We start from the raw sequence: 57,671 nt of genomic DNA, 5'->3' as shown, positions 1-57,671 counted from the left end.
GGAGTAGAGGATACAGCTGATCAGGGCTTACTTCATACCGGGATCAATGGAGAGGTGATTCGGAAAAAGATTAAGACCCTGCCGGGGAGTTACATGGATTTTTATGAAGCTGTTTATCAGTCCATAGCCAATGACAAACAAGAGCCCGTTACCGCTCAGGACGGGATCAATGTAATGCGGATCATCGATGCGGCATTTGAGAGTGATGAGCATGGGCGGGTGGTAGATATTTAAGGGAAGAGTGAGAAGTATAAAGGAATAGTAAAACCGTTTGAAAATAAAAGAAAAAGCAAGATATGCAAGCAGCTTCTCTACCCCCGGCCTGTGGCTCAGAGGCTGGATATCGCAAGGTCTGGTGGGCCACAGACCAAGAGGATTGATAAAATAAAAATCCGTTAGATTTGGAATGATGTAGGTTGGATATGTGCAATAGGTGTTGCACATAGACAAATGTTAGTAGCAATTCCGCACTTGGAGAAATCATTTCAAATATCGCAAACAGGCATTTCAAAATCTCTCAAATATTTGAGAAGACATCTCTATTATTTACCGGTTGGAATGCTTGTCGTTATTCCTTTTGCTCATTACATCAAGGACAAGAGCTGGGAGTTCTCTTACACATATGGACCTCCCTTAGCAGTTGCTGGATTCATTGTCTTAGAGGTCATACCGACTCTAATATTTCACTTAATCCACTGGACAAGATCGCGGCATTTTCAAATATTAATTGATTCCACTAATAAAACCATAACGTTCCAACTTAATAAGGGCGGCTCTCATAAATTTAGCTTTGATCAGCTGAAGGTCACTGAACACCTTTCATTATATCAAGAGAATAAAAAGCGCTTGTCAACAGGTTGGTCTAACTACTCCTATCTACAGATTTTAACATCTGATAATAAGGAGTTTCAGATTAGCTCATTAATTCTTACAAAAGAGCAATTACCTATTGAACCAATAGAAACTAAGTATTCCTTTTGGCCATCAATTAACTCAGCTTACAAAGACCATCAACCCGAGATTGATCGAACTGAACAACATAGAAAAGAACAATTGTACAATTGGAAAGAAAAGTTCTCAAACCTATCAAGCGAGGAACTTAAATCAAGGCTTGAACGACCGAAGGATTATGATGAACTCCCGAGATTAGCGATGGAACAATTGCTTAAAGAAAAAAGCTACTAACATTCTTTATAAATCATGGCTGGTCAGTGGGTCATTGTTTCTTTAGCTCTTTGTAGATAGTCCGTCAATCCGCAGGATTGACTTATTGGTGAAGATTAATTTATTAAGCCAATCCTGCGGATTGCCTGGGTAGTTGACGTAAATTTTTATACTTTTAATCAGCCACGAATTTATACAGTGGCGTTAGGTTTCATGCCGCTACGAAGATCTAAATCACAGTACATTTTAATTAGGAGGTCAATAAATGAAGTCTGAAGTTCATTTTAGCAACATAAAAACGGAGATAATTGGTCAACTTAAAAAAGCTGATAAAGAAGTCAAAGTGGCCATTGCCTGGCTTACTGATGAAGATATTATCAGGACACTTTCACAACGCGCAGGAAGTGGATTGAACGTTGAAATCGTAATTAGTGAATCCAAGGAGAACTTTAGAAACGTCTCCAAGTGGAAAGACTTTTTGAAGCAAGGAGGTAAACTGCACATTGCCGCACCGAAGTTCTTGCATCACAAGTTTTGTATTATTGACAATATTACAATTATAAATGGCTCTTACAACTGGACATACTTCGCCCAAAGCAATGAGGAAAACATATTGGTAATAACTTTGGACACTGACCTAGAGGAAGATAAAAAATTGCTCAGGAAATTTGAAGCCAAGCACAACTACTTTTGTCAGAAAAGCTCTTATCAGATTAGCGATGTTTCTGAATTGAATAAATTTAAGGAAGAGGGGAAAATCGCTGCAACCATTCTTACCCAGCTTGACGAGGAGGAAATCAAAATTCGACAAGAATTGGAAGACGATGTAACCCGATCATTCGGAGAAGCCCGATCAATCGGGATTGGGGTAAGCGAATATCTTTTGGAACGAATGAAATCGGATGGTGGTGGTGTAGAGTTCATCAAGCGAATTCTTCATGATGAAATGTCTTCGGGAGAAATGAAATCAGGCTTTAAGAAACTTGAGGAACCGATCCCTCACCGAGTTGATCTTTCGTTGGAATATTTGGCCTGTAGACCGAAGTATCGGAGACTGTTTTCTGAACAAGAACTGGAATTCTGTGATAAGCTGGTAAAGAAGTACAACCTGTAGGGCACCACCCCAACCGCACACTAACAAACGAACTAAAATGAACGCATAAACAGGACGGAGAAAAATGCACGAAAACCTAACAAATGATATGACGCATGCCTCAAACTGCCATTTTGAATCTTACGTGCAAATCAGCTACTTTAGAAGACATTTATTAAGTCCAGAGGCACGCGTCATATCTGGACGTTACCTTGAATTTTCGCACTGAACAGTTTTCCTGCCAAATTCGTATCTTTGATATATGAGTAGAGAAGAAATAAAGACAGCAATTAGTGAACTCTTAGATAATACTCCTGAACAAGTGCTTCAAGAGGTTTTTGATTATCTGAAATCTGCACAAGGAAAATCAAATGAATCTGTTTCTCTATCGCAGAACCTACGAACCATCTTAACTGAAGATAAAGAACTGCTGGAAAGACTGGCTCAATGATCTCAGAAAAGGAAGCCCTAGAAATCCATGCTATTCTCATTGAACGATTTGGTGGATCTGATGGAGTTCGAGATAAAGAACTTCTGGATTCAGCTTTGAATCGACCCTTCCAAACATTTGATGGAAAGGAACTTTATCCAACACCTATTGACAAGGCTGCCGCAATCCTTGAAAGCATTGTCAAGAACCACCCATTCACAGATGGCAATAAACGAACTGGTTATGTGTTAGCTCGACTTCTTTTGATGAACGAACAACTGGACATTCACGCTGAACAAGAGCAGAAATATCAACTCGTAATTTCAATCTCAACTGGAGAACTGAGCTTCGATCAAATCAGGGAATGGCTTGAAAAGAACTCAAGGTAACAGTCTATACCAGTTATATGCCAAAGTGTATTCTGGCTGGTTTCAGTGCAACTCGCCCATGAAAACTGCCCATTCTGAGACTTCAGTGCTTTTGGATACTCCGTTCGGCGCGTTTGTAACGCGTCCCCTTACCATCTTCTACCCCCGTTTCTAGCCCCACAGGCCGGATACCACTTAGTCTATAGCCCCAGAGCCTCACTTCCCCGAACCTCTAAACACTGAATGGGACATTCCACACTGCGAGGAAGCTTCCCCACTCCCGGATTTCCCTCCTGACGTCATCAGGAGCGTTTCCCCACCCGGGGATTTGGTGCTACAGGCTACGAGAAGTTTTCCGAACGCTCGGATTTCGTGCTGCAGTCTGCAGGAAGTTTTCCGAACGCCCGGATTTCATGCTGCAGGCTGCGGGAAGGTTTCCGGATCCCCGGATTTCGTGCTGTAGGCTACGGGAAGGTTTCCGAACATTCGGATTTTATGCTGACGTCATCAGGAGGGCTTCAGCACCTTTAGATTTCATGCTAATAACTTCAGAATAAAATTTTTTCATGATTTCTGCGAAAATATTTTGCATCAAACCAATAGATGCAATAATTTAGCTTCGTATATGACGCTTAAAACAAACTATTAAACATGCACAGACCACAATTTAGTTATTACAAAAACGGAGAATGCCTACAATTTATTGATAACATACTGACGATCCTCCAGGATGGTGATCCGGCGGCGCTGAAGATTGAGCCCCAGGTGACTCATCTGGGTGAGCAGTTTCAGGCCCTGAAAAACCTCTATATCATCGACCAGGGCAATGCCATCACTAAAGAAATACAGGACCTGGACAGTCGGCGAGACAACGCACTGATTGGCATCAATGCCAATGTGGATTCGTATCGGAGGCATTTTCAGGAAGAGAAGCGCCAGGCTGCAGCAATACTGCGGGCACATCTGGACAAGTATGGACGGGACCTCTACAGGCGCAGCTACCCGGAAGAGACTGCAGGTGTAAGGAACCTGGCAGAAGACATTGAGAAAAAACCACAACTGGCCGCAGCAGTAGAAACACTGAGTCTGCCCGAATGGGTAGCCGAGCTAACTGAGTCAAATGACCTGTTTGATCAAAAATACCTGGAGCGTAACAAGGCCTATGCCGAAGCGCCAAAAGAGAAGTTTGCCGATGTGCGTGAGGACACGGAAGCGGCTTATGAAGAAGTGGCCAGGCACCTGTCTGCCCATGCAGTGATCACTCCTGGCGCACAGTACGACCAGGTGATCAACCAGATCGACCAGCTTACAGCCACTTACAATCAAAGCGTAAACAACAGGATTGGCAGCGGTGATGAGAATGAAGTGCCTGCCGGTAGTGATGCGGTATTTTCGAATAACGCATAGATGGGCTGATAGCGTCCGGGTATAGGTCATTTAGTGGGCTGTACCCGGATTTGTTAGTGAAGTTCCTTTCAAATTTTACCTTTCCTACCATTAACCTTATCACACACAAACTTACTTGCGCCTGTCTAAAACTCTAGCGATTGTAAAGCGGGAAAGGTAAATCAGATAAAAGAACTGATGGAAATAGAGGTATCAAATGGAAAGTGAAACACGCAACCCCTTTATTTGGAAGCCGTCAGGTGTATGCTAAAACGACAAATTATAAAAAAGGTGGCCTATTTGGAAATGACTGGGTAAAATACCGCAACTATTGTGAAGCTCAGGTGTATGGTTATGTAGCAGGAACGCCTGGCGCTAGTTCTTGTACAAGTCAGGTCGACTTTAATCCACTTCACGGGCTTTGGGTAGAATACGATAAAAAAAGTGTTAAGCATAAAATATTTGTTGAAACAAAAACCAAATCCGGTTGGGTGAAAGGATACCATTATGGGGCCGGGGGAAGAACGAAAAATAGTGTTCTTACTTGGTGAAAATAATAAGGTAATAATGATCAAAGGAACATTACTATGGATTAAAAGCACAGCAGTACTTTTGCTGTGCTTATTCTGTTTTCCATCTGAAGCTCAAATAGAGTCGTCAGATCAGCATTTAACTTATAAAAGGCAATGGCGTTTTTCGATATCGACCCTTGTTTATGATAACTTAAAGATCTCCAATCAGGGAACTAAGCACTTACAATCCCTTCCGACATTGAGTGGAGAGTTTACTGTTTCTTATTTTCAACATATCAAAAAAGGCTTTGGGATCATCATTGGCGCCGGTGTTGGGATTACACCTTACAATTTGAGGTATCGCTTTATGGCACCTGATGATAGTCCATTCCATTTTGATAATGGGGAGCCATTTGAATTGGATCTCTTCCATAACGATTATGATGGACTGTATTTTCAAGTGCCTGTGTCTATACATAAGACAATCCCCACTTTGAGAAAACATGATTACTCAATAGAGGTCGGTTCCAAATTGAATCTACAGAATATTGATCCTGATTTCCTTCCGTACAGATGGGAATTTGGTTCTGAATATGAAGTAGATAGTGACAATGTAAGGCTGTTTGACTCCTATCAGGAAACAAATAACGGGATTTTAGCAATCAGCTATTTTTTAAAAATAGGTCTTATCAGACCAACAGTAAATCAGCATACACTTGAATACAGGCTAGTGGTGAATTGGTCTCCCGCGATCATACGAAAAGGCGAATATGAATTTCAAAATTTGCCTTATACAAGTAGCGGAACAACAGAACAGAATATTAATTTTATTGGATTTGAGTTTACCTATGGACTTACAAAACTTCGTCGGTTAAAGGGAAGCCCATAAAGCCCATTGTGGGTCCGGGTGTAGACCGTGGGGTGGTTTGTGTCTGGATTTGTTAGCAAGTATTGGATGGAAGCAGGGCAAAATGCTTTTGGCTTAAAAAATCACAAGAAGCCTGAAATGGAAAAAGTCACTACGATAAGCCTATGAAAAAGTTTAATTTACTAATAATTATCTGGCTATTTAGCTATGCGGAATTATTTGCACAGCGATCGACAGATCTATCGTTTTATTTTGCTCCTGCAAGAGTCTTTACTGTAATTGAAAGCCGGGCTAACGCTTTTGATGCGTATGCAGCAGACCGAAAAGAAAATGAACCTTCCAGAGGAGGCGTAATTTTAGGGATAACAATTGAAAGACCCCTTACAGGTAGCCTTAAATATCAAACAGGACTATCATTTGCTTTTTACGGTCTAAAGCCAGATAGATTGAATACAAACGACCTTCATACAGAGAACAATCCTGGCAGATTGAGTTATATTGGAAGGCAGGAGTATTACTTTTTAACGGTGCCCTTTGACATTAAAAAGGATCTCTTGCAATTTACTTCCGGACCAGACAAACAGGGAAAGGTTGTTGATTTTACACTATACGCTATTGGTGGGGGAGCTGGTAGCTATATGTTTCGATCCATGTACGAGCGAAGGTATGAACTGCAAGATGGTGGCGAGGAAATTACTGAAAATGAATTTGAAGACAGTTTTGATAACAACCCTTTCAATATCGTAGCTCAAGCTGGATTAGGATTTCAAATCAGGATGAACCAAAAATGGAATATAATACTTCAACCTACTATAAGCCATAATCTATTCTCACTTTATAAAACAGGCATTAGGGAAAGACTTACCATTTTTTCAACTAAAGTAGGGTTTGGTTTTAGCTTATAGCATGAGTTGGTAAATGATCCACCGTTCAGGCGCGTTTGTAACGCGTCCGCTTACCATCTTCTACCCTGGCTGTAGCCCCACAGACCTTGGAGTGGGCCAAGAAGATTGATAAAATTAAAAATCCATTAGATTTGGAATGATGTACGTTGGATATATGCAACGGTTGTTGCAGATAGATGAATATTAGGCATAGTCGGCGGAACTTCAGAATTTCTCAACATTTAATAAATGAATTATTTCAGAGTCGGTGACATTTACGAATTTAAAGGTGAGTCCAACTGCTTCGGGCTCTTGGTAACAAAAAAGGAATCAGGTTTCACCACATTCACCTACCTGAACGAATATCTTGAAGCGTCTGACAAGAACGATCTACTATCGCAATCCTCGATTATTTATCACCAGCGCTCACAATCGATAATGGTGAGAATTTTAACATTGATTTTAGGTGGAGATAACCCAGAAGGATATTTTGGATTCATGGCAGACGAGGAAATTGTCAAAGAAATCTCTCCACAACTTAACTTCAGATTCAGCCTGAACAAGCTGAATTCCGACGACTTGTTTCAAATTGGAGGAACGTCTTTGGCTAGGTCCAACGAACTCGAACTCATTCTTAATCATTGCCAGAACTTCCAACTATCTCGTAGTAAGAAGGTCAACTTAAAAGACTATGCCTAACATTATGTATGAAAGTCCCACTGTGGCTCGGAAGTAACTTCCGTGCCCCACTAATAGATAGATACAAACGCGCTCGAACGGGAAGGGGACAGATACGAAGCAGGAGCTTATCCCCGCACTCTCACAGTGTAAATAATACAACTTTTTCTGGTTTTGATGTAACAGAATGAGTCCACCCATCAATGACCTTTACATGTAGAATTAATCACGAGAGATATGAAAAACAAGATGGAATTAAAAGGCAACTGGAATGAAGCCAAAGGAAAACTAAAGCAAAAATATGCTGCACTTACAGACAGTGATTTGCTGCTCGTAGAAGGAAAACAAGATGAAATGCTTGGCAGGCTCCAGAAAAAACTGGGTAAAACAAAAGAAGAAGTTCAGCGAATGATCTCTGATTTGTAACGCATACCCTTGTGGATTGCTAGGAAGGCTGGCTTGCGTCCAGCCAGAGGCATCTCTGTCACCAACAACACCACCTAACGAAGAAAAGTTATTTCCGTGTCACTATAGTAGATACAAAACGCCCTCGAACAGGAGATGGCTCCAAAAAACTCTATGATGCCTCAATGAACTATGGATCATGGAGACCTACTTCCAAAACAGATCATCCGTATTCTCCTCAAAAGGTGCCTCTGTGTGTACCTCACGGATTTTGTTCAGCTCTTCAAACGTCGCTTTTTCCTGGATCTCATTAAATAGTACCCGCTCCTCAAAGCGAATGTGATTTTCGAGCGCCTGCTCTATGGCTTTGAGGTTTTCCACATCGGAGGGATCATTTCCAAACAGCTGCTCCAGCTTTCTATGCTGAGCTATGGCCTTCCTGACCAGTTCATCTTCATTTCCTAAAATCGGGAATATGTGCTCCTCCTCGATTTTAAAGTGTGGGATCAGGTGTTCATTGTAAAACCAGTCAGCGTACCTTTTTATCCGTTCCGGGGCAACTCCTTTCGATAAGCCGGTACGAATTTTCCAGCACAGCAGCAAGCCCTGGTGATGTTCTCTGCTGATCGGCTGAAGGCTTGGGTGGCGTCTTATGGGTTTTGAAGTGTTGCTCATTATTTGATTATACGAAAACAGCAGCTTTTGTTTGATTTAGATTCATTTTCTGAAATGCATCATTGGCTACCTTATATAAGTTCAAAACCAGGTTTTTCAGGTGATCGGTATCCTTGCCGAGTGCAGGGGTCAGCCAGGGATTGATAACCACTGATCGTAGCAAGAACAAACCATTTTGCTCATATTGCTTTTGCGGGTTATCAAAATCAGTAAGCAGATGGTCAACGGACTGATACGGATAATGACTGGGGAAGAAATGGGTATGTGAAATGAAATATTCCTGCCTGTAGGGCATCTGCTGTTTGCCGCCGGTATTTTTTAGCGAAAACGCCTGGTAAACCTGTTGATTAAGCTTGTTTTGAAAGTCCAGGGAATCATTGTTTTCGATGGTAAACCGGTAACAAAGGACATTGCAATCGGGTGTATCGATGGCTTTGAGCCTGACCGGACCGTCCAAATCACTTTCTGCTTCCCGGATGATCTTATAAAACCGGTGAGCATTTTCCAGGGAGGCTTTGATCAGTTTACCATGACCATTTGGGTTTAGCGGGATGGTTTTATGTGTGAGCCAGGTAGCCACTGCGGATGCTCCTGGCTTTGATCCTTCGATAATGTATGGACCTACAGCCTCATCCAGGTCATTTACCTCCAGGGGGTTAGGTGTTTCATTGTTCAGGGTAATGTACGGAGCTACCTGGTGGGAGTGAAGTACGGCATACTTATCCTTAAAGTTGATCACACCGGATGGGTAGGGGATGTAACCCATCTTATGTGGGTCTATGGTGATGGAGTCTGCTTCAGGAAGCGCATGCAATGCCCTGCGTGCAAAGTGAGACAAACAGTGATCCTTAGGATCCAAGGCTTTTAAATAGCCTCCCCATGCGGCATCCACGTGAAACCAGAAGGAGGAATTGTGCCTGGTTTCCATTGATTTTCGGAGTGACAACATCTCATGGATCGGGTCTATGGCCCCCTCTTCCGTAGTGCCAAGAATGCCGATCAGCGCCAGTATTGGCTGGTGCGGACTCAGAGAATCCACAATATCGCTGAGCATATGCATGTCTACTCTGAAGTGGTCGTCTACCGGCAGGAACTTTACATTCTTTTCACCAAGCCCCAGAATGTTTGCAATCTTCCTGATGCTATAGTGTGCAGCCTGAGAGGCCAGGATTACCGGCTGAATATTAAGCTTTTGGTATACGGCATGGAGACCATTTTCAGTGATGCTATATGGTCCGTATTTCACCGCTTTCATGAGGATACTGGTGGCGGGCAGGTCCGGAAAGTCTTTTACCACTTCCTCAAACAAGGCCGGAAGCTTTACCTGCACTTCGGGCTGTAGTCTGATCAATGTAGCGTCTGACAGCTCGCGAATGTCTGACCGATCTCCGTTGGGAAGGTCTATAACGAACGGAATCTCACGCCTGAGACAAACTTCCTGGAAGGCCACTCCATTCAGTTGATTTTGGCGTGCTGCCCAGAGCGCTTCCATATTGGCTATGGTTCCGCCCGAGGTGATATGTGACCAGCTTTTCGTGGAATCATAACCCAGCATCTGCGCGATCATACGGCCGGATTCCAGCTCCAGGTCCAGGGTAATGGGCGCAGATTCGGAAGAGACGTTATTGGGGTTGTATAGCATGCCTGCAAAATATCCTACCAATCCTGAAACCAGATTTTCAGACACCATATGGCCCTGGTATCTTGGCGAATAGAATGGGTAATCTGCCTTAAGCCGATTGAGGACCTTGTCCAGGTTATTACTCAGAATGTCGAACCATGATTCGTGACTTCTGCGTGTGCCCCGGTCCAGGATCTGTTCATCTTCGGGGAAGTAATTTCTTCTCCAGTGAACGTAATCCTGCAGGATGTAATTGAGAATGTCTGACCAGGTGCGTCCATGCTCTGCTTTGGGGCCAAGAAAACCGGCTTCAATGGGAAAGTCCTCCTCCATAGTGTTGTTTATTGAATTTCTCAAAAGTAGCAGGCCGGAGGACCAAATGGTATGATGTAAATCAGGCAACGGCGGCTGTATCGGGTGACAAAGGTCAGGCGTGAGAAACCAGATTAACAGGTCGCACTTGGATCAAATCATAAATACCACTATTTTGTATGGATGAAATGCGGTGATTTTTCGCTTTTTAAGAAGTAACTATGGAGTTTTCTGAACTGTATAAGCATTATGATCAGCAGGAAGCACAGAGCTTTCGGTTCAGGAAGGACTTGGAAGAGCGACTTTCAAAGGACTACCTTTCCTTTTTTGAGAAATTTAAAAAACACACAAAGCTCGACCGGTTCACGTTCTCACTGTGCTTTGGATTAGCCTTGTTCCTGCTTCATCTCGGCGCTTCACTGATAGACGAGGACAGTGACCAAAAGCTCATTATTGAGGACTTTTCTTTCTTCCTGGCGATCTTAAATGCAGCCGGGCTGTACCTGGTATTTAACGCAACAGAGAAATTCCGGGAGTTCCTGGTGAACCTGATCCAATTAACCAAAGATGACGATAAAGCAACTGCGGAGTTTTTTCTAAATACCTATAAAACTAAATTTCTTGGTAGCCGGACCTTGTATTATGGTTTTCTTTTTGGAATCATTAATTCCGGTTTAGCCCTGGTCTTTGGGGTTTGCTACCTCCAACTGGGGCAATACTACCTGTTAAGTTCTTTTTTATTGCAGGTATTTACCATTGGATTTATCGGAGGAATTACGGTGAGCGCTACTATCGTGATCGTAAGGCTCATTAACAAAGTGTCCCTGGAAGAGGATATTAACCTGACTTATTTCTACCCGGACAAGTGTGCAGGAACGCTGGTCATAGGTAATATCCTTTTCCTTTTTTCCATTCACTTTATCATCATTGGGATACTGATATTTCTTTTCATCCACAACTTTCAGTGGACCAGCCTTGAAGCGGGCGATTACTATGTGAATGCGCTTATCGTCCTTTGGAAAGTGTTCCCGTTTATACTTTCGGCGATCATATTTTTCATTCCAACCAGGAAGCTCAACTCGATTTTGAAGGAGTACAAGCTATTTGAGCAGCTCAAGATCCGAAAGCGAATGAACTACCTCACCGGTATAATCATGTCCCTGGAATCTGACAGGGAGGAGTCTAAGGAAAAGATAGAAGTTCTGGATAATCATTATCAGAAACTCGTGAAGATAGACCAGGAGATCGGTGAGCTAAATACCTGGCCCTATAACCTGAGGCACAGGACTACATTTCTGAGTATATTCCTTCCTGTAGTCATAGGTGTGATCCTGGAGCTGTCAAAAAAAATAATCTCCGGTCTGTTTTAGTCCTGTTTTCTTCAAACCAATTTTCTATTTTGATGCCCTTCATGTTTGATGCCCTTCATGGATTCAAAGTCCTTGACATTGTCTGTGACAAGAGTTAGTTTATTTTCTATAGCAGTTACTCCTATCAATAGATCAAATTCATCGTGCATAGGTTTACCAATCCTTCTGAGCCTGACCTTTTCTTTGGCGTATCGCTTGATACTTCCATAAATTGGAATAATAGATAAGCCATTTAAAAAATTTGTGCGATTTTGTTGGGTTTCCACTGTTTTCTGCTCCATAACGGAGTTCAAAAGCGGTAATCTCCGAAACGTAGCAATTTTCCCGTCCTTTTTCTTTAATAACTTCATCCAGGTTCAGTTTCCCACGTAAGAAAAACACACAAATACTTGTGTCTAGCAAATACGGCATTAAAGGTCAATTTCTTTTTTCCTAAACTTTCTGCTTGATTTGATCTCGGCTATTATATCTTCAGCAGATTTAGACAATACCTTGAAAACAGCAAATAAAGGCTAATAGCCAACAGCTAAAGGCTAAAAGCTAAATTTTAAACACATAAAAGAAGCAGACTTCCGTTGGTAGTATTGGTGATCGTTCCTTTGAGTTTCAATTCAGACTTAACTCATCCATTCCATCACCTGGTTGGTTCGTGCACCGGAAACTCCTGTACTCACACACGATCCTCCCCCCAGCAGATCATCCACTACCTGTTGGATCAGTGGTTGCTGTATATGCTTTGGCAGGTCAAAGGAAAAGGTTTCTTCACCCTGATCATTTTTAAGGGTAACCTCGCTGCTGCCAAATGATGGGTAGGAGATTTCTCCTTTCGATCCTATGATCGTCGTAACATCTTTATCGCTGTGGGGGCTGGTAGTGAAGCACCAGCTTCCGGTACCCAATACCCCCGGCTCAAACTCAAAACTTCCGGTCACGATATCCTCCGCAGCATACTGCCCGGCCTGGTTAGCCGAATAACCGGTTGCCTTAACAATGGGGCCAAAAAGAAAATCCAGAAAATCCAGCTGATGACTGGCCAGGTCATAAAAATACCCGCCTCCTGCTGTTTCCGGGTCCACACGCCAGTGATTTTCCTGGTGGGTGATAATGTCCGGCTCCAGCGGTTTACACATTCGGATTTCGACAAACCTCACCTCACCGATAGCGCCTGATTCTACCAGTGATTTCACTTTCAGAAAGTTGGGGAGCGCCCGACGATAGTAAGCCACATACAGAGGCACCTGGCTGGCCTGGCAGGCTGCGATCATCTGCTGGCAGTCGGCGTAGGTCTTTGCCATTGGCTTTTCTACGTACACAGGTTTGCCTGCTTTTGCTGCCTTCAGCGTGTACTCCATATGAGCAACGGGTGGTGTGGCAATGTAAATGGCGTTGACATTGGGATCATTGATGAGCTGATCCGCATCACTGTACCATTTTTCTACGTGATGTCTTTGGGCATAGTCGGCTGCCTTTGCAGCATCCCGCCGCATTACCGCCGCTATTTTGGAATGCTTGATTAGCTGCATAGCCGGAGCGCTTTTTACTTCACATACGTCACCAACACCGATGATACCCCAGCGCACTTCGTCATCTTTGATCTTTTTTTTGCTCATGGATTTCACTTTTCTGAATGATATGCAATCTACGGAAGGCGGATGATTCATCAGGTATGCCAGGCGTGGGAATTTGTGGTGTTCAGGCCGATTTTGAACTTTTGGTACCCCTCTTTTGTACGCTAGGAATTTCACCGTATAAATCCCAGTACGTGAAGATCAGAGTACCTTTCATTAAATGAGATCGTGTCGTTTTCCTCTATCTTGCCAAAGGGCAACAGGTCTATAGCCACTTTATACTTTTCATGATACAATGTCCAGGGAGCCTTCACTTTCTTGAAACCTTTACTTTCCAGGTCAGCAACTATCCGCTCATATTCCTCAATAGTAGAAACCATCACCGCAAAATCAATATCCTTTGTACCACGACTTGGTTTAATTTCTTGCTTCAGCAACTCGAGGGCAATGGCATTCACACCTATCAGGTAGTAGGGAATATGATTGCTGGTCATCACCTCATCAACGATTTCAAATACCTCTTTGAAGTAAGGTATGGCAAGTTCCTTATATGATTGTTTGGAGGTACTCATCGAAAGAGGTGTTTATCAGAAATCAAGTTAGCCGTTTCCCTGCAACGCTTATTTCCGTTGATCATTAAATCAGCATAGATTAACTGGAGAGGTACATGGTTGAGGCGTCCATCCAATTCTTCATCCCAAAACCATTCATAAACATACAGTTCTCCTTCCGGGTGGGGCTTCAAGCGATAGTTTTGAATGAGTTCCTGTTGCGTTTCTTTGGTGTAAAGAATAAATTCTTCAGGTCTTAAATACTGCGTAAAAAGGTCGGCTGCCGGTTCACCTCCCCATAATGTTTTTTCACTGTTCAGGTGAATATTTTTCCAATCACCTGTTATCTTGTATCTCCCTAGAAATAGGGCAGGTCTGAGCGTTGTTGCGTATTCTGTAGTCCATCGGTCCAGTAGTGCCTTCCGGTCCTCCCACATATAGGTTTCATTGTTCAGCGGATGAATGTAACCTGTTTTTTTTAGTCCTTCAATAACCTGAGGGATATTTCCAACCGCAACGTGCGCTGCGGCTGCAATGTGCCTTTGCGGTTTGTTTATGAGTTGATCATCCAAAAGAAATTGGAAGACTACTTTCAGGCCGGTTTTTGTGAATGCCCTGTTTCCTTTTCCTTTTGCTAGTTGGATGGGTGGGTTTGTGTCTATCCAAACCCAAATATTGTCTCTTTTCAGGTACAGGTTACCATTTGCTTCAAGAAATGGTATCCTTAACTCCCTTAATTCCTGCTTAACCTTCGGGTATATCTTCTCGGCAATAACTAGGAGATTACCATTGAAATGATGGTTGAAAGCCATAATCTGTTCAATTTGATGTGGCCGAATTTCTTTTTTTACTTCAACATTGAAGGCGAATTCCTGATCATTAATAGTCAAAACAATTTGACCGTCCAAAGGATCATTTAAGGTCATGCGACCCTTAATGCCGGTGGTTTCCCTTAGTCGTTCCAGCGCTGTTTGAATAATCCTTTGTTCTTTCATGTTCACAAATATAACAGATTCACGTTTCGTGAACAAGTGAAAAAATTGAACACATGCTGTAGTATACGCCCTTCCATTTTCTTCAAGACATTTTACCCGCGGAATATTTGAGGCCTCATCGATCAGACCCGTTCTGAAACGGGTACAAAAAAAGCAGGACCGAATCGGCTCTGCATTTTTATTTATGAGGGAGTCTATTTTCCTTTGAATTACTCTGCTGCAGGATAGCCATAAGGCCCGCCTACAGAGATGATAGCATTGTCTTTTCTTGTCACTTCTTTAAATTGTGATCTATTCAATTATTAAAAAAAGAGCTATGGAAAATACAAGAAAGAGAAGTGTCCTTTTGAATACCGTTTATCAGACGATAGCCTGCCTGGCAATGGCACTGGTAATATCCTGTAACCAACCGGCTGATAAAAAGGAAGAACAATCAGATCCTGACCAGGGAAGTGTTACAGACGTTACATTAGACTCACTTGATATTTCGGCAATTGAAAATGCACTCGGTGATCTGAAAGGAACCGAAAAGAATGGAGAATATAAAGTAGTAGTACCTCAGAATGATCTTAAAATCATGGTAGATAGCTTTCAGATCATTCCGCCCATGGGATTGGGAAGCTGGGCCGCTTTTGCTCCTGCAAAACAGGGAGCTATGCTCATGGGTGATGTTGTAGTCACAGAAACCGATCTGTGGCCTGTTCAGCAGGAAGTCATCAAACAAGGTCTTACCATCACGGCTATTCACAATCATTTTGTCAGGAACAATCCCAATGTAATGTATATGCACATTGGAGGCATGGGTAATGAAAAGGAACTGGCTGCTAAAGTAAAAGCAGTATTTGACAAAGTCACTGAGGTCCGTGGCAGCAATCCATCGAGTGGTCCGGCCACTGAAGTAGAAAACTCCCTGGATACTGAAATGATTGCTGAGATATTGGGCTACGAGGGCAAGATGAATCGAGGCGTTTATAAAGTCACCATTGGACGTCCGGATGTGAACTTAACTGAGCATGGTGCGCCAGTAAGCACGTTTATGGGATTCAATACCTGGGCAAGCTGGCAAGGCACCAATGAAAAAGCTGCGGTTGCAGGGGACTTCACTATGCTGGCAAATGAAGTGGCCCCGGTGATCAGGGCTTTGATAGAAAATAATATTGAAGTGGTAGCAGTTCATAATCACATGGTTCAAGAGCAGCCAAGGATCTTCTTTTTACATTACTGGGGTGTGGGACCTGCTAAAAAACTGGCACAAGGACTCAGGGAGGCATTAGACATGACCGGGACACAGTAAAACGCTAGTGTTCTTCTTACGATTTTTCACTTTATAAGGCATCGCACCGGCGAACCGCCCCGGTACCTCGTGGGTCGACGGTTTTCAGACGCGAACGGCTAGTTCGCCGCATTCGACCGCATTAAAAATTAAAGTGGAATTAACATTAGGGGTTAAAATGCAAAAAGCCCGATGCTATGCACCAGGCTTTAGGTTGCAGAGGCGGAGGGATTCGAATCGCATCGGCGAACCGCCCCGGCACCTCGCGGGTCGACGGTTTTCAGACGCGAACGGCTAGTTCGCCGCATTTCGACCTCATTAAAAATTAAAGTGGAATTAACAATTAGGGGTTAAAATGCAAAAAGCCCGATGCTATGCACCAGGCTTTAGGTTGCAGAGGCGGAGGGATTCGAATCGCATCGGCGAACCCCGGCACCTCGCGGGTCGACGGTTTTCAGACGCGAACGGCTAGTTCGCCGCATTCGACCTCATTAAAAATTAAAGTGGAATTAACATTAGGGGTTAAAATGCAAAAAGCCCGATGCTATGCACCAGGCTTTAGGTTGCAGAGGCGGAGGGATTCGAATCGCACCGGCGAACCGCCCCGGCACCTCGCGGGTCGACGGTTTTCAGACGCGAACGGCTAGTTCGCCGCATTCGACCGCATTAAAAATTAAAGTGGAATTAACATTAGGGGTTAAAATGCAAAAAGCCCGGCGCTTTGCACCAGGCTTTAGGTTGCAGAGGCGGAGGGATTCGAACCCCCGGTACCTCGCGGTACAACGGTTTTCAAGACCGCCGCATTCGACCACTCTGCCACGCCTCTGTGATCTCTGCTTATTATTTTATTTAGTCAAAATTCCGATCATCTTTTGAGGCGGCGGTTCCGCCGCATTCGTCGCGGACGGCTAGTCGCGTCCGGCTAGGACACTCTGCCACGCCTCTGTGATCTAATTTTGATTACGATTTAAGTCGAATTGTTAACCTGTACCTCAGGTTCCCTCCCAAATCGGATCGCAAAAATAAGTGAATTGAGACAATTGCCAAGGGAGACCATAACTTTTTATCCGAGAAAAAGTCCTACACGGTTATTTCAACCCCATGGAAGAGATCTTATCTTACTAACCAGGGTTAATTTCTTAGTCTTATCGTAACCTTATTAATCTCTTAGTAAGCTAGCAATCCGGAGCGGAAAGTCGAGTTAATTTCCCGGTAATGGGCGAATATTCGAATATGCTTGAGGTCGCTATATGTAAAAAAACATATCAATCCTGTGAAATATTGGATTTTCATTGTATTTTCATAGAAAGCACCGCGATGTTCAACTGCTATGAAATTCATTAAGAACCTTTCGATCAGGAATAAGCTCATTCTTATTTCCATTATACCCTTTTTGGCTATGCTCTTCTACCTGGTCAGCTCTCTGTCAGAAGATCTGGATAACCAGCGTCAGGTGAACGAGGTACTCACCGATGTGGTGGAAGTAGACGGCATTTCCGGGATCATACATGAACTGCAGATGGAGCGAGGATTGACATTTCGTTATTTGTCCAATCCGAAAGCGTTTGATCCCGGGGAAATTACCAAGCAGCAGATAGTCGTCGATAACACGGTCATGGAAGTAGAACGAGCTGCTGAAATTGAACTGGAGACCGACAGTGGTTTGGATGTTTTTGAAAAGTTGAATTCCCTGAGAAAACAAATAGGCCCGGGAACAGATCCGGAAACCATTTTCTATGAGTACAATGCTATTATTAACACATTTATAGACAGGATCGATCAGATCTCAGACAGTACGGCAAATCCCGAGATCAAGGAACTGTTGCAAACCCATGTATTTTTACTTTACTCCAGGGAGTTTTTGGGTCGCATGCGCTCCAGGCTTTTCAATAATATACTTGAAGGAGGCTTTTCTGATTATAAGATCACTGAGTTTGGAACCCTGGTAGGCAAGTATGAGATCAATCTGGAAAGATTCAGGAAAAGTGCTCCCGAACCCCTTGCACAATACTATGATGAGAATATTTCCAACCCCTTGCTCCGGAAAGCTCTGCAGATCATGGATTCGGTACTTTATAACCCTGACTTTTTGGACTTTCCTTATGGCTCAGACGAATGGTGGACTTCTGTGACTGCCTACATAGATATTCTTAAGGGAATTGACAACCGGTCCATTGACCACATCATTTCTACTGCTGAAACACGCCGGTCCATGATCCGTGAAGCTATCATCACCAATTTGTTGATCGGATTGGCCATCGTTTTGCTGATTGCCATATTGGTGGTCTACATTACCAGGTTAATTTCTGCATCCGTTGCTCAGATCGGCTATGCAGCTAATAGCATTACCAGAGGTGAAACCGACTACAATTTAAGGGTTGACACAAAGGATGAAATCGGAACTCTGGCTTTGTCGTTTCAGGAATTGCTCAACACAACCAAAAACTTTGCCGAGGTAGCGGATAGGATAGGAAAGGGAGACTACTCTTCCGAGATACAACTCAGAAGTGAGAATGACACCTTAGGGATAGCCCTCAGTGCTATGAAAAACAACCTGATGAAGTTTTCGAGGGAGAACGAGACCAGGACCTGGCTGCTAAGGGGAGGCACCGATCTCAATGACCGTCTGCGTGGTGATAAAACCGTAAAACACCTCGCTCAGGAAGTGATCAATCACCTGGCCGAATATACAGGTGCACAGATCGGGGCGATCTACATGGCAGAAAATGGTGCACTCACACTTGCAGGTAGTTATGCTTTTTATCACCGGAAAGAAAACAAAAATGTGATCAAGCTCGGAGAAGGCCTGGTAGGACAGGCAGCTACTGAGCGAAAGCCTATCATCTTTTCAGAAGTTCCTGACACCTATATACGGATCAATTCAGGCCTTGGCAATTCCGCGCCAAGAAATATTTTGGTATACCCATTTCTTTACAATAATGAGCTGAAGGGTGTCATTGAAATGGGATCTGTGGCCGAGTTCAGTGACCTGCATTTACAATTCATTGATGAAGTGGCTGAAAACATCGGTATTGCCTTCAATGCTGCGCAATCGCGAGATCAGCTGAAGGAGCTACTTGAAGAAACCCAACGACAAGCCGAAGAACTGGAAGCCCAGCAGGAAGAGCTGAGACAGTCCAATGAAGAGTTGGAAGAAAAGACCGATCTGCTGGAAAAATCAGAGTCAGAGCTGAAAGCCCAGCAGGAAGAGCTTCAGCAGACCAATGAAGAGCTGGAAGAAAAAGCAAACCTGCTGGAAATGCAAAAACAGAACCTGGAAGAAGCCAAACTGGACGTGGAAGTAAAAGCCAGGGAGTTGGAAGTTACCAGCAAGTATAAATCAGAATTTTTGGCCAATATGTCTCACGAATTGCGTACCCCGCTAAACAGCATTCTGATCCTCGCTCAACTGCTTTCTGAAAACAAAGCGCAGGTGCTGGGCGAGAAAGAAATAGAGTTTGCCAAAAACATCTACAGCTCCGGTACCGATCTGCTCAACCTGATCAATGAAATACTGGACCTTTCTAAAGTAGAAGCGGGCAAAATAGAACTGGAGGTAGAGGAGCTGGACCTGACAGATATGACGAGCCATCTCAAGCATTTGTTTGACGAGATGGCAAAAAGTAAATCCATCACCTACACTTTTGACCTGAAAGACAAGAAACTCAAACAGCCCATCAAAACGGATAAATTACGGCTGGAACAAATCCTCAGAAACCTGCTCTCAAACGCCTTCAAATTTACCGATAAAGGAGGCAAAGTACATACAGCGTTTAAGGTGGTAAAGCCGGACAGCACCATCATGAATGAAAAGCTTAGAAAGCTGGACGAACTTCTCGCTATTTCGGTGGAGGACAATGGGATTGGCATTCCCGAAGGCAAGCAGACCATGATATTTGAGGCTTTTCAGCAAGCTGATGGATCTACTAAACGCAAATATGGAGGAACCGGCTTAGGCCTGTCAATCAGTCGTGAGCTCACCAGTGCACTCGGGGGTGAAATCCACTTGGAGAGCACTGAAGGTGACGGCAGCATTTTCACAATCTATCTGCCTCTGGTCTTTGACCAATCACTCGTGCAGGAATTTGATAAAAAGGTTTCCTTGGGTAGAAAAACTGGTAAAACTGAGAAGAAACCACTTGTAGCAAAGCAAACAAAAAATGAACCGGTGGAAGATGACCGGTACAATATAAAAGAAGATGACAGGCTGGTGCTGATCATTGAAGATGATCCCTCATTTTCAAAACTACTACTCAACTTTGTCAATGAAAGAGGTTATAAAGGCATTGTCGCTCAGCAAGGCAACACCGGCCTGAGCCTGGCAAGGTATTATCGCCCTCATGCCATTCTCCTGGATATGAAACTTCCGGTAATGGATGGGACCGAGATTCTGAAGCACCTGAAGAGCGACCCAGGCCTGAGGCACATTCCTGTGCAGATCGTTTCAGGGTATGACACCCGCAAAGAAGGACTTGAACTTGGAGCCTTTAATTTTATAAAGAAACCTATTGACAATGCTATCTTACAGCAGGTTTTTGATCGCATTGAAGAGTTTATCAGTAAAAAACTAAAAAAACTGCTGATCATAGAGGACAACAAGCAGCAAAACAAAGCCATCCGTGAACTGATCGGAAACGGAGACATCAAGTCCTACTCAGCATATACCGCAAACCAGGCCATAAAAATGCTCAGCAAAGAGGAATTCGACTGTATGATCATAGATCTTGGGTTGCCGGATATGAATGGGTTTGAGCTTCTGGAAAACATCAGAAATCAACATCCTCAGAATCAGACACCCATTATAGTGTACACTGGTAAAGAATTGGAAAAGAAAGAAGCTCAACGACTGGAAAAACTGGCCAGCACGGTGGTCCTGAAAACAGTAGATTCAGTAGAGCGGCTGCTGGACGAAACCACTCTTTTTCTTCATAGGGTAGAGTCACAACTCTCTAAGGAAAAGCAAAACATCATCCGAAAGCTCCACCGCACTGACGAAGTACTCAAAAAAAGGAAAGTACTCATTGTAGATGATGATATGCGCAATATTTTTTCGCTTACCAATGTCCTGGAGGATGAAGGCATGATTTGTCTCACGGCGGAAAATGGCAAAGAGGCCATTTCCTTGCTAAAGAAAGATCAGGATGTAGACATCATACTGATGGATGTAATGATGCCGGAAATGGACGGGTTGGAAGCCACTTTGGAGATTAGGAAAATGGATAAATTCATCAAAACACCAATTATCGCCCTTACGGCAAAGGCTATGAAAGGTGATCGTGAAGAATGCCTGAAGGCCGGCATGTCTGATTACATATCAAAGCCCGTGGACCTGGACAAACTGCTTTCACTGATGAGGGTATGGTTATATAGCTGAAAATATGATGGAATGGATGATCAGGATAAACTTAGGGGACTAAATGTTTTGGTAGTAGACGATGATCCGAGAAACACTTTTGCCATGGTCAACTACCTGGAATACTGTGGCTCCAATGTTCTGGTTGCTGAAGACGGATTTAAAGCCCTGGAATCCCTTGCAGCAAATGGCGATACGGTGGACATCGTTCTCATGGATATGATGATGCCGGAAATGGATGGGTACGAAACGATCAGACGTATAAAAAATGATCTGTCCCTGAATGAGATCCCGATCATAGCAGTTACGGCCAAAGCTATGGTCGGAGATCGGGAGAAATGCCTGGAGGCCGGAGCATCAGAGTACGTTGCAAAACCTGTAGACCTTAATGTTTTGAATGAAGCAATATACGGATTGGTAAATAAATGATAAAGATCGATGACCTGCAAAAGTTTATTACCGTAATCAATAACCAGTATGGTTATGATTTTAGCGGGTATTCAGAAGCATCATTTTTAAGACGAATTGAATATTTCATGGGGAAGAAAGAGGTACCCTTACTTTCTAAACTGCTTACAAGGCTCCTCACCGAAGAGACCTTGTTTGAGGAGTTTGTACAAGCCGTTACTGTGAATGTCACGGAGATGTTCAGAGATCCTACTTTTTACAAAAGCCTGAAAAAAAACGTATTTCCCCGATTAGCTACCTATCCAATTATCAAAGTCTGGGTAGCTGGTTGCTCCACGGGAGAAGAAGTGTACTCCCTGGCAATATTACTACATGAAGCGGAGCTTTTACAGCGGTCTATCATTTATGCCACAGATATTAACCAGCAAGCGTTAAGAAAGGCCAAAGAAGGAGTATATCAGTTAGGAAACATGAAAGGGTATACTATGAACTACCAAAAATCAGGCGGTGAAAATGCCTTTTCAGATTACTACACTGCCAAGTACAATGCAGCACTAATAGACCAGATGCTGCGAAAAAATGTAATTTTCTCAGCACATAACCTGGCCCTGGATCAGTCTTTCAATGAGTTTCAGCTGATCTTATGCAGAAATGTGTTGATCTACTTTAACCAGGACTTGCAAAACAAGGTGATCAACCTGTTTTATGATAGCCTTTGCCCATTTGGGTTCCTGGGATTAGGGAGTAAGGAATCCCTGATGTTTACAGATAAACGCAACTATTTCAGTGAAATAGATCGAAAGGAAAGGATCTTTTGTAAAAAGATTTACCAGGATGAATTATCAACAAAAACCTGAACTTGAAGCCATTGTCATAGGTGCATCAGCCGGTGGGATGCAGGCATTGAAAACGGTATTGCAAGGCCTCCCTTCTACATTCCCCATACCGGTTATTATTGTTCAGCACCGGGCAAAAAGTGAGAAAGAGCTTTTGGAAAAGGTGTTGCAAGCCCATTGCAGGATCAAGATCAAGCAAGCGGACGAAAAAGAAAGCATTCAACCCGGAGTGGTATACATTGCGCCTCCAGATTATCATTTGCTTGTAGAGCGAGACTTCACCTTTTCACTTTCTGCGGATGAGTTGTGCAACTTCAGCCGGCCCTCGATCGATGTACTTTTTGATACAGCGACAAAAGCCTACGGCAAAAAACTGATCGGGATCATACTTACTGGGGCCAACAGTGATGGAGCCCAGGGCCTGGCAGGCATAGCACTTGCCGGGGGAATGACTATAGTACAAAATCCGAATTCTGCGGATTTTCCGATGATGCCTCAAGCAGCTATTCAAACAGGCAAAACAAAACATGTTTTGGAATTGGATGAAATTGCGGGATTTCTTATGAGACGATTAAATGTGAGTGTTAATCAATTGTGATGCCATGAAAAAAAAGATTAAGAAAGCAACCATACTACTTGTAGATGATAATATAAAAAACATTTATGCATTGGAACAGATATTGGGTTCACCAGACAGGAACCTTATTCATGTAACCACAGGTAACCAGGCATTAAAAACGGCCCTGAACCAGGAGTTAGATATGGTAATTCTGGATGTACAAATGCCTGGCATGGATGGGTTTGAAGTGGCTCAAATCCTTAAAACAAACAAACGTACCCGGAATATTCCCGTGATTTTCGTGTCTGCGGAGAAAAAAGAACACGAATCGATCCTAAAGGGGTTTGAAGAAGGTGGGGTGGACTATCTGTCCAAGCCTCTTGACCCTGAACTGACAAAAGCTAAGGTGGCAGTGCTTCTAAAGCACTATTTGCAGTACAAAGAGCTGCTGGAAAAAAATCAAACCCTGGAAAAGTACAATCTCCTTATCAATAACTCAGCGGACATCATTTGTATTCTGAACGAAAGAGACCTGGTCTTTGAAGAAGTTAATATGGCTATTAGTCATTTGCTGGGTAAGTCAGCAGAAAGGATCAAAGGAACTTCACTGGAGAGTTACCTGATCAAAGATGAAAGAATACGAATTAAAAACCTTATCAGGAATAATAGTAAAGAGCAGTTTTCATTTGAAACATGTGTTCACGGAAGCAATGGGGACTTGCGGTGGCTCAATTGGAATATTGTAAAAAAAGATGGGTTGTTGTTTGCCAATGCCAGAGACATCACAGAGATCCGTGAAGTAGAAGAAATAAGAAAGTACCTGGCTATAGTGGTGAAACAGTCACATGATGCCATCTACATGTATAATCCTGAGGGTAAAATAATCTCCTGGAATCTGGGAGCTGAAAAGATCTATGGGTTTTCAGAAGAGGAGGCCCTAAACATGAACGTCTGGAACATTGTGCCTGAGCACCTTATGATGGAAACCCAGGAAACCATCGAACGCCTGCTGCACAACAAAGAGGTCAAAACACATGAGACCAAGCGTTCCACTAAATATGGCAAGATCATTGACGTGATGTTTTCTGCAGCCATCATCACAGATGTCAATGGGGAGCTAAAGTCTGTGGCTATAACGGAAAGAGATATTACCGAGCAAAAGAGAGCTGAGAATGAAATAAAACAGCTAAACGCCAACCTGAAGGTAAAGCTGGCTGAGTTGGAGCTAAGTAACAAAGAGCTGGAATCCTTTTCCTATTCTATTTCACATGATCTAAAAACCCCACTGTTTTTTATAAAAAATGGGATAAAATTGATTATGGATGATCATTCCGATTTATTCGATATCAAATTGTCAAAAATAATTGGCAATATAAGTCAGAATGTAAATGGCTCGATCGAACTCATAGATGACCTGTTAAAATTTAGCAGATCCGGTAAGAGTGAACTGGAGTTAGAATATACGGACCTCAACGAGCTGGTAAATGAGGTGGTAAAACAGATCTGGAATCAAGGGAATAATTGCAAAATCATTATAGACCAGATGGAACCTGCCTATTGCGATAAGACACTGATTTTTCAGGTGTTTTCAAACCTTATATCTAACGGAGTGAAATATTCGCTTAAGAAAAGGAAACCCCGCATCCAGGTAGGCTCAATAATGGGTGAGGAGGATATTATGTATTTCGTAAATGATAATGGGGATGGTTTTGAGATGAGCGATAAGAATATGGAGGATCTCTTTGAGCCTTTTAAAAGGCTCCACAGCAGTGAAGAGTTTAAAGGAACCGGTATCGGCCTGGCATTGGTAAAACGTATCATAACACGTCATGGAGGAAGAGTCTGGGCTGAAGGAGAAAAAGGCAAAGGCGCTACCTTTTATTTTACACTTCCTGTTGAGAAAGACCTTGATCCTGAAATGGAGTCAATGGAGAGTTTTTCTCCTTGGTGATGAGGAGAGTAAAAAATATCCGGATTCACCGGGGTCATATCATATCTTCGTGGTATTACGAATCAAGTATACTCGAATGTCCTTTACTGCCTTCAATGTGTCCGCACATGGTAGTTCCATACATGCTACTCTACCGAATCCGCTATTTCAACCATATTATGGTTAGCCATCTTCTGCTGATACTCCTTTGGTGTCATCCCAAACTCTGTCTTGAAGCATTTTGAGAAATAGGATAGGCTGGAAAAGCCCACCTTATACATGGTTTCGGAAACATTACCTTCATTGTTTTGCAGGATCAGCGAGGCCTTTTTGATGCGGTATTTTTTGATAACATCCTGCGGAGACCGGTCGGCGAGTGCTTTCATTTTGCGGTAAAGGTGAGTAGAACTCATCCCAATCTCGTGACTGATCATTTCTACACCAAAGTTTGGATCACTGATATTGGCTTCTACGATGTCCATGACCCGCTTGATGAACTTGTTGTCCATGTTATCTTTAGCTTCAGGGGTATCCTGCTGGTTTACCAGCTCTGTCCTGAAGTAGCGGTTCAGTTCCTTTTTCCGGTTGATCAGGTTGTTGATATGTGCCTCGAGCAGGTCTACTTCAAAGGGCTTTGTGATGTATACATCAGCTCCTCCCCGAATCCCCTCCAGTCGCTGCGACTCCAGGCTTTTTGCTGTGAGGAGGATGATGGTAATGTGGCTGGTTTTAGGGTTTTCTTTGATCTTTTTACACATGGTGAGGCCGTCCATCACCGGCATCATAATGTCTGAAATGATCACCTCTGGCATAAAGTTGTTAGCTTTGACCAGCCCTTCTTCTCCATTTTCAGCCACTACAAAATTGTATTTATGGCCCAGACTGGTACGGATAAATTCCACCATGTCATTATTGTCTTCGATGATCAGTACCAGTGGATTGTCAGATTCCAGGTCCAGGTGATAGGACCTTGAGCCCTGCGCCGGGGCATAAGCAGACCGGGTGGCCAGCAGGTTGATCTCATTATCCGTTGCTGAGTCGATGGGTAGGTGGGATTTGCCCAGCGGTAAGTGGATCGTAAAGGTGGTGCCTTTTCCCACCGCACTTTCCACTTCAATATCTCCGTGATGGAGTTCAATGTATTCCGCAGCCAGGGTAAGCCCGATACCACTGCTGGCATTCATCCTTTTGCCATCCGGAGACTGGTAAAAACGTTCGAAGATGTGGTTTTTTGCTTCATCGGAGATCCCGATTCCTGTGTCGCTGATCCTGATCTCGAACGAACCTTCCTTAAACCGGCCCGCACTTTCATCCACATGGACCGATATGGAGACCTTACCTCCCTTTGGGGTAAATTTAAAAGCATTTGAGAGCAGGTTGAACAACACAGTCTCTATCTTCTCTCCATCAATCCACACTTCATAAGATTCGTGTGAAGTGTGGAAGCAAAGGGAAATTTCATGTCTGCAGGCCTGATCTGAAAACAGGTTGACCACCTCTTTGCAGAAGGCAACCAGATCAATCTTTGAAACCTTGATCTGCAGGGTTTCATTTTCCAGCTTGTTGAAGTCGAGGATCTGGTTGACCAGTCTTAGTAGCCTCACCGAATTTTTTTCTGCCAGGGAGATCAGCTGACTACTGTCACTATCCAGGTTGCCCTTCTTTTGAAGCTCATGAATGGGTGGCAGGATGAGGCTGATCGGGGTGCGAAGCTCATGCGAAATGTTGGTAAAAAATTCCTCTTTGGTGCGTTCTATCTCTTCGGCATGTTCTTTCTCCATTTTGATGATCCTGAGTTCATTTCTCAGATGGACCCTCGCTGAATATACCCGCAAAGCATAGAAGACCAATCCCGTGATCACGATAACGTACAATGCAATGAAGCCATTGCTCAGTAAAAGCGGGGGTCTGATAGTGAGTGCAAGGCTTGCTGTCTGGTCACTGGCTACCCCGTAGTTGTTAGTGCCTCGTACTACGAAAGTGTAATCCCCGGCGGGGAGGTTAGAATATACCGCAAAATTTTTCAGTCCTGAAACGTGATTCCACTCCTTTTCCAACCCTTCCAGCCGGTATGAAAACACATTCATAGACGGTTGCCAGTAGTGGAGTGAGGAAAACTCAAAAGCCACGGAACGTTGTGCATATTCCAGAACAAGGTCTTTTGTGAAAGCTATATCTTTCCGGAGAAGCTCTTTGCCATCGATTTTTTCGCCGATGGAGACATTCCGGTTATTGATCTCCATGGCTGTGATGTAAATATTTGAGTTGAAACGATTAGGCTTAGCATCTTCCGGAGAGAAAATGATGTACCCGTTATCCCCTCCAAAGATGATCTTGCCGGTTTCTGTAACAGCAGCGCATCCGTAGTAGAAGCTCTTTAAAGGCAGATCCTTGTCCAACGGATAGATCTCTATATTTTGGGTTTCAGGGTAAAATTTCTGAAGGGAGGTGCTGGAAGTGCTCCAGATGTTCCCTCGTTGGTCCTCAATGATGCTGCTTATGATCACGTCATTTCCGGTAGTGACCGGATGAAAGATACTTTTTTCCTCTTCAGGGAGGTACTGGACCAGTCCGTTTAAAGTGCCGGCCCACAGGTGTCCTGCACTGGAGAAGTAAACACTGTAGATCATTTGCTTGCCGGAGGCTTTGCTGAATGATTCGATGCGCTTTTTTGAGAAGGTTTCAGGATCCACCTTATAGAGTTCATCAAACTCAATCACCCAGATAAAACCCTTTCCGGAAGCGATCTTTTCTGACCCTGATTCCAGCCCTTTGACCGGGATAAATGAAAACTGCCCCGGTGATTCTCTATCAATTCCTTCAACTTTGTAAAGTCCGCCCTCCCAGGCACTCACCCAGAATGATCCGTCGCTGGTCCTCAAAAACTTACCGATGTAGTTGGAGGTCAACCCATTAGAGCCATTGGCGGTTACAGAATACATCTTTTGTTGGTTTTCATCCCAGATATTGATGCCTCCGGCGGTTCCGATCCAGATGCGACCATACTGATCCTCCTCCAGGGCAAATACATTGTTGCGCGTGACAGTTGATGAGCTGATGTCAAAGACTCGTCTGGCGCCGGATTTGGGATCTATACGAACCACCCCGTGTAGTGTGCCCAGCCAGTATATCCCGTTGGAGCTGATCAGGATGGATTTTACCTGGTTCCCGATACGCTGGCTTTCCATGGCATGAGAAATTTCATGATATTCATAAAAATTTCCTCCACTATTGATGCGGCTTAGCCCATTGGACGTAGCCAGCCAGATCACACCGCTCCGGTCCCGAAATATCTGCCAGATCACATTATTTGGGATGGAGTAGGGTAGCTGTGGATTGTGAAAAGCCGCGTCAACGGTCTTCTGCTTAGTGTGAAAAATATTCAGACCAAAATCCGTCCCCAGCCAGAGATTGGAAGCCTCATCGGTATAGATGCATTTGATCACTTCGTTGCTAAAGCCTGCATCTTCATTACCAAAGTGCTCAAATGATCCTGTTTCTGTGTTTACACAGTAGAGTCCTGTTTCCGTACCCACCCAAATGGTCTGGCCGCCAGCATCATGCTTTGGTTTGATGTCCAGGATCAGGTGATTGTGAAGAGCGGGGCGGTAGGTGCCCTTGAGGTCCAGAGTGCGAAAGCGATCTTCTTCATGCGGCAGTTTGTTTAGCTTGTCATAGGTCCCTACCCACAGATTTCCGGAAGCGTCTTCATACACAGCGCGGATCGTATTGTGGCTGAGCCCGCTGTTGTCGCTGGTATACAGTTTGTATGCACCTGTATCCATGGAGTACCGGATCAATCCCTCATTTGTCCCGACCCATAAGATGTGATCTTTACCCTTGTATAAGGTTCGGATGGCTGTCTTTTCACCAAGGTTGATGCGTGTTATCCTGAAGGTTTCAATATTGATCTTACACAGACCATTCCATGTCCCCACCCAGATATAGTCGTCGCAGGCGAGTAATGTGCCTATCTCATTGTATGGAAGCGAGTTTAGAGATTCATTTTTCTTAAAGATTTTGAAATCATAGCCATCATACCTTGCCAGTCCGCTTCCAGTCCCGATCCAGATGAAATCGTGCTTATCCTGAGCAATGGCCCCAATGATATTGGAAGGGAGCCCGTCCCTCATGGAGAGGTTTGAAAAGAAAGGCGAACCTGCGGCCTGCACTATTTGAAAGGTCAGCAACATGGAAAAAGTTATTCCAAATCGATAAACATAAGGGGCTATGTTTCCTATGGTTGACTGCATTTCCTGTATTGCTAAATTTTGAATTTACTAGTGTCTTTAAATCGCTACTTTAAAGAATCGTCATCTCTATTTATTAAAAAATAAAGATTTTCTAACAGAATGTACTAAAAGTGTTGCCTTGTGTAAGATAGTTATTCCTCTTCGAAAAGTGGATATCCTACTTTTATGAAAGGTAAAAGTCGCCAAATGAAAATGTAAACTAATCAATCGCCAGATGAGTAGCTAGGCTTAGTAAATTATTTGTTAAACACAAAACCATAAGTCTATGAGAAAATTTTATTACCTATCAAAGGTTTTTGTTTTACTCTTTGCCCTCATCTTATCGGGCAGGGTGTACGCTACAAGCGAAGTTTGGCTTTCAGGAAGTGGTCACCTTTATTTCAACTTTTGACTGCAACGATCGACGCGTATAACATAGGATAAGAATTACAAATCAAACGATAAAAATGTCAAAAATTTAATTCAACTAATTACTAAAAAGAAAACGCTATGAAAAAAGTAATTTCACTAACAATGGTTTTATGCCTTGTGCTTTGTGTTAAAGTTCTCGGTCAATCAGAGATGATGGATCGTGGTGTTGTTGCCATTCAGTCAGATGATAACATGTTTATTTCCTGGCGGCTGTTTCAATCCGATCAGGAGGGTATTGGTTTCAATATATACCGTTCCAATGAAGACGAAGAACGACATCTGCTGAATGACGTACCCATAAGACATGGTACGAATTACGTTGACAAAACTGCAGATTTAACTAAATCCAATGCTTACTCTGTAGTACCTGTATCTCCGGATGGGACAGAATTAACGTCCCCAAATGCCCGGACAGCAGGAACAAATGAAGTGGCCGCGACCCAGGCAAATGCTATTACCCTTAATTTGAGAAATGGACCTGAGATCCATTTCGCCTGGATAGGCGACCTGGATGGAGACGGAGATTATGATTATATAATTGATCGACTGGACTGGGGCACCAGGACCTACCTTGAAGCTTACTCAAACAATGGTACTTTCCTTTGGGATATTGACTATGGCCCAAACAGCGCCAATACGGATAATATCTCACCCGGATCAGCTACAATTGACGTGGGCCATTGGGATGGTGTGACTGTTGCTGACCTGGATGGAGACGGCCAGGCGGAAGTCATCACAAAAGTAGCTCCCGGCGTTCGTTTGGGAAATGGTTTTGTTTGGGGAGGCAGCAATAATAACCATCAGTGGCTGGCTGTCTTAGACGGAGCTACCGGTGGCTGGCGAGCTGATGCACGGATCCCGGACGATTATATTTCCACTGGACCTGTGGCGTGTCAGTTAGGTGTGGGTAACGGGAACGAGATATTCCTTCATGCCAAAAACAGGAATTCCAATGGCTCTTTTAACGCCATCGATGCTTGCTATACCTTTAGTGGTTCGGATCTTTCCCTTAAATGGAAGGAGACCGGAGGTTTCCCACAGGGACATCAGATACGCGTGGTGGATGTAAATGAAGATGGTGTTGACGATTTGGCGCATATCGGATTCGTGCGTGACGGGAATAACGGAAGCATTCTCTACAGGCTCGATAATATAATACACGGAGACCGCTGGCACATAGGCAAGTTTGATCCTGACCGCCCCGGCTTGCAGGGATATGGTGTACAACAGAACAGCCCTGGTAATATTATTGAGTATTATTATGACGCCAGTAACGGTGAGATACTATGGACGCATCCCGGAGGATACGATAATGGCCGTGGAAATGCAGCCGATATTGATCCCCGTTACGATGGTTACGAGGTATGGTCTTTTGAGGGAATTTTTAACGGACCTACCAATACCCGAATAACCCAGGAACCGGATCGTCCGTGGCCAAATTTCAGAATTTGGTGGGACGGAGATAATGGTAGCGAGCTGTATGATAACGGAGAAATCGAGGCCTGGGATTACAACAACAACTGGACTGTAACTTTAGAAGACGTAAGTGATTATGGCGCAACCGGTAGTTACAGGGGCGCGCCATTATTTTATGGTGATTTTCTTGGCGACTGGCGTGAGGAAGTGATTTTGAGGAATTCAAGTAACAACCAGTTAATCATATTAACAACCGACATTCCTACATCCATCAGTCGGCCGTCACTGATGGAAGACAGGTATTATCGCAACGACCTTACCGTCAAAGGATATATGCAGTCACATCACACGAGCTATTATATTGGCGAAGGTGGAAGCAGTTGTGACCCAACCGCTATTACACCTTATGTCCAGGTCAATGGCGGCTCATGGCAGGAAACCACCAGTGTAACGGTAAACTCCGGCGATGAGGTGGTATTCGGTCCTCAACCTGTGAGTGGAGGGTCCTGGAGCTGGAGCGGTTGCGGAACCTCCGGTTCATCGCGTGAGCAGACGATCTTTCCGACCAGTTCGTGTACAGCCACGGCTACTTATACAAATGATTGCGGTGCGCAAAGTTCTCAGGCTTTTAATGTAACCGTCGGTGGCCAACCCGGGACAGGTGTTTGGCTGGAGTCCGAATGTGGGTCTGTCGGTTCGCTCTGGAATACCTCTTCCAGCTCCAGCGCTTCTAACGGACAGTACGTTACCATTCAGTCCGGAAACAACAGTACCGGCAGTGCCCCCAGCAGCACCAGCGGCCATATCAATTATACCTTCGATATCAGCTCTGGCGGGGACTATACCCTCTGGGCAAGGGTAATTGCTCCAACTCCAAATGATGACTCTTTCTGGATACGAATGGATGGTGGCTCCTGGACCAATTGGAATAACATTGCCCCCGGCACCACCTCTTGGACCTGGGACGATGTGACCACCTACAACCTGAGTTCGGGCAGTCATACCCTGACTATCGCCTATCGTGAGGACGGCACTCAATTGGATAAACTCTATCTGACAAGCTCCGGATCTCCTTCTGGCACTGGCGGTGACGCCTCCAACTGCACTGGTGACCCCTCCGATTATGTCCAGTTCCAAAACCGCGGAACGGGATTGCGTCTCGACGGTTTGGGCCGTACCACTAATGGCGATGCCTGCGGCCAGTATGCAAACACCACCCATGTTAACTCACACTGGGAGCTGGTGGATGTTGGTAGCGGATACTATCAACTGCAGAACCGGGGAACGGGACTATACCTTGATGGCATGGGCCGCACTACTAATGGGGCTGATTGCGGGCAGTGGGCCAACACCACACACCAAAACTCGCACTGGTCCATACAGCAGTATGACGGAAGCTACTACAGGATCCAAAACCGTGCTACAGGATTGTACCTTGACGGTCTGGGCCACACTGGTAATGGAGATCCCGTAGGACAGTGGGCCAATACCACTAGTCAGAATGCACAATGGCAGATGATCAGCGTGAGTTCAGGATCCCGTGAGGTCGATGAGGTTACAGGAGCTTCAGACGAACCGGTCCTGTTCTATCCAAACCCTATGGATAAAGTACTGAATATCCGTGTGGAAGACAATGATGGATCAGCCGAGGCAAGGATCTTAAATGTGTCCGGTCAGGTTGTGTTCAGTACGCGGCTTACTGATCAGGATAACAAGGTCGACGTACAGCATCTGCAGCAAGGTATATATTTTGTTGAAGTGAAGTCTGCATCCGGTACCGAGAGGTTCAAGCTGATCAAACAGTAATATCGAGACTTTGCATCATTAGGATAAGCCTCTAAACCCTCTTCTACTAAGAAGGTGGGTTTAGGGCTAACTATCCTGAAATAGGTTTGGATATACTCGCAATGGCTGAGCATAAATTAACCGCATTTTACGGGTCGTATTATTGTCCATAGAATCAAAAAGTATGTCCATTTTCAAAAATGATACTATTTGTACCTTTAGTTACTGTTACATATTTCCAGGGGATTAGCAATGTTATTTGCGTTTTTAAAAGGGGGTTATTCAATATATTTGCATATAACGTAATAATATTTAAAACAATACGTTCAAAATTTTCCCATAATAGTATAAACCCAAATGAGATCAGAGGTTTTAGCTATCTCGCCGCCCATTACCATCGCCACTTAATGATTTTATGAAAAGGTTGAACAGACTTTTGAATCAATAATCAAATTTTAAACAAACCAACTATACCATGAAACATTTAAGAACAACGATTACTTTACTTCTACTGGCTGCTTTTTCAGTGGCACTTCATTTAAGTGTTGAAGGCCAGGTAATACAAAATGATGTCTTTTGGCATGATACGAATGGTAATCCGATCTATTCCCAGGGCGGAGGTGTGCTGAAAGTTGGCGACACGTACTATTGGTACGGCGCGAAGTACAATGGCGCCATTACCTATTACAACGATCCATACTCCGGGAAGAATGGTGACACTGAATTTCTTGCCATTACATGTTATTCTTCAACAGACCTGGCTAATTGGACGTATGAGGGGGACGTGATGACTCCTGCTGATGGTTTACAAGCCGGCTGGGTCGGTCGCATTGGTTGCGCATATAACGAGCCAACCGGTAAATATGTGTTGATTGCCCAAATGTATCCCGGTCTCGCATTTGGCACCAGCGACACGCCTACAGGCCCTTTCACCCTGGCGGCTACTCAGTCGACCATCGACAATGTGGTCAACGACATGACCGGAGACCAATCGGTATTTACCGATGACGACGGGCAGGCTTATCTGGCTTTCTGCAACGTGGAAGGAAGGAATAACCAATATATTTCGCGGCTCCGCCCTTCTGATTATTTATATGTAGAACCGGCAACACGAATTCACAGGGCGTCCTCAGGACGTGAAGGGAATGTATTGTTCAAGCACAATGGCACCTATTATTTCATTTCGTCGGACCTTCATGGCTGGAATACATCCCAAACGTACTGCATCACAGCAACAAACATTTGGGGGCCTTATTCTAATGAATTTGTGATTCAGGGTACACAGGATGATTACTCGCACGTAACACAGAGCGGTCTGGCAGTAACGGTGAATGGCTCATCCGGGTCTTTTGTCATATTCGGTGGCGACCGGTGGGCCGACTTTGCCGGAAATGGTGTCGGGTATAATCAATGGTGTCCCATTAGTTTCAACGGCTCAACACCAATCTTTCATTCGCTCAGTCAATGGAATATAAATGCATCTGCAGGTACATGGTCTGTTGGTAGCGGAAACAACTATGTGTTGAATCCGAACTTTGAGGCGGACAGGATCGATGTAACCAACATGAGGGGATGGACGAACTGGGTAGGTAGTGGCAGCAACCCCAATGGAAATTTGCAGAGTAGTCATTTTCCCGGACGCTTTTGTTTGGAGCAATGGAGTTCCGGCGCTTATGAAGCCAGCATATTTCAAGACATCTCACTTCCTAACGGAACGTATGAATTAACCGCATGGGTTAGGAGCAGCGGTGGTCAAAATGCGTCGCGTATCTATGTCAAAGATTTTGGAGGCAGTGAAAAGACTTATTCAATTAATCAGTCATTAAGCTCCTGGACTGAAATCACCATTCCCGACATCAATGTGACTAATGGGTCAATCGAAGTTGGTGTATACTCCAATGCGAATGGGGGCAACTGGGTGAACGTAGATGACTTCAGTCTTGTTCAAACAAGCAGCGACTGCAACCCAACCTCTATCACACCTTACGTTCAGGTAAATGGTGGTTCATGGCAGGAAACCAGCAGTGTAACGGTAAACTCCGGTGATCAGGTGGTATTCGGTCCTCAACCGGTGAGTGGAGGGTCCTGGAGCTGGAGCGGTTGCGGAACCTCCGGTTCATCGCGTGAGCAGACGATCTTTCCGACCAGTTCGTGTACAGCCACGGCTACTTATACAAATGATTGCGGTGCGCAAAGTTCTCAAGCTTTTAATGTAACCGTCGGTGGCCAACCCGGGACAGGTGTTTGGCTGGAGTCCGAATGTGGGTCTGTCGGTTCGCTCTGGAATACCTCTTCCAGCTCCAGCGCTTCCAACGGACAGTATGTTACCATTCAGTCCGGAAACAACAGCACCGGCAGTGCCCCCAGCAGCACCAGCGGCCATATCAATTATACCTTCGATATCAGCTCTGGCGGTGACTATACCCTCTGGGCAAGGGTAATTGCTCCAACTCCAAATGATGACTCTTTCTGGATACGAATGGATGGTGGCTCCTGGACCAACTGGAATAACATTGCCCCCGGCTCCACCTCCTGGACCTGGGACGATGTGACCACCTACAACCTGAGTTCGGGCAGTCATACCCTGACTATCGCCTATCGTGAGGACGGCACTCAATTGGATAAACTCTATCTGACAAGCTCCGGATCTCCTTCTGGCACTGGCGGTGACGCCTTCAACTGCACTAGTGACCCCTCCGATTATGTCCAGTTCCAAAACCGCGGAACGGGATTGCGTCTCGACGGTTTGGGCCGTACCACTAATGGCGATGCCTGCGGCCAGTATGCAAACACCACCCATGTTAACTCACACTGGGAGCTGGTGGATGTTGGTAGCGGATACTATCAACTGCAGAACCGGGGAACGGGACTATACCTTGATGGCATGGGCCGCACTACTAATGGGGCTGATTGCGGGCAGTGGGCCAACACCACACACCAAAACTCGCACTGGTCCATACAGCAGTATGACGGAAGCTACTACAGGATCCAAAACCGTGGAACAGGCTTGTACCTTGACGGGCTGGGCCACACTGGCAATGGAGATCCGGTAGGACAGTGGGCCAACACAACCAGCCAAAATGCACAATGGCAGATGATCAGCGTGAGTTCAGGATCCCGTGAGGTCGATGAGGTTGCAGAAGTTTTGGAGGAACCGAAAACGATCCTGTTCTACCCGAATCCTATAAACGAAGTATTAAATATCCGGCTGGAAGACAATAATGGATCGGCTGTGGCAAGGATTCTAAATGTGTCCGGGCAGGTTGTGTTAAGCAAAAAGCTAACCGGGCTGGATAATCAGATTAAAGTGCAGAAATTGCCGAGCGGAATATACTTTGTAGAGGTGACGACTTCTTCTGGAATTAAAAAGTCAAAGCTGATCAAGGAGTAAAATCAGTTCGTTCTGGATTTTTGATCCACAATTCCTTAAAACCCGGACCCTTGGATCCGGGTTTTATTTTAGCCGTCCAACGAGCCACTGCCAGCTTTGATGCCCCCAACCAATCAATTTCAAAAAGGATAGCGGCTAATCACACTTTATTTATTATGAAATAAGAATTTTATAACGGTATGTGCCAAAAGTGTTGCTTTGAGTAAGATAGTTGCTGCCTTTCGAAAAGTGGATATTATACTTTAGACAAAGTGGGAAGTCACCAAACTCCCAGGGTTATTAATTAATTATTAACATAAATTCCTAATCATGAGAAAATTCTATTATATTTTAATGCTGACCATAGGGTTTGTATTAGTGAACGATGCTTATGCTTATGAGCATGAGGTATGGGAATCCGGTGGTAGATATTACTGGAAAACCTTTGATGTGGAGCGTGGTAGCTCAACCGATATGGCGGTAGCCATTGAAGGAGCTATGGGATCCGGAAACCGCGATATTCATATTATAACAAGTGGTACAATATACTCCACCATAGACGTTCAGGCTGATGGCGTAAGGTTGCACTGCCATGGCAATACTATTACCGGTAACTTTTCTGGTTCTGGTATTTTAAATAATGGCCATAATGGGTTTGAGATCCACGATTTAACACTTAGAAACATTACGAATGGCTATGGTATTCGCTGTAGTGCAGCCAGTAACCTAAGCTTTACAAATGTCAGCACAATTGACATTGCCTGGATTGGTATACGCGTCGACAGTAGGAATAGTAATCCATGGAATTACACAATCTATAATCTTTATATGAGGGATATTTACGTTGAAAATACCGGGTCTCACGGTATTGAGACTTATAGCATTGACGGTGTAACCATGGAAGGTACTATGACTGCCCGAAACTGTGGTGGTTGTGGCGTATTGCTTAACCAATCTCATAACGGGACTATTGAAACTGTAGATGCATATAACTGTGACTGGGGCGGCGGTTATGCAGGTTTGCGTTTTGCAAACGGATGTAGCGACATTACTGCTGAAACACTTTATGCAGATCGTTGTGGCAGGGGATTTTTCATCGTTCAATCAGGACCTACTGTAAATTGCCATTTGAACTATGCAGAAATTCGTGAATGTTCTGATATTGGTATTTGGATAGAAAACGGAACAAACTGCAGCGTTGAGTCAGGTTGTAGTGAATCAGGCGTATCGGTTTCCGGTTCCGGAAGCTATGCAAATGTAACCTCTAATTGTAGTAGCACATGCAACCCAACATCAATTACGCCCTATGTGCAGGTGAATGGCGGATCGTGGCAAGAAACCACCAGCGTTACCATAAACTCCGGTGATGAAGTTAGATTTGGCCCACAGCCGGTTTCAGGCGGCTCATGGTCATGGTCAGGCTGCGGAACTTCGGGTTCGTCGCGTGAGCAGACTGTTTATCCGACCAGCTCATGTACAGCAACAGCTACTTACTGGAATGATTGCGGAGCTGAGAGCAGCCAATCCTTTACCATTAACGTTTCCGGAGGCGAAGGATCTTATGTCCAGTTCCAAAATCGCGGAACAGGATTGCGTCTCGACGGTTTGGGCCGTACCACTAATGGAGACGCCTGCGGTCAGTACGCCAACACCAATCACGAAAACTCACACTGGGAGCTGGTGGATGTTGGAAGCGGATACTATCAATTGCAGAACCGCGGAACGGGACTATACCTTGATGGCATGGGCCGCACCACTAATGGGGCTGATTGCGGGCAGTGGGCCAACACCACACACCAAAACTCGCACTGGTCCATACAGCAGTATGACGGAAGCTACTACAGGATCCAAAACCGTGCTACAGGATTGTACCTTGACGGACTGGGCCACACTGGTAATGGAGATCCGGTAGGACAGTGGGCCAACACCACCAGTCAGAATGCGCAATGGCAGATGATCAGCGTGGGCTCAGGATCCCGTGAGGTCGACGAAGTTGCAGAAGCTTTAGACGAACCGGAAACGATCCTGTTCTATCCAAACCCCATGAGCGAGGTACTCAATATACGTCTTGAGAATCATGAACCAGCTCAGGCACGGATCTTCGATGTATCCGGGCAGCTTATAAAGAGTGAACATCTGACAGAAGTGAATAATAAGGTTAATGTGGAAGAGTTATCCGGTGGGATATACTTCGTGGAAGTAGAAACTGGCTCAGTAATCAACCGGTCTAGGTTGATCAAACGATAGCTCAGTATTTGCGGGTTTTTGACTCCTGTCTGTCAAAGAAGTTGTCTCAAAAGGTAAAGAGGCGACTTCTTTTCAGGATAAACTTTCAACGACCATGATCTACAATAAAAACTTCATTTGAGCTTTAGAATCGATTAATGATTCTCTGAATCAGCTGTAAAAATGTCCGCTTAATACTCCTTTAGGTGGACATTTTTTATGGTTTCTGAGGCTTCGGAGCTGCCATTGTCTGTGTGCGGAGATGGTGAGATGATGCAATCGCTCCATCTATTCTATTCAAAGACCAGATGCTCACCGAAAAATGTTAGTACTTTGGTCTCTATTCGTTCGGCTATCCTGTTGAGATGATCACCATTGTATTCTTCATAGAAATGTTTGATACCATAATTGTCGAGCATGTCGTCCAGTATTTTTATGCTTTGCGCAATGCCTCTGTCGTCAGCCCCGGCATCAAATGCGATGGCGTTGAGTTTTTTGATGTTAAAAATATGCTGATCGAGGGTTGTGAGCGGACGGTTTGCATGCCACTTGGCCAAAACCAACGGTTGTCTTTCGCCATCTTTATAGGGCAGGTCCAGGTAAAAAGGGGGATTGGTTGGGTTTGGCGACCATGCCGCTGCGGAGGCAAACGTAGCTTTGACAAAGAAGTTTGCCTGCGTCAGGTCTTCAAAGTCTTTAACGGCGTCTAGTGTTGCCTGAAAAGCTGAATCCTGCAATGCGCCGGGTCCTGGGTCCAGGCAGCACGGGCTGAGCAGGTAAATACTGCTAAAAACATCGGGGTACTTCTGCCCGATACGTAGAGCGCCATAACCGCCCATTGAATGGCCGGAGAGGCCTCTGCTTTCCGCTTTAGGTATGGTTCTGTAATGCTCGTCTATGTAAGCCACCAGTTCCTTTGCAACGAATTCTTCCCAGTTTCCGATCGTGATGGAGTTGGAATACATGCTGCCATGAAAGCGGTTATACGCGTTAGGTGTTACCAGGATCATTTTTTTCACTTCCTCATTTTCGTAGGCTTTATTCAATACCTCCGGCATACTCATCCAGTGTGGTTCAAGGCCAAACACTTTAGCGTCGTTATCGGTGTAGCCATGTAAAAAATAAACGACAGGAAATCGCTGGTTCGGGTTTTCATGATAGCCCGGCGGCAGGTAAACAGAGATATCTCTATCCGGCGAATCTCCCGCAAGATTGCCTTCCAGCGATTTACCGTAAACTTTGATCCTTTCGGTTGTTCCTTTACCGGTGTGCTGTCCCTGAACTGTTGGCATGAAATAACAGCCCCAAACGATAATTCCCATGGTGGCGAACAAAAAAAACCGTCTGTTCATAACTGTTTAACTTTTTTGATTTCTAAAAATATTGAATCCTTTGGTGGATGCAAAGCTGTCTCAGCAGGAATAGTAAAACATCAAACTTGATCAAACAATAATACCAACCGTCCAAAACTCAGATTTGAAGAGTCAGCTATAAGGAGAAAGTGTCTATGTTTCTTATATCAGGGGTCCATTTCCTCCATTGGTAAATTTTGAAAATTACCCGTATCTCTGATTTGCTGTTTAAGGGATTTTCACCCTTAATCACTCAAAAACGAGGATTTTCTAAAGAATGTAATAAAAGTACTGCTTTGTGTAAGATAGTTGCTGCCCTCCGAAAAGCGGATATCCTACATTCGTCAATACTAATTCAACAACAAAAATGTGGATCTATGAAGAAGAACTTTTTACTAATCATTTTTGGTATCTTTAGCTCTGTTGCACTAAGTGCGCAGCAAAGAGTTACCGGAACAGTGACCTCTTCGGAGGGTGATGAGAATTTACCAGGTGTCAGTATCCTGGAAAAAGGTACAAGTAACGGAACCATTACGGATGTAAACGGGGAGTATTCCCTGGAAGTATCTGATGGTGCCACACTCGTGTACAGTTTCATTGGGCATATCTCTCAAGAAGTGCCGGTAAACAATCGCTCGGTCATTGATGTCACCCTGGAGGTTGATATCTCAGAGTTGGAGGAAGTAGTTGTCATGGGCTACGGAACCATGCGAAGGGAGGATATTTCCGGTGCTGTTTCCTCGGTTAAAACCAAGGAACTTCCGCAAGTGGCCAATACCTCAATCAACCACTTATTGCAAGGACGAGCGCCCGGATTGAATATCACGCAAAGGAGCGCGCAACCTGGAGGTGGAATGAATATCAATATTCGAGGAGCCATTTCTCAACAAGGAAATAATGCTCCTTTGTATGTGATTGATGGAGTTCCATTATTTAATAATGGTCAACCGGAACCCGGACTTTCCGACGGGCAACTAGGATTTGACGGTGGGGTAGACAGAAACCCATTAAATACTATTAACCCTTCAGATATTGAATCCATTGACATATTGAAAGATGCCAGCGCAACTGCTATATACGGAGCATCTGCAGCCAATGGAGTAGTATTAATTACTACTAAAAGGGGTGATGAAGGTCCTATGCGCATCGAATATCGAGGTAGCTATACCCACCAGGATCCAAGGGAATATATTGAGTTATTCGGGCCCAAGGAATTTATGCAGCAGCATAACAGACTAGCCCATGACCAATACCTGTTTGCTAATGAGTTAGCGCCTTATGGCACGGCAGATCCTTCATCTGTGTCGCCATTCAACCCTACTTTTTCAACTTTTGATATTCAAAATGTAGGAGAAGGAACAGATTGGCTTGACCTGTTGATGCGGAATGGCCAAATCCATGAGCACAATGTTTCAATCTCAGGAGGAAACCAAAACACCAAAATTTATACCGCCTTTAATTACTATGACAATAAGGCGGTTCTGGAGAACTCAGATTTCCAGAGATATACCGGCCGGTTAAATGTAGACCAAAAGCTGGGTGATCGGATTAATTTGGGGGTTAATATGACAGCCAGTCAGATCAATAGTACGAATGTTTCGACAGGTAATAACTCTGGAGGAGTGGAAAAATACAACATGTTACAGGCTGCATACTCATTTTCTCCTACTAAGGAAATATATGAGGAAGATGGCACATTCACAAAGTCTTTTGATCCATTGATTATGAATCCGGCTGCCTTTCTTATCATGGATGATGAACTGACCACTTCACGACTCTTCGTGGCTCCTAAGGTGGAGGTAAAAATCCTGGAGAGTCTGAAGTTGAGTTTGGTAGGTGGTTTAGACCAACAGAATTCACAACGTGGATTTTATCTTCCGAAAGCAGCAGAAAATGCACAGTATCCAAATGGATCAGCTCAGAAAAGCAATGCCAACACGGCAAACTATAGCTCTGAGGCTTACCTAACATTTGATAAGAAAATTGGAGGTCTTAACATGAATGTAGTCGCAGGTGCAGGACTCTATAAAACTACCTCATCGGGCTTCAATGTAGAGGCAGTCAATTTTTTTACAGATGCCTTTGAGGATGACAATATTGGTGCGGCGGAAGCCAAGGAACTTAGCTCCTTCGGTTCATGGAAGTCCGAAAGAGTCAGGCAGTCATTGTTTTCCCGAGTTAATTTAAACTATCAGGATAGGTATATTGTAACACTGACAGGTAGATATGATGGAGATTCACAATTTGCAGCAAATAAGAAGGCAGGCTTTTTTCCTGGGCTTTCAGCAGCCTGGAGGATTAGTGAGGAAGAATTTATGAGTGGCGCTGCCATAATTTCTAATTTAAAACTACGGGCAGGTATAGGTCAGACCGGTAATCCAATCAATACCGGGAGTTGGCTTGCTCTGTATCGTCCAGCTTTCAGTTTTCCGATTGGCAGTGGTGTTATACCAGGAGTGGCGCAGACTCAGCTCAGCAACCCCAACTTAAGTTGGGAAACAAACGAGACGATCAATTTAGGGTTGGATGTTGAATTTTTTGAGGGGAGAATATCCGCGACCGCTGAAGTGTATCAAAGAACAGCAAAAGATCTGCTCGACTGGGATCGACTTCCTTCAAGTAATGAAATTACCAGGAAAAGAGCGAATATTGGTTCAACTAGGAGCCAGGGAGTTGAGTTCACATTAAATACAGTTAACATTGAAGCACCCCTTACCTGGACAACTACATTGACAGGAACGACTTATCAGAGTTACTGGGTAGAGAGAAATTTGGCTACAGAACTGCCACAATGGGTAAAAGAGAATGACCCTTTAACTGCAATCTATGGATGGGAAACTGATGGCATCATACAGAGCGCTGAAGATATTCCCGATCATATGCCAGATGCTAATCCAGGCAAAATTCGATATGTAGATCAAAATGGTGACGGGGAATTAAATGCTGATGATGTGGTTCTATTAGGTCAGTGGGATCCTACATGGAATATTGGATTGGCTAATACTTTTCGATACAAGAATTTCGATTTAAATGTATTTTTCAATGCCTTTTTAGGAAATATGGCATCCACAAATTCAATTGGAAGAGGCTATGATCCAAATGTTCCTGGCGGACGTTTGTCAATTCAAAACATGCAGAATGTGCCTATCGATGTTCGTGACGTTTGGACGGCAGATAATCCTGATGGAACCTTACCAGGAATAGCAAATGATCCTTATGGTGGGAACAACCCATCTGGAAGACACGATTTCTCCTTACAAAGAGCGGATTTTGTACGCCTGAGAAATATTACACTTGGTTATTCGCTTTCCAACAATATATTGAATAATTCATTTATTCGTTCGGTGAGGATATTCGTGGATGCCCAAAACCTTGCCACTTTTACAAAATTTGAAGGTTTTGATCCTGAGTTTAGCGAGACCAACCCTTATCCTCAGGCAGTTTCAACCACAGTAGGTGTAAATGTTGGATTTTAAACGAAAGAAATGATGAATTTACTAATCAATAAAAGACTAAAAGGAATAATTGCAAGTTCAATCTTGGTTATTATTCTTGTGATGACGTTCTCAGCGTGTGAAGACGCTTTAGAGACTAAGGTTTACTCCGATATTACTCCGGATAACTTTTTCCAAAGTGAATCTGATTTTAATGCCGCAGTAATCAGTTTATACGCTCCTTTTGGAACGGACTGGGGGCAAACTGACGTGGGAAACGGATCCTGGTATAACAATCTGTACAATGCCAATGTGGCTTCATATTTTATACGTGGAGAAGCAATTACGGATGAAATGGAGCTTACCTGGGTAAATGATCTTAACCAGTTTAACTGGGGGGCTTCTACTTTTGGGAATGACGGTGTATACGCCAAGATCCGGTTTGTGGCCCGGGCTACCTCTACTATCCAAAATATGGAGGCATCCACTGGAGTACCAGAGGCTATCAAAAATGAGTACATCGCCCAGGCTAAGATGTTGCGAGGATGGATGATGTATATTTTGTATGATTTTTATGGACCGGTTAATGCCAAGTGGGACCCTGAGACGCTGACAGATTCCGAAGTAACTCCCCGTCCTACAGAAGAAGCGTATTTAGCTCAGATCGAGAAAGATCTGACAGAAGCTCTTCCTGTTCTTGATGATCGATATAATGGTGATGCAGATAACTGGGGCAGAGGCTCAAAGGGACTGGTAAGAATGCTATTGCTAAAGTTTTATATGCATACAAAGCAATGGGATGATGCCGAGACGGTAGCCCGGGAGATCATGAGTATGGGTTATTCCCTGATGGATAATTATGAGGATGTTTTTACACAGGAAAGAAACAATGAGATTATCTATGCCATTGACTGCCAGATAGCTGCAGGTGCCAGAAACTGGTACCCTCAGCATTTGTTCCCTGGGAATTTTGCAGAATCCTCCATTATTAACCGGGGTCCAGGATGGTATTCTTTTAGAATGCCCTGGGAGTTTTACGACACGTTTGATCCAAGTGATGAAAGAAGAAGCACTATTATAGCAAGCTACACCAATGCTAATGGAGATGAAGTTAACAGAGATTCAGGGTTTGAGGGGCCAATCCCACTGAAGTACGTGGGTATAAGTGGACCTGGTCCTGAATATGCTGCTGATTGGGTTATTTACAGATATGCAGATGTGTTATTGTCACTAGCCGAAATAATCAATGAAATAAATGGTGGCCCTACGAGTGAGGCTTATGAACTGGTAGGTCAGGTGAGGGAACGTGCAGGATTAGGCAACTTTACTGCCGGGATGTCACAGGATCAGTTTCGCGATGCATTGCTGGAAGAAAGAGGCCGGGAGTTGTATGCCGAAGGTGTGAGAAGACAGGACCTGATCAGACATGGCAAATTCATAGAATATGCCCAGGAAAGAGGAGAAGAATTAGCTGAATCGCACAATGTACTTTTTCCGATTCCAAATGATATTATTCTCGAAGGTGGCGGAGAAGGTGGTATAGTTGCTCAAAATCCTGGTTACTAGGAAAGAAGAATGGAAAGACAGCTCTTCATTCTGAGCTGTGATGTCTATCAACAAAACTTTAAGAAAATGAAAAATTGGATAAATAATATACTATTGGTCATGTTTGGCTTGATCGTCTTTACTGCATGTACAGTAGACGAGCCTGAAGGACCAGATGGAGGTGAAGCGCCTGCCTTTGGCGAATTGAGCCATGATATTACTGCTAGTGAGATCACTCTGGACCAGGAAAATGATTCTTCAGTATTTGTGAATCTGTCTTGGTCAGCCGTAGACTTTGGTACTACGGGTCCGGTGAAGTACACGATTGAATTAGCATATGCAGGAGAAGAATTTCGGACGGCTGTAGGTATCGTTACCAAAGAGGATATTACATCTTATGCTGTACTGGTAGCAGAAGTCAATGCAGCTATGATAAGCCTGGGAGTAAAGCCGGAAGAAAGTGCAGATGTGGAGATCAGAGTGAGAGCATGGGTTGATTTTTTGACTGATCCATCTCTCTCTGAACCTATTGCTGTTACCCTGACGCCTTACTTACTTACTTACCCTTCCCGCTATGTGGTTGGGGATGGCCAAGGTTGGGATATAGGAAATCCAGATACTTTATATAGTTATGCGCCTGGTATTTATGAGGGAATAGTTAGGCTATCATCAAATGGTAATTTTAGATTCTTCGCTGAGCCGGATTGGGAAGCCGAACAATGGGGCTTCGACACTTTTGCAACAGGATCTATCCCTGAGGAGTTTACTGATGCCGGAGACGGTGATTCAAACTTCAAGTTTGTCGGTATTACTGCTGAGTATAAAGTGATAGTTAACTTTAATACTCAGACAATCACACTCGAACCTCTGGGTCCTCCGCCACCACCATCAGAAATGTTTCTGGTAACACCTTCCGTTGTAGAATTTGATCTGGTGCCTGAACTGGCTGCTACAGCCGAGGGGGGCACCGAGTATCAAGGAGTAGTGATGCTGGAAAAGAATACTAAATTCCGGATTTTTGATGCCAAAGAATGGAACGCCGGTAAATTGGATTGGACCTTTTTTGAGGGAAGTGAAGTAGACGCCCGCCTGATGAATTCGGGAGATGAGCTGTCAAATATCCTGTATACTGGCGAAACCGGCTGGTTTATTATGACTGTGTCGGTAGACGATGCTTCCATTACCCTGGAAGAAACGGCTGAACCTTCGCAATCGCTCTTCATTGTAGGAGACGGATATGTAGGAGAATGGGATCTCGCTCAGGCATTAAGTTTAAATAGCTTGGGGAGTAATAAATTTGAGGCCATTGGAACATTTCAGCCTGGTTCGTTCAGGTTCTTTGCTGAAGCGGACTGGACCGCTGATCAGTATGGCTACAATTTCTTTGCCGATGGTAGTATTGATTCGGAACTGGAAGATGGAGGTGGAGGCGATTCCAACTTCTCTTTTGTAGGAGAAGCAGGAGTTTACAAAATTACCGTCTCACTGGCTGATAAGACCATCGTGATGGAGCCAGTCGATGCACCAACTCTGCACATTTTAGGAGGTGGTCAAGGATGGGACCCTTCCCAGGCTGTTTCACTTACCTGGATGGAAGGTGGAAAATATGAAGCCACCGTCGACTTGACCAACGGAGAAACATTCCGCTTCTGGGCCAACAACGATCCAGCTGCCTGGGATTGGACTGGAGAGCAATGGGGCTACAATGCTTTCTCCGAAGGATCTGTTGATGCTAATTTTGAAGATGATGGAGGTGGAGATAGCAATTTGGTGTTTACAGGAACTGATGGAACGTATACGGTTCGGGTTGATCTTTATAATTTAGTAGTAGAACTTGAATAATTAACACACATGAGGCGGCCTTGCTTTAAGGCCGCCTTTTCTTTTGTTTTAAAAAGTCACAGTTAATCAGTTTTGGAAGGGTTTGAATGAAATTGTATTTCCGAATAATTAGTCTTGTCATCTTTTCTATCATCATACTTACCTCAGGATGCAATAAACAGACTGATCCAAATCCGTCGGAGGAGGAAGAAAAGGAAGAAGAAACGACAAATGAGGACAGCGCCTTCTATTTTGGGGCCGACCTGTCTTACGTCAACCAGATACTCGATCACAATGGCGTATATAGAGATGAGGGAGAGGAGAGAGATCCGTACAGGATATTCCACGACCGGGGGACGAACATCGTACGCCTGCGATTGTGGCACAATCCGCAGTGGACAAAAGAAGTGTATGATCCGCCAGGCAATCAGTTTTATAACGACCTCTTTGACGTAGAAAGAGCAATTGAGGCTTCCAAAGCCCAGCAAATGGCCATCCTGCTCGACTTTCACTATTCGGATGTGTGGGCCGATCCCGGCCACCAGGAAATCCCCGCTGCGTGGACGGACATTAAAGATATAGAGGTTTTGAAAGATTCAATATACAACTATACATTCAGTGTGTTGGACTATCTGAACGGCAAAGGATTGATGCCCGAATTTGTCCAACTCGGGAATGAAACGAATTGCGGCATGTTGTACCATGGAGCCGCATCCGACGAATTTCCTGCCCCCAACGGGTGTGATGGCAACTGGAGTTATTTGAGAGGTGTAATTAACAGCGCCATTCAGGCCGTTCGTGATGTGGAAGCGTCGTCCGACGTAGCAACAAAAATCATTCTTCATGTGGCCGACCCTGTAAATGTTCAGTGGTTCTTTGATAATGTAATGGCCGGTGATCTGGTGAAAGATTTTGATATAATAGGGGTTTCATACTATCCTATCTGGCATGATGATATTCCCATTTCCGAACTGGCTGAAAATGTCAAAAACTTCAAGGATAAGTATGAGAAAGACATTATGATCCTTGAGGCAGCATATCCCTGGACTGCAGAGGGAAATGATGATTATGGGAATATTTTCGGAAATCAGACCCCTGTCTCTGGCTATCCCTTTACACATGAAGGGCAACTTCAAATGATGAAGGATATCACTCAGGAGCTGAAAGATGGTGGAGGGATAGGTATTGTATACTGGGAGCCGGCATGGATCACTTCTGACTTAAATGACCTGTGGGGAACCGGCTCTTCATGGGAAAACTGCACCTTGTTTGATTTCGAGGGAAATGCACACCAGGGGTTCGATTTTATGACATATGAATATGATTGAAATGAATAACAACTATAAAAACATTACACTTTACTTCATACTTCTCCTGCTGACACCTTTCTGGGCATGTGCTCAGGAAGGGTCACGGGAACATATTTCTTTAGATAAGGATTGGGCCTTCCATTTCGGTCATGCTGGTGATCCATCCAGAGATTTTAATTTCAAAATAGCTAATATCTTTTCCAAAAGCGGGAAGACCGGTAATACCCCCATCAAATCAGATTTTAATGACAGCACCTGGCGAAAGCTTGATATCCCTCATGATTGGGCCGTAGAGCTGCCTTTTGTGAAGGTGGATAACTTTGATGTGATGGCTCATGGGTATAAGCCCGTTGGAGGTTTGTTTCCTGAAACCAGTATCGGTTGGTACCGAAAGGACTTTGAACTCGCTGAAACTGATTCTGGCAGGCATATTGCCGTCACTTTTGACGGGATCTTCCGGGATGCCATGGTCTGGGTAAATGGGTTTTACCTGGGAAATAACGAGAGTGGTTATATGGGAGTGACCTATGACATCACCAACTATGCCAATTTCGGAGGGGAAAATACCCTGGTTGTGCGAGTGGATGCCACTCAATATGAAGGCTGGTTTTACGAGGGAGCAGGCATCTACCGGCATGTTTGGCTGGAAAAATACCCAAACCTTCACCTGGCTAAGGAAGGTGGCGTTTTTGTTCATTCCAGAGTTGAAGATGATAAAGCCACGATCAATGTTGAATCACTTATCCATAATGAAACTTTAGAGACTACCGAGGGCAATGTGTATGCCTATGTATCTGACCGGAATGGTAAGGAGCTGGGTAGGACTGCACCTAAAAGTCTGCAATTTGGCCTGAATGAAAAGAAGAAAGCTGTCCAAAAAATAACCATTGAAGACCCTCGATTATGGACATTAGATGATCCTTACTTGTACCGACTGACGGTTGTTGTAGAATCAGCAGATGGCACTGTTGATCAGGTCAATGAGCGGTTTGGGGTTCGGACTGTTGAGGTAGATCCAAAAAGAGGTGTTTTGCTGAATGGTGATCCTATAAAGATCCAGGGAGTAAACTGCCACCAGGACCATGCGGGAGTAGGAAGTGCTTTGCCGGATTACCTGCAGTACTACAGGATCAAAAAACTTAAAGAGCTTGGTGTAAATGCCTATCGTGCCAGCCATAACCCACCAACACCTGAGTTGCTGGAAGCTTGCGATAGCCTGGGTATGTTGGTCATGGATGAGACTCGCTTACTCAACACCAGTCCGGAACACATGCAGCAGTTTGAACGCCTGATCAAAAGAGACCGTAACCACCCTTCCATCTTTATGTGGTGTATAGGTAATGAAGAAGGCTGGGTTCAAAAGAATAGCGTAGGTCAGCGGCTGGCGCTCACCATGATGGCTAAGCAAATGGAGCTTGATCCAACAAGGACCAGTACCTATGCTGCTGACATGGCAAATGAGTATACAGGGATCAATACAGTGATACCAATCCGTGGATTCAACTATCGTGAGTTCGGGATGGTGCCTTACCACAATGATCATCCCGATCAGCCGGTAGTAGGTACGGAGATGGGAAGTACAGTTACCACACGTGGGATCTATGAAAAGGACAGTGTCAGGGGCTACGTTCCTGATCAGGATCTCACTCATCCCTGGTGGGCTTCTTTGGCCGAAGATTGGTGGCCGATTGCTGCGGAAAATGATTGGTTGATGGGTGGCTTTATCTGGACTGGCTTTGATTACCGGGGAGAACCTACCCCATTTCGCTGGCCCAATATTAACTCCCACTTCGGGATACTGGATATGTGCGGATTTCCGAAAAACATCTATTACTATTACCAATCGTGGTGGACGGATAAGGATGTACTTCATATTTCCCCGCACTGGAACTGGGGAGGAAAAGAGGGAGAAGAAATGGATGTATGGGTGAACACCAATGCCGATGAGGTTGAGCTTTTTTTAAATGGTGAAAGCCTTGGCAAAAAAACCATGCCGCGCAATAGCCATTTGAAATGGAACGTAACCTATCAGCCCGGTTCACTAAGAGCTGTAGCCAAAAAAGGTAACCGAACATTTGAGAAAGTGGTTGAAACAACCGGTGATCCCCATGAGGTAAAACTAATACCCGATCGTAAGATCATCACTGCAGATGGTAAAGATGCTACAGTCGTCAATGTAGTGGCTCTTGATAAAGAAGGCCGGGAGGTTCCAACAGCGAATAATATGGTCACCTTTGCATTGGAAGGAGATGCAGACATCATTGGTGTGGGGAACGGCGATCCCAGCTCGCACGAGGCAGATAAGGCATGCAAACGATCACTCTTCAACGGCAAATGCCAGATGATCCTCCAGGCAGGAGAACAGGCTGATACGATAACGATCATTGCTACTTCTCCAGGCCTGAAGGAAGGAACGATCACCATTAAAACAGTCAATGGTACCAACACTTTACTAGGGACAAGATGAAAATGAAATATTTTCAACTGATCATGGTGTCAGTCATGCTTGCTGGCTTTTTCAGGGGGCATGCTCAGCTTGTAACTGTTGATGCGAAAGGCGTGATGCGATGGGAAAACACAAATGCCGAGGTACAGGGTTTTGGTGTCAACTATTCGGTCCCTTTTGCACATGCATATCGTTCAGCCAAAAAACTCAATGTGGACCTTGAGCAGGCTATCAAAAATGATGTCTACCATTTTGCCCGACTAGGTTTTGATGCCTACCGGATACATGTGTGGGATACGGAGATCAGTGACACTTTGGGCAACCTTCTTGAGAATGAGCACCTCAAACTTTTTGATTATATGCTGAGTAAGATGAAAGAGCGTGGAATGAAGTTCATTTTAACACCTATCGCATTCTGGGGCAATGGCTGGCCAGAGCCGGATGAGGAAACGCCCGGTTTTTCCAGGAAATATGGAAAGGGAGCCTGCCTGACCAATGAAGACGCCATTAAAGCCCAGGAAAAGTACCTGGCCCGGTTTCTCAACCATGTAAATCCGTATACCGGACTTGCCTATAAGGACGATCCTGATATTGTAGCCTTTGAGGTGAGCAACGAGCCACACCATCGGCAGGAGCCCGATTCTGTCACGCGATACATTAAAAAAATGGTAAGCGCCATGAGAAGTACAGGTTGCGAGAAACCGATTTTCTATAATATCAGTCACAGCATTCATCTGGTTGACACTTATTTTAATGCCGGCATTCAGGGCGGTACTTTCCAATGGTACCCTACCGGCTTAACGTCCCAGAGTGAGCTTCAGGGGAATTTCCTGCCGAACGTAGACGACTACAAAATTCCGTTTGCTAAGAACCCTCAATTTGCCAAAGGAGCAAAAATCGTCTATGAATTTGATGCGGCTGATATAGGCAGGTCATATATCTACCCCGCTATGGCAAGAAGTTTCCGTACTGCAGGCATCCAGTGGGCTACGCATTTTGCTTACGATCCTACTTACCTGGCTTACGCAAATACGGAGTATAATACACACTACATGAACCTTGTGTACACGCCGCAAAAAGCTTTGAGCCTCAAGATTTCCAGCGAGGTGTTTCATAACGTTCCATTGTATAAAGATTATGGAAAGTTTCCTCAAAATACACGTTTTGACGCATTCAGGGTTTCCTATGAGGAGGATCTGGCTGAATTAAATGCTGACAGCAAATTCATTTATACCAATCATACTTCTACTAGGCCTGTTAATGAGAAAAAGCTGGTGGAAATAGCAGGCTATGGGAATTCGCCGGTTGTGATGTACGATGGACAGGGAGCATATTTTCTGGATAAAATTGAGAAAGGAGTATGGAGGTTGGAAGTATTGCCAGATGCACAGGTCGTGAAGGATCCGTACGGGGAAAATAGTCTAAAGAGAAAACTCACCGTGATTGCCAGGAATACCAGAGCTATGACTGTTAACCTTGATGATCTGGGTAAAAACTTTACCATAAAACCTGTGAATGACGGCAATACCTGGAAACCTGAGGTGAATGAAGCGTCATTTTCTATTCGACCCGGTACTTACCTTTTGGTAAAATATGGAGTAAAGACAAAGCTTACAGGGAGTGAGTCATGGAGAAATATTAAGCTGAATGAATATTTTGCTCCTGAATCCAATCTGGAAGAGTCTTATGTCCTGCATAAGTCGGCGGACTATGTAAATGCCGGTCAGCCTTATGTAGTAAAAGCAAAGGTGGTTACAAAAGAAGCTCCAGGCTCTGTGAAGGTACTGGCCTATAAAGGCTGGCGTCCGGTGACCTACGAAATGAAAAAAGGCCACGGCTATGAGTATGTAGCTGAGCTTCCTTTGGAGATAGTGAAAGAAGGATTTTTGAGTTACCATATCATAGTTGAAGAAAAAGAAGGCACTGTAACCTATCCATCCGCAGTACCAGGTACGCCATCAGACTGGGATTTTGATGGGAAGCCTTACTCAGTGAAGGTTTTACGCGTCTCATCTCCACTTTACCTGTACAATGCCCTGGCGGATAATGAGAAGGTATCCAGACGGTGGCAGCCTGCTTCTGCTTTAGTCCCGCTGGCTGGTCCGGGCCAGGGTGAACTTCGATTGGTTGTAGGTGAATTGTTTCGTGCAGATCCTGAAAATCCAGGTGCAGATCCGGTTTACAACTATTCGATGAGGTATTGCTTCAAGGATAAGTTAAACGAGAGAAAAGAAGACCTTAATAAAGCCGAGTACCTCGTGGTGACGGGAAGGTCACTGAAGGACGGAGATGCTACGGTTCAGGTCTCATTGATCACGAAAGATGGCCTTGCCTATGGAGGAAATATCCGACTGGGTCGGGAGCGAGGTGAATGCCGGTTGTCTCTCAATGAACTGAAAGAAACAAAGCTGGTAACCCTGCCAAGACCGTACCCTACCTTTTTACCCTACTACTTTGATCGGGCTGAAGGGGGAACATTTGATATTTCCGATATAGAAACCCTGCAGATTTCCATTGGGCCTGGCCTGGCGGAGAAAGAAAGGAAAGAGAAACAGGCAGTCGCCATCGAAAGTGTGAGGTTGGAATGAATGATAAAAACGACTATGGACCTGGAATCAGGAAAAATAGCGCGTAACCCACAAGAAATATGAATAGTAAAATTTTAATATGCACTTTATTGGTAATTATCAGTGCAAAATCCTTATATGCGCAAATATTAGCAGATACCATTTTTGACAGGCAGGCAGAGACTGAATTTGCTTTTGGTGCCGATGCCAGTTGGCTGTCCATAATGGAAGATATGGGAAACATATTCAGAGATGATTCAGGTGTTCAAAAAGACGGTATGGTCATCTTAAAAGAGCAGGGGATCAACGCACTACGCTTCAGGATATGGGTAGATCCGGAGGGCGGATGGCATGGAAAGGACGATGTTGTTTATTTGTCCAAAAGGGCTAACGATCTGGGCTTGAAGGTCATGATAAACTTTCATTACAGCGATTCCTGGGCTGATCCCGGCAAACAATATAAACCGGCGGCATGGGAAGATCATACGTTTGAAGAGCTCTTGGATGATGTTTACAATCATACCTATGAAATCCTGGATACCCTTAAGAAAACGGGGATTATCCCCGCTTGGGTACAAGTAGGCAACGAAACCAGAAGGGGCATGCTATGGCCTGATGGACACACAGATAATGGTTTTAGTAATTTCACGCAGTTGATTAATAAAGGTTATGATGCGGTGAAGGCTATCGACAGTAGCATTATGGTTGTTAACCATCTGGATAATGGACATGATAATAGTCTGTACAGGTGGATGCATGACGGATTAAATAGTAATGGGGCAAAATATGATATCATTGGTATGTCTGCATACCCCCGTTGGTCAAATTTAGACGGGCCGACATTGATCTCACGTGTTATTTCCAACCTGAACGATATGAAATCCAGGTATAACAAAGAAGTGATGGTGGTTGAATCCGGACATTATTGGCATGAACCATATGTTGCCAACAATTATTTAGTAGAATTAATGAAAGCCCTGATAGATGAAGGAGGCACAGGCAATTTTTACTGGGAACCTCAATATTATGGTGGCTGGTACGAGATGGGGGCATGGGATCCTGAAACACAGCAGCCAACATTGGCAATGGATGCTTTTCAGGGGATTAAACATACGGATCCTGCTACTTTGATGCAGATATCCCTTGATGAGCCTGCTGCAGGAGAAACATTTACAAAAGATCAGAATATTACGATTACAGCCAATGCGTCCCATTCGACCGGAACAATAACGAAAGTAACTTTTTACGTAAATGATAAGCCTGTCATTGAACTAACAGAAGAACCGTACTCCTATGAGTTGACAAACCCAGGTGTAGGAAATTACAGCATTTATGCTTCGGCTACAGATAATAATGGATATGTTGTTGATTCCGAAGAGGTTACAATTGAGATTGGTATAGTTTCTATTTTCCAGGAGAATGCTGATGGATATTGTGGCATTAGTGATAATGCAGGAACCATAGATGCCAATCACGCGGATTATACCGGAGAGGGGTTTATTAACACTGACAATGAAAGTGAAATTACGGTTAACTGGACAGTAAACTTTATTGAACCAGGCGAGTACAGTATCCAATTTCGTTATGCTGGCGCCTCAACACGTCCGGGCGAAGTAACAGTAAGAGGAGAACCTATTGGTACGGTTCCTTTTCCGTCTACAGGATCCTGGAGTAGCTGGGATTTTTCATCGGTAAATTATTCTGCGACTGAGGCGGGTGTTGCGCCTGTATCGCTTACAGCTACTGTAGCAGAAGGGCTACCTAATATCGACTATTTGAGCATTAGATCTCTGGGTGATGAGGCTAAAGCAGAAGCTTCAGCAGAGTGTATTGATCAGCCGGGCGTATCTATCCTGGTGGTTGAGGATGAAGCTTATAACAGCCTTAAAATTTATCCGGTGCCCGTGCAGCATGTCATACAGGTCGAATCATCATCTGAAAACCTTGATGCTATCAGCATTTACAGACTGGACGGCACCCTGGTAAAATCGATTCGGGATTTAGATAACAAGACTATTGAAATTCCTTGTACAAACCTGGCAACCGGAATTTACATTATGCGAATAGAACTGGGTAAAGAGCCTTATTCCAGGAAGTTTCATATTGTTGACTAACTATCTGATAATCAATACTTAATTTTAAGTAGGTCAGTATAAGAAGGAGCGGTTTAAAACGTGCGAAAGCCGGTACTAATGAATTGAAGCAAAGACTATATATTTGACGTAACGTTCTTTAGGGCAAAAATTGTTAAAGTAAAATTCTATGAAAACGAGAAGAAAAATTCATACCTGTTTGCTGATGATGGCTTTGCTTATCCTGTCGGCAATGGAAGTTGATGCTCAGCCGCCTGGCATTCCCAATGGTTGGTCAGATGGTTATGTCTACGCAAACGGAATTCGCATACACTATTACCATGCCGTTCCGGCACCGGAAAAACCAGTTATTGTAATGGTCCATGGAGTTACGGATATCGGACTTAGCTGGACCACGCTCACCTGGGAGCTACAGGACGCATACGACATATACATGGTCGATGCCCGGGGGCATGGCCTGTCTGACCCATTCACCCCTTCGGATGATGGCAACACCCTGGTGAAAGACGTGGTAGAATTTGTGGATGCGATGAACTTTGAGAAGCCTATCCTGATGGGGCATTCTATGGGTGCTGCTACGGTGATGCGGATAGGAGCGGAGTATCCGGAACTGGCACAAGCCATCATTATGCTGGATCCCGGTCTGGGACCAAGGCCTCCTCGCAGACGTGATGCCGACGAGCGTAAAGAAGAGAAAAATGGTGAAGGAAGTAGAACGAAGCAAAACACAAAACCGGACCGCCTTTCTGTGAGTATGCGTGGAACTCCCGAAACGCTGGTAGCGCAGAACAACTACAGCTTCGATGACCTGGTAGCGACCTGTCACCGAAACACTCCTAAGTGGGATTCGGTGGATTGCCAGTACTGGGCGCTCTCCAAAAAACAATATCACGGCGCTTATTCAGATGAAACATGGCAGTCCATGTCGGGAACGATGAGAACCGGCGAATCATTGGCGAAGATTCCCGTACCCGCACTTATCCTCAAAGCTGACGCCTCGCCCGAGCAGCGCATAGTCCACGAGGAGGCAGTCAGTGTGATGCAAAAAGGCCAACTCGTACACATAGATGGCGCCGGGCACAATCTGCATCATGACGAATTAGAGCGTACCGTGGAAGTATTGACGGATTTTCTGTCGACGCTGTAGTAGCCAAACAAATTAAAATTAAGAAGAATACGATGAAACGAGGAAATCTATTATTTGTAATAGTTGTATCGGTATTTATATGCTCCTGTTCAACAAAGCATCCGGCTCAAGTTGACGTTGAAGAGGGAATTTTACAGGGTACAGTAGAAAATGGTTTGCGTGTTTTCAAGGGTGTTCCTTTTGCGAAACCACCTGTAGGCGACTTACGCTGGAAGGCCCCGCTTCCTGCTGAAAAATGGGAGGGAGTAAAACAGGCTACAGAATATGCTCCTTCACCCTATCAGGCAGGTAATCCACGATCCGGCAAAAGCGAAGATTGCTTATATCTGAATGTTTGGACACCGGCAAAATCGGATCAGGAAAAGCTGCCGGTGATGGTCTGGATCTATGGAGGTGGGTTTTCTGTCGGGACGACAGCAGATCCTGTTTGCAGTGGCGTAAAACTCGCAAAAAAAGGAGTTGTAGTGGTTACGGTAGCATACCGCGTTGGTCAGCTTGGTTTTTTGGCCCATCCTGAATTAAGTGCGGAAAATCCGAATAAAGTGTCAGGGAACTATGGTTTGCTCGATCAGATCGCAGGTCTTCAGTGGGTGCAGAAAAACATAGCTGCTTTTGGCGGTGATCCCGACAAGGTGACCATTTTTGGTGAATCAGCTGGCGGAATATCTGTGAGCATGTTGTGTGCATCACCTTTGGCCAGGGGGTTATTTCAGGGAGCTATCTCTCAAAGCGGTGGATCGTTTGGCCCTACGCGTCCAACCACCTACCCAGGAGAAAACATGAAAACACTTCAACAGGCTGAAGCCGATGGGGAAGCATACGTTCAAAAAACAGGGTCTTCTTCTATTACAGAATTGCGAAAGCTACCACCGGATAGTTTGCCAATGGGGTTTGGCATGGGAGGTGGATGGCCTATTGTTGACGGCTATGTCATCCCCGATGTTCAGCACAGTTTATACGAAAATGGAGATTACAACGACGTTCCTGTGATGATCGGATACAATTCAGACGAAGGGGCCAGTTTTACCTGGACTAAATCACCTGAGGAATTCGTCGCGGGAGTTCAAAAACGTTATGGAAAGTTTGCAGATACATTGTTATCTGTTTATCCCGTAGGAAAAGAGCGTATACCCAAAACAGCCCGTGATTTAAACCGCGATGCGGCTTTTGGATGGCAAACCTGGATTTGGGCACGTTTGCAATCTCAAACGGGAAAGTCCAATGTTTTCTATTACTATTTTGACCAGCATCCCGAT

Annotated in this window: 38 protein-coding genes and 1 tRNA gene (2 of these 39 cut by a window edge); 30 read left to right on the top strand and 9 right to left on the bottom strand. The window is 44.4% G+C overall.

All coding sequences use genetic code 11. The annotated features are described in order from the left end of the window. From AC3E9V_RS22800 to AC3E9V_RS22750, 11 genes are all read left to right on the top strand, one after another. A protein-coding gene (locus AC3E9V_RS22800; RefSeq protein WP_488750480.1) for a Gfo/Idh/MocA family oxidoreductase crosses the window boundary here: on the top strand, window positions 1–234 show its end. The gene continues 810 nt to the left of window position 1, outside the view; 234 of the gene's 1,044 nt are visible here — the last part of the coding sequence; the start codon falls outside the window, past its left edge; its stop codon occupies window positions 232–234. Window positions 235–450: 216 nt separating this feature from the next. Then, the gene (locus AC3E9V_RS22795; RefSeq protein ID WP_488750479.1) at window positions 451–1,185 is read left to right on the top strand and encodes a PH domain-containing protein; all 735 of its coding nucleotides are present in this window, start codon (window positions 451–453) and stop codon (window positions 1,183–1,185) included. A gap of 244 nt (window positions 1,186–1,429) precedes the next feature. After that, entirely contained in the window at window positions 1,430–2,278 is an 849-nt protein-coding gene (locus tag AC3E9V_RS22790) for a phospholipase D-like domain-containing protein (RefSeq protein WP_488750478.1), read from the top strand. A 241-nt stretch (window positions 2,279–2,519) separates the two neighbouring features. Beyond that, window positions 2,520–2,708 (top strand): hypothetical protein, encoded by a 189-nt coding sequence (locus tag AC3E9V_RS22785; RefSeq protein ID WP_488750477.1) that lies wholly within the window; start codon window positions 2,520–2,522, stop codon window positions 2,706–2,708. Beyond that, window positions 2,705–3,076 carry a type II toxin-antitoxin system death-on-curing family toxin gene (locus AC3E9V_RS22780; RefSeq protein WP_488750476.1) on the top strand — a complete coding sequence of 124 codons (372 nt, stop codon included), beginning with the start codon at window positions 2,705–2,707 and terminating at the stop codon, window positions 3,074–3,076. The genes AC3E9V_RS22785 and AC3E9V_RS22780 overlap by 4 nt, the downstream gene beginning before the upstream one ends. 630 nt (window positions 3,077–3,706) lie before the next feature. Next, complete coding sequence (locus AC3E9V_RS22775) at window positions 3,707–4,462, top strand: DUF6261 family protein (RefSeq protein WP_488750475.1); 756 nt, start codon at window positions 3,707–3,709, stop codon at window positions 4,460–4,462. Window positions 4,463–4,665: 203 nt separating this feature from the next. Further along, window positions 4,666–4,992: a hypothetical protein gene (locus AC3E9V_RS22770; RefSeq protein ID WP_488750474.1), complete on the top strand. Its 327-nt coding sequence runs from the start codon at window positions 4,666–4,668 to the stop codon at window positions 4,990–4,992. A gap of 16 nt (window positions 4,993–5,008) precedes the next feature. After that, window positions 5,009–5,842: a hypothetical protein gene (locus tag AC3E9V_RS22765; protein ID WP_488750473.1), complete on the top strand. Its 834-nt coding sequence runs from the start codon at window positions 5,009–5,011 to the stop codon at window positions 5,840–5,842. Between the two features lie 143 nt (window positions 5,843–5,985). Further along, window positions 5,986–6,726, top strand: a complete 741-nt coding sequence (locus AC3E9V_RS22760; protein ID WP_488750472.1) for a hypothetical protein — start codon at window positions 5,986–5,988, stop codon at window positions 6,724–6,726. Window positions 6,727–6,954: 228 nt separating this feature from the next. After that, window positions 6,955–7,404 (top strand): hypothetical protein, encoded by a 450-nt coding sequence (locus tag AC3E9V_RS22755; RefSeq protein WP_488750471.1) that lies wholly within the window; start codon window positions 6,955–6,957, stop codon window positions 7,402–7,404. A gap of 216 nt (window positions 7,405–7,620) precedes the next feature. Further along, on the top strand, window positions 7,621–7,809 hold the full coding sequence (locus AC3E9V_RS22750; protein ID WP_488750470.1) for a CsbD family protein: 189 nt from the start codon (window positions 7,621–7,623) through the stop codon (window positions 7,807–7,809). Between the two features lie 186 nt (window positions 7,810–7,995). Here the strand turns inward: AC3E9V_RS22750 and AC3E9V_RS22745 are convergent, their stop codons facing one another. Both AC3E9V_RS22745 and AC3E9V_RS22740 read right to left on the bottom strand, forming a co-directional pair. Next, entirely contained in the window at window positions 7,996–8,463 is a 468-nt protein-coding gene (locus tag AC3E9V_RS22745) for a hemerythrin domain-containing protein (protein WP_488750469.1), read from the bottom strand. Between the two features lie 7 nt (window positions 8,464–8,470). Then, on the bottom strand, window positions 8,471–10,417 hold the full coding sequence (locus AC3E9V_RS22740; protein ID WP_488750468.1) for a pyridoxal phosphate-dependent decarboxylase family protein: 1,947 nt from the start codon (window positions 10,415–10,417) through the stop codon (window positions 8,471–8,473). 200 nt (window positions 10,418–10,617) lie between these two features. Here AC3E9V_RS22740 and AC3E9V_RS22735 point away from each other — a divergent pair, with 200 nt between their 5' ends. After that, window positions 10,618–11,766, top strand: a complete 1,149-nt coding sequence (locus AC3E9V_RS22735) for a hypothetical protein (RefSeq protein WP_488750467.1) — start codon at window positions 10,618–10,620, stop codon at window positions 11,764–11,766. Window positions 11,767–11,919: 153 nt separating this feature from the next. Here AC3E9V_RS22735 and AC3E9V_RS22730 read toward each other — a convergent pair whose 3' ends face one another. The 4 genes from AC3E9V_RS22730 to AC3E9V_RS22715 all read right to left on the bottom strand — a co-directional run bounded on the left by AC3E9V_RS22730 (window position 11,920) and on the right by AC3E9V_RS22715 (window position 14,880). Beyond that, on the bottom strand, window positions 11,920–12,177 hold the full coding sequence (locus tag AC3E9V_RS22730) for a PIN domain-containing protein (protein WP_488750466.1): 258 nt from the start codon (window positions 12,175–12,177) through the stop codon (window positions 11,920–11,922). Between the two features lie 206 nt (window positions 12,178–12,383). Continuing rightward, complete coding sequence (locus AC3E9V_RS22725; protein WP_488750465.1) at window positions 12,384–13,376, bottom strand: Gfo/Idh/MocA family protein; 993 nt, start codon at window positions 13,374–13,376, stop codon at window positions 12,384–12,386. Between the two features lie 131 nt (window positions 13,377–13,507). Then, on the bottom strand, window positions 13,508–13,906 hold the full coding sequence (locus AC3E9V_RS22720; RefSeq protein ID WP_488750464.1) for a hypothetical protein: 399 nt from the start codon (window positions 13,904–13,906) through the stop codon (window positions 13,508–13,510). Further along, window positions 13,903–14,880: a type IV toxin-antitoxin system AbiEi family antitoxin gene (locus AC3E9V_RS22715; RefSeq protein WP_488750463.1), complete on the bottom strand. Its 978-nt coding sequence runs from the start codon at window positions 14,878–14,880 to the stop codon at window positions 13,903–13,905. Before AC3E9V_RS22715 ends, AC3E9V_RS22720 begins: the two co-directional genes overlap by 4 nt. Before the next feature lie 316 nt (window positions 14,881–15,196). Between AC3E9V_RS22715 and AC3E9V_RS22710 the strand changes: the two genes are divergently transcribed. Next, complete coding sequence (locus AC3E9V_RS22710) at window positions 15,197–16,174, top strand: DUF1259 domain-containing protein (protein ID WP_488750462.1); 978 nt, start codon at window positions 15,197–15,199, stop codon at window positions 16,172–16,174. A gap of 720 nt (window positions 16,175–16,894) precedes the next feature. Here the strand turns inward: AC3E9V_RS22710 and AC3E9V_RS22705 are convergent. After that, window positions 16,895–16,979, bottom strand: a tRNA-Ser gene (locus AC3E9V_RS22705). A gap of 504 nt (window positions 16,980–17,483) precedes the next feature. On the opposite strand from AC3E9V_RS22705, the gene AC3E9V_RS22700 reads away from it, so the two are divergent. Genes AC3E9V_RS22700 through AC3E9V_RS22680 form a run of 5 tightly spaced genes read left to right on the top strand, consistent with a single transcriptional unit; the run spans window position 17,484 to window position 25,260 of the window. Then, on the top strand, window positions 17,484–21,527 hold the full coding sequence (locus tag AC3E9V_RS22700; RefSeq protein WP_488750461.1) for a response regulator: 4,044 nt from the start codon (window positions 17,484–17,486) through the stop codon (window positions 21,525–21,527). A 12-nt stretch (window positions 21,528–21,539) separates the two neighbouring features. Further along, window positions 21,540–21,935, top strand: a complete 396-nt coding sequence (locus AC3E9V_RS22695; protein ID WP_488750460.1) for a response regulator — start codon at window positions 21,540–21,542, stop codon at window positions 21,933–21,935. Then, window positions 21,932–22,771, top strand: coding sequence for a CheR family methyltransferase (locus AC3E9V_RS22690; RefSeq protein ID WP_488750459.1), 840 nt, complete (start codon window positions 21,932–21,934; stop codon window positions 22,769–22,771). The genes AC3E9V_RS22695 and AC3E9V_RS22690 overlap by 4 nt, the downstream gene beginning before the upstream one ends. Continuing rightward, on the top strand, window positions 22,749–23,348 hold the full coding sequence (locus AC3E9V_RS22685) for a chemotaxis protein CheB (RefSeq protein WP_488750458.1): 600 nt from the start codon (window positions 22,749–22,751) through the stop codon (window positions 23,346–23,348). The genes AC3E9V_RS22690 and AC3E9V_RS22685 overlap by 23 nt, the downstream gene beginning before the upstream one ends. A 4-nt stretch (window positions 23,349–23,352) precedes the next feature. Then, window positions 23,353–25,260 (top strand): PAS domain S-box protein, encoded by a 1,908-nt coding sequence (locus AC3E9V_RS22680; RefSeq protein ID WP_488750457.1) that lies wholly within the window; start codon window positions 23,353–23,355, stop codon window positions 25,258–25,260. A gap of 125 nt (window positions 25,261–25,385) precedes the next feature. Here AC3E9V_RS22680 and AC3E9V_RS22675 read toward each other — a convergent pair whose 3' ends face one another. Then, window positions 25,386–29,492, bottom strand: a complete 4,107-nt coding sequence (locus AC3E9V_RS22675; RefSeq protein WP_488750456.1) for a hybrid sensor histidine kinase/response regulator transcription factor — start codon at window positions 29,490–29,492, stop codon at window positions 25,386–25,388. Window positions 29,493–29,981: 489 nt separating this feature from the next. Here AC3E9V_RS22675 and AC3E9V_RS22670 point away from each other — a divergent pair, with 489 nt between their 5' ends. From AC3E9V_RS22670 to AC3E9V_RS22660, 3 genes are all read left to right on the top strand, one after another. Next, window positions 29,982–33,125, top strand: coding sequence for a rhamnogalacturonan lyase family protein (locus tag AC3E9V_RS22670; RefSeq protein ID WP_488750455.1), 3,144 nt, complete (start codon window positions 29,982–29,984; stop codon window positions 33,123–33,125). A gap of 454 nt (window positions 33,126–33,579) precedes the next feature. Beyond that, the gene (locus tag AC3E9V_RS22665; protein WP_488750454.1) at window positions 33,580–36,495 is read left to right on the top strand and encodes an RICIN domain-containing protein; all 2,916 of its coding nucleotides are present in this window, start codon (window positions 33,580–33,582) and stop codon (window positions 36,493–36,495) included. A 309-nt stretch (window positions 36,496–36,804) separates the two neighbouring features. After that, window positions 36,805–38,721, top strand: coding sequence for an RICIN domain-containing protein (locus AC3E9V_RS22660; protein WP_488750453.1), 1,917 nt, complete (start codon window positions 36,805–36,807; stop codon window positions 38,719–38,721). Between the two features lie 272 nt (window positions 38,722–38,993). On the opposite strand, the gene AC3E9V_RS22655 is transcribed toward AC3E9V_RS22660, so the two are convergent. Further along, window positions 38,994–40,052: an alpha/beta hydrolase gene (locus AC3E9V_RS22655; RefSeq protein WP_488750452.1), complete on the bottom strand. Its 1,059-nt coding sequence runs from the start codon at window positions 40,050–40,052 to the stop codon at window positions 38,994–38,996. A gap of 377 nt (window positions 40,053–40,429) precedes the next feature. Between AC3E9V_RS22655 and AC3E9V_RS22650 the strand changes: the two genes are divergently transcribed. The 9 genes from AC3E9V_RS22650 to AC3E9V_RS22610 all read left to right on the top strand — a co-directional run. Next, window positions 40,430–43,528 carry a SusC/RagA family TonB-linked outer membrane protein gene (locus AC3E9V_RS22650; RefSeq protein ID WP_488750451.1) on the top strand — a complete coding sequence of 1,033 codons (3,099 nt, stop codon included), beginning with the start codon at window positions 40,430–40,432 and terminating at the stop codon, window positions 43,526–43,528. A gap of 9 nt (window positions 43,529–43,537) precedes the next feature. Beyond that, window positions 43,538–45,052 (top strand): RagB/SusD family nutrient uptake outer membrane protein, encoded by a 1,515-nt coding sequence (locus tag AC3E9V_RS22645; RefSeq protein WP_488750450.1) that lies wholly within the window; start codon window positions 43,538–43,540, stop codon window positions 45,050–45,052. Window positions 45,053–45,118: 66 nt separating this feature from the next. Beyond that, entirely contained in the window at window positions 45,119–46,873 is a 1,755-nt protein-coding gene (locus AC3E9V_RS22640; RefSeq protein ID WP_488750449.1) for a SusE domain-containing protein, read from the top strand. A gap of 86 nt (window positions 46,874–46,959) precedes the next feature. After that, the gene (locus tag AC3E9V_RS22635; RefSeq protein WP_488750448.1) at window positions 46,960–48,180 is read left to right on the top strand and encodes a glycoside hydrolase family 53 protein; all 1,221 of its coding nucleotides are present in this window, start codon (window positions 46,960–46,962) and stop codon (window positions 48,178–48,180) included. A 1-nt stretch (window position 48,181) separates the two neighbouring features. Beyond that, window positions 48,182–50,629: a beta-galactosidase GalA gene (gene galA, locus AC3E9V_RS22630; RefSeq protein ID WP_488750447.1), complete on the top strand. Its 2,448-nt coding sequence runs from the start codon at window positions 48,182–48,184 to the stop codon at window positions 50,627–50,629. A 2-nt stretch (window positions 50,630–50,631) separates the two neighbouring features. Then, window positions 50,632–53,196, top strand: a complete 2,565-nt coding sequence (locus tag AC3E9V_RS22625) for a cellulase family glycosylhydrolase (protein ID WP_488750446.1) — start codon at window positions 50,632–50,634, stop codon at window positions 53,194–53,196. A gap of 59 nt (window positions 53,197–53,255) precedes the next feature. Further along, the gene (locus AC3E9V_RS22620) at window positions 53,256–55,289 is read left to right on the top strand and encodes a glycosyl hydrolase 53 family protein (protein ID WP_488750445.1); all 2,034 of its coding nucleotides are present in this window, start codon (window positions 53,256–53,258) and stop codon (window positions 55,287–55,289) included. Window positions 55,290–55,437: 148 nt separating this feature from the next. Beyond that, window positions 55,438–56,415, top strand: a complete 978-nt coding sequence (locus tag AC3E9V_RS22615; protein WP_488750444.1) for an alpha/beta fold hydrolase — start codon at window positions 55,438–55,440, stop codon at window positions 56,413–56,415. A 32-nt stretch (window positions 56,416–56,447) separates the two neighbouring features. Then, on the top strand, window positions 56,448–57,671 hold the 5' portion of the coding sequence (locus AC3E9V_RS22610) for a carboxylesterase/lipase family protein (RefSeq protein WP_488750443.1). It continues 342 nt past the right edge of the window; the window shows 1,224 of its 1,566 coding nt (coding positions 1–1,224); its start codon is at window positions 56,448–56,450; its stop codon lies off the right edge, out of view.

This window comes from Marinoscillum sp. HNIBRBA16962, assembly GCF_057801515.1.
The sequence above is the reverse complement of the archived record's forward strand: the minus strand, read 5'-3'. Positions and strand labels throughout refer to the sequence as shown.

Coding starts and splice junctions, on each gene's coding strand:
- AC3E9V_RS22795 (WP_488750479.1), top strand. CDS start 451: ATGTTAGTAGCAATTCCGCACTTGGAGAAATCATTTCAAATATCGCAA.
- AC3E9V_RS22790 (WP_488750478.1), top strand. CDS start 1,430: ATGAAGTCTGAAGTTCATTTTAGCAACATAAAAACGGAGATAATTGGT.
- AC3E9V_RS22785 (WP_488750477.1), top strand. CDS start 2,520: ATGAGTAGAGAAGAAATAAAGACAGCAATTAGTGAACTCTTAGATAAT.
- AC3E9V_RS22780 (WP_488750476.1), top strand. CDS start 2,705: ATGATCTCAGAAAAGGAAGCCCTAGAAATCCATGCTATTCTCATTGAA.
- AC3E9V_RS22775 (WP_488750475.1), top strand. CDS start 3,707: ATGCACAGACCACAATTTAGTTATTACAAAAACGGAGAATGCCTACAA.
- AC3E9V_RS22765 (WP_488750473.1), top strand. CDS start 5,009: ATGATCAAAGGAACATTACTATGGATTAAAAGCACAGCAGTACTTTTG.
- AC3E9V_RS22760 (WP_488750472.1), top strand. CDS start 5,986: ATGAAAAAGTTTAATTTACTAATAATTATCTGGCTATTTAGCTATGCG.
- AC3E9V_RS22755 (WP_488750471.1), top strand. CDS start 6,955: ATGAATTATTTCAGAGTCGGTGACATTTACGAATTTAAAGGTGAGTCC.
- AC3E9V_RS22750 (WP_488750470.1), top strand. CDS start 7,621: ATGAAAAACAAGATGGAATTAAAAGGCAACTGGAATGAAGCCAAAGGA.
- AC3E9V_RS22745 (WP_488750469.1), bottom strand. CDS start 8,463: ATGAGCAACACTTCAAAACCCATAAGACGCCACCCAAGCCTTCAGCCG.
- AC3E9V_RS22740 (WP_488750468.1), bottom strand. CDS start 10,417: ATGGAGGAGGACTTTCCCATTGAAGCCGGTTTTCTTGGCCCCAAAGCA.
- AC3E9V_RS22735 (WP_488750467.1), top strand. CDS start 10,618: ATGGAGTTTTCTGAACTGTATAAGCATTATGATCAGCAGGAAGCACAG.
- AC3E9V_RS22730 (WP_488750466.1), bottom strand. CDS start 12,177: ATGCCGTATTTGCTAGACACAAGTATTTGTGTGTTTTTCTTACGTGGG.
- AC3E9V_RS22725 (WP_488750465.1), bottom strand. CDS start 13,376: ATGAGCAAAAAAAAGATCAAAGATGACGAAGTGCGCTGGGGTATCATC.
- AC3E9V_RS22720 (WP_488750464.1), bottom strand. CDS start 13,906: ATGAGTACCTCCAAACAATCATATAAGGAACTTGCCATACCTTACTTC.
- AC3E9V_RS22715 (WP_488750463.1), bottom strand. CDS start 14,880: ATGAAAGAACAAAGGATTATTCAAACAGCGCTGGAACGACTAAGGGAA.
- AC3E9V_RS22710 (WP_488750462.1), top strand. CDS start 15,197: ATGGAAAATACAAGAAAGAGAAGTGTCCTTTTGAATACCGTTTATCAG.
- AC3E9V_RS22700 (WP_488750461.1), top strand. CDS start 17,484: ATGAAATTCATTAAGAACCTTTCGATCAGGAATAAGCTCATTCTTATT.
- AC3E9V_RS22695 (WP_488750460.1), top strand. CDS start 21,540: ATGGATGATCAGGATAAACTTAGGGGACTAAATGTTTTGGTAGTAGAC.
- AC3E9V_RS22690 (WP_488750459.1), top strand. CDS start 21,932: ATGATAAAGATCGATGACCTGCAAAAGTTTATTACCGTAATCAATAAC.
- AC3E9V_RS22685 (WP_488750458.1), top strand. CDS start 22,749: ATGAATTATCAACAAAAACCTGAACTTGAAGCCATTGTCATAGGTGCA.
- AC3E9V_RS22680 (WP_488750457.1), top strand. CDS start 23,353: ATGAAAAAAAAGATTAAGAAAGCAACCATACTACTTGTAGATGATAAT.
- AC3E9V_RS22675 (WP_488750456.1), bottom strand. CDS start 29,492: ATGCAGTCAACCATAGGAAACATAGCCCCTTATGTTTATCGATTTGGA.
- AC3E9V_RS22670 (WP_488750455.1), top strand. CDS start 29,982: ATGAAAAAAGTAATTTCACTAACAATGGTTTTATGCCTTGTGCTTTGT.
- AC3E9V_RS22665 (WP_488750454.1), top strand. CDS start 33,580: ATGAAACATTTAAGAACAACGATTACTTTACTTCTACTGGCTGCTTTT.
- AC3E9V_RS22660 (WP_488750453.1), top strand. CDS start 36,805: ATGAGAAAATTCTATTATATTTTAATGCTGACCATAGGGTTTGTATTA.
- AC3E9V_RS22655 (WP_488750452.1), bottom strand. CDS start 40,052: ATGAACAGACGGTTTTTTTTGTTCGCCACCATGGGAATTATCGTTTGG.
- AC3E9V_RS22650 (WP_488750451.1), top strand. CDS start 40,430: ATGAAGAAGAACTTTTTACTAATCATTTTTGGTATCTTTAGCTCTGTT.
- AC3E9V_RS22645 (WP_488750450.1), top strand. CDS start 43,538: ATGATGAATTTACTAATCAATAAAAGACTAAAAGGAATAATTGCAAGT.
- AC3E9V_RS22640 (WP_488750449.1), top strand. CDS start 45,119: ATGAAAAATTGGATAAATAATATACTATTGGTCATGTTTGGCTTGATC.
- AC3E9V_RS22635 (WP_488750448.1), top strand. CDS start 46,960: ATGAAATTGTATTTCCGAATAATTAGTCTTGTCATCTTTTCTATCATC.
- galA (WP_488750447.1), top strand. CDS start 48,182: ATGAATAACAACTATAAAAACATTACACTTTACTTCATACTTCTCCTG.
- AC3E9V_RS22625 (WP_488750446.1), top strand. CDS start 50,632: ATGAAATATTTTCAACTGATCATGGTGTCAGTCATGCTTGCTGGCTTT.
- AC3E9V_RS22620 (WP_488750445.1), top strand. CDS start 53,256: ATGAATAGTAAAATTTTAATATGCACTTTATTGGTAATTATCAGTGCA.
- AC3E9V_RS22615 (WP_488750444.1), top strand. CDS start 55,438: ATGAAAACGAGAAGAAAAATTCATACCTGTTTGCTGATGATGGCTTTG.